Below are 56,932 nucleotides of genomic sequence, written 5' to 3' on the forward strand. Positions count from 1 at the left end.
CCTCCCCAACCCTCCCCCGCAAGCGGGAGAGGGAGCGCACCGCCTTCTGCGGCAAGATAACGGCCCCTACCTCCGCGCCGCCGGTGACGCCGGCGGCGTGGCCATCGCGGCGGCCGGCTCGGGCGGTGTCAGATGGCGGGGGACGATGATGGTCTGGCCCGGCGTCAGCTGCGCGTTCTCGGGCAGCGAGTTGCTCTGCGCGAGCGTCCACAGCGGCACGCGGTTTGCTGCTGCGATGCTCTCCATGGTGTCGCCGCGGCGCACCGGCACCCGCACGCCGCTGTCCCACAATTCGACCAGCGTGTCCGCCGGCACGAGATAGCGCAGCGGCACGGCATCGGCCTGCGTTTGCGGCGGAATGCGCGGCAGCTGCGTCACCATCTCGACGATCTGACGATGGATATCGTCGGACTTCTCGATGTTGATGTGGGTGACGCGCGCGTTCCGCTTGAGGTCATAGCTGGCGTAATGGCCGCGAAAGCCGGGAACAGCCACGACGTCGCCGCCGCCGAGCACGCTGTCGGACAGGAAGATGTTGATGAAGCGCTCGACGTTGAGGGGGACATCGCCGGTCGCTTGCGCGGGATCGATGGCGATGACGAGGCTGATCGGGATGTTCTCCTTGGCCGCCATCTCGGAGATGACGATCGAGCACAGCCCGCCCATGGAATGGCCCATCAGCACGATCGGCGCCGGCGATTCCTTATAGCTGGAGATGGCGCGATCGCCGATCCACCGGCAGATGGTGAATTCGTAGACGTTGGCCGAGAAGCCGGCCTTCGTTAGCTTCTCTTCGAGCCGATCCATGCCGGTCGAGAAGATCGGGCCCATGGCGCCGCGGAACAGGTAGATTTTTGGCGGCGGCAACGGCTCGAACGGCGGAGGCGGCGGCGGCGCGGCGGGGGCGGTCGCGTTGGTCTTGGACTTGGGGGGAGTAGCAGCGGCCATGCCACTGCTCAAGGCGAGCAGCACCACTGCTGCCAGCGCGAGGAGTCGCCTCGAATGAATCATCAGTCCAGCAGTCCCACCACGGGAGGCAGGGGCCTCCCCTGACCGGCTTAGTGACCATCGATTGGGTGGATTTTGGGGCACGGGAACCGACCATCTCTCGTCCGGCGCCCTCTCCGGCTGCCGCGCCGCTGGACGTGGCTGCGACCGTCGGCCTCAGGCGGGCCTCTCCCGGGCTAAAGCGGCAGCAGCCGGTTGAGCAATTCGAGCAGGGTGCGCTGCTCCGCCTCCGTGAGCGGGGCCAGCATCTTCCGGTTATAGAGCCCCGTCAGGCTTGCCCCGTCCTGAATGAGCTTGGCGCCCTTCGGCGTAAGCATCAACTCGACCGCGCGGCGGTCGGATCTCGAGCGGTTACGCTTGATGAAGCCGGACGATTCCAGCTCGTTCAGGATCTTGATCAGGTTCGGCAGGCGCAGGCGGAGCAGGCTGGCAAGGCTGCTGGGGGGAACGCCCGGATTGTCGCGAATGACGACGAAGATCGCGTAGGTCGCCGGCGTCAGGCCCAGTGCGGCGAACTCCTCGTAGAAGCCTTCGAAGAACTTCAGCTGCGCGAGCCGCAGCATGAAGCCGGGCGTGCGCTGCAGCGCGCGCAAGTCCAGTGACGTCTCCGACGGTTGAGCGGGCTTCGCTCCGGGTCTGACTGCTTTCGGGCTCATGATCCTGGATCCGGCGGCCACAAGTCGGCCGAATTGACACTCTCAAAAATAGCTATAAAATATAACTATTATAGAGCGGCACCAAGACCGCCCATGGGAGGGACACAATGAACAGCAAATTCCTGCATAAACTGTGCATGGTGGCCGCGGTGCTGACCGCCGCACCGACCTTGGCCCAGGACGTCGTGAAGATCGGCATCCTGAACGATCAATCGGGGCCGTTCGCGAGCTATCAGGGCATCGGCTCGGTCGTCGCCGCCAAGATGGCCGTCGAGGACTATGGCGGAAAGGCCGCCGGCAAGCCGGTGGAAGTCGTTGCGGCGGACCATTAGAACAAGACGGACATCGGCATCGGTATCGCCCGGCGCTGGTACGAGAACGAGAGCGTCGATGCGATCTTCGACATTCCGAACTCGTCGATTGCGCTCGCCGTGGCCGGCATGAGCGCCGAGAAGAACAAGGTCTTCGTCGGCTCGGGCGCCGGCACGGTACTGCTGACCGGCGAGAAGTGCACGCCAAACACCGTGCACTGGACCTACGACACCTATTCCTACGGGCGCGGCCTCGGCAAGGCCATCGTGCAGCAGGGCGGCAAGAAATGGTTCTTCATCACCGCGGATTACGCGTTCGGCCATGATCTGGAAAAGCAGGCCGCGGAAGCCGTGAAAGCGTCCGGCGGTGAGGTGCTCGGCAGCGTGCGGCATCCGTTGGGCACGGCTGATTACGCCTCATTCCTGCTCCAGGCCCAGGCGTCGGGTGCGAGCGTCATCGCATTCGCCAATGCGGGGGACGATACCATCACCTCGATGAAGCAGGCCGCCGAGTTCGGGCTGACGAAGGATCACAAGCTGGTCGGATTGATCCTCGGCATGAACGGCCTTCCCGCGCTTGGGCTCAAGTTTGCGCAGGGCGCGCAGATCATGAATCCGTTCTACTGGGATCTGACCGACGGCACGCGTGCTTTCGCGAAGCGCTTCGCCGAACGCATTCCCTCGAAGGCCTATCCGAACGACATGCAGGCCGGCGTCTATGCCTCGGTCATCCACTACCTCAAGGCGGTCCACAAGGCCGGCGGCGCCAAGGACGGCAAGGCCGTGGTCGCGACGATGAAGCAGATGCCGACCGACGATCAGTTGTTCGGCAAGGGCTACATCCGCAAGGACGGCCGCAAGATCCATCCGCTCTACCTGTTGCAGGTCAAGGCTCCCGAGGAATCGAATTCGTCCTGGGATCTGCTGAAGGTCGTTGCCACGATCAAGGGCGAGGACGCGTTCCGGTCCGAGAGTGACGGTCAGTGCCCGCTCGCAAAGCAATAGCGGTTCGGAGCTGACCATGAGCGGCATTGCATCCAGTCCGGTCGATCCGTTCGCGCCCGGCTTTCTGACGGATCCCTATCCCGCCTATGAGGCGCTGCGCGCAATCGGGCCGGTGTTCGAGGTGGAGCGCTACGACGTGTGGGCCATGGCCCGCTATGCCGAGGTCGAAGCGGCCCTGAAGGACTGGAAAACGTTCATCAGTGGCGAGGGCGTCGGGCTGAGCGGGATGAACCCGGCGCTGCCAAAGCCGCTGACCCTGCAGATCGATCCGCCCGACCACGACAAGGGCCGCCGCGTGCTCGGCCGCACGCTGTCTCCGGGCGTCGCAAGGAAGCTGCGCGAGACGTTCCAGCGCGAAGCAGAGAGGAAGGTCTCGGAGCTGATCGATAAAGGCACCTTCGATGCCGTGACCGATCTTGCGGAAGCCTATCCGATGAAGGTGTTTCCGGACGCGATCGGCATCCGCCCCGATGGGCGCGAGAAGCTGCTCGCCTGGAGCACGTTCGTATTCAACAGCTTCGGCCCGGAGAACGAGATCCTCGCGGCGTCGCGGAAGGATGGTCTCACGGCGCAGAGCTGGATCATGGAATGTTGTGCGCGCGATGCGCTACGGCCCGACAGCCTCGGCATGATGATCTACCAGGCGGCCGATGAGGGCGAGATCACCGAGCACGAGGCGACGCATCTGGTGCGGCCGTTCCTCACGGCAGGAATCGACACCACCGTCAATGGCATCGGCAATACCCTGCTCGCGCTCGCCACTCATCCGGACGAATATCGCAAGCTGCACGAGAAACCAGAGCTGGCGCGCAACGCCTTCGAGGAAGGCCTTCGCTACGATTCACCGGTGCAGACGTTTTTTCGCACCACCTCGCGCGATGCCGAGATCGGCGGCGGCGTGATCCCGGCGCACCGCAAGGTGCTGCTGTTCATGGCCTCCGCCAATCGCGATCCCGCGCGCTGGGACAAGCCGGCCCGTTTCGACGTGGAGCGGGTTGCGACCGGCCATGTCGGCTTCGGCGCAGGCATACACGCCTGCATCGGCCAGATGATCGCGCGTCTGGAGGGCGAATTGATCTTCGGCGAGCTCGCAAGGCGCGTGAAGACGATCGAGCTCGCGGCGGAGCCGAAGCGCAGGCTCAACAATTCCCTGCGCGGGCTGGAGAGCATGCCGGTTCGCGTAACGCCAGCTTAGGCGGGCATCACGCGGCAGGATGCGCGACGGCTCAATTCCTCGCCGGATCCGTTGCCGCCGCCGCGCGTGCGGGCCGCGGCGCAGCGGGTTCGGCGACTCGCGCAGCCGGGGCGCGCGAGCGCATGATGGCGGCGTCGATCTCGGCGATGACGCGGCGCTGGATCGCCTCGTTCTTGTCGATCGAGATGTGGCCGACGCCACTGCCGCGGATGTCGACATTGTCGAGCTTGCCGCGGAACCCGGCCGCGGCCCGCACCGGCTCGCCGGGGCCATCGCCGATATAGATGTTGATGTAGCGTTCCGCGCCGGTCGAGAGCTTGGTCTTGAACACGGAGTCGAGGCCGATCGCGAGCTTCACGGGCACGCCGAGCTGGTTGAGCTTGGCGATCATGTCGGGCAGCGCGGTCGCACCCGAGGAATGGCCGACCAGGATGATGGTCTTGAGCCGACCGGCCTTGTAGGCAGCCGCCGCTTCATCGGCGAGCGAGGACCAGGACACGAAATTGGCGACGGTCACCGGAACGCCCTGCGCCTGGAGCCGGGCGCCGATGGTGTCGAGGCCGAGCGAGAAGATGTTGAGCACGCCGCGGAGCAGATAGACATGCGTGGTCGCCGCCGCGGCCTGGCTCGGCGCGGCCTTGGCGGTGGTCGGGCTGATGGCAACAGCTGACAGCAGGAGCAGGCCCATCGCCCAAACACGGAGGGCGGACAATTGGCTGGCGCCGGCGGTGTGACGGCCGTTCGGTCTCATCGATCTTTTCCCTGGAGACAATACGCTTCGCGATTGGCCGGAATCGTAGCCACGGCGCGCTCGCAGACGCAACAAAGAGGCGCGTGAGCGCTAATCTTAGCAGCAAGCCGTGACCATCGCGCAACACTTGCCCGGAACATGCCACTAAAGCGCCTGTTTTGAGACCATTTTTCTCCGGGGAATTGCGGAGGGACAATGGCGTTCCTATTTCAGGGCTCCGCCGACCTGTCCTCCTGGATGGTCCGGCCCCCTCCCCAGCCTTTGCTCCTCAGCCTCGCGGCCATCATGTCTTCCATCATCTCCGTCGCCAATCTGTCGAAGACCTATGGGTCCGGCTTCAAGGCGCTCAAGAACGTCAATCTCGACATCAAGCGCGGCGAGATTTTTGCGCTGCTCGGCCCCAACGGCGCCGGCAAGACCACGCTGATCTCGATCATTTGCGGCATCGCCAATCCGAGCGAAGGCCGCGTCCTGGTCGGCGGCGAGGACATCCAGACCTCCTACCGCAAGGCGCGCTCGCTGATCGGCCTCGTGCCGCAGGAATTGCACACCGACGCCTTCGAGAGCGTGTGGGCGACCGTGAGCTTCTCCCGCGGCCTGTTCGGCAAGCCGAAGAACCCCGATCACATCGAGAAGGTGCTGAAGGCCCTCTCGCTGTGGGACAAGAAGGACAACAAGATCATCACGCTCTCCGGCGGCATGAAGCGCCGCGTGATGATCGCCAAGGCATTGTCGCACGAGCCGCAGATCCTGTTCCTGGACGAGCCGACCGCCGGCGTCGACGTCGAGCTGCGCAAGGGCATGTGGGAGGTGGTACGCGGGCTTCAGCAATCCGGCGTCACCATCATCCTCACCACGCATTACATCGAGGAAGCCGAGGAGATGGCCGACCGCATCGGCGTCATCAACAAGGGCGAGATCGTGCTGGTCGAGGACAAGACCACCTTGATGCAGAAGCTGGGCAAGAAGCGGCTGACGCTGCATCTGCAGAACAAGGTGACGGCGTTGCCGGAAAGCCTCAGCCAATACGAGCTCGAGCTCTGCGACGGCGGCGCGACGCTGGTCTACGATTACGACACCCAGGGCGAGCGCACCGGCATCACCAGCCTGCTCGGCGATTTGCGCGCCGCCGGCATCCGCTTCAACGACCTCGACACGACGCAATCGTCGCTCGAGGACATCTTCGTCGACCTCGTGAGGACGTCATGAACCACCGCGCCATTCGCGCCATCTACCTGTTCGAAATGGCGCGCACCTGGCGGACACTGCTGCAAAGCATCGTCTCGCCGGTGGTCTCGACCTCGCTCTATTTCGTGGTGTTCGGCGCTGCGATCGGCTCGCGCATCAGCGAGGTCGAGGGCGTCAGCTACGGCACCTTCATCGTGCCGGGCCTGATCATGCTTTCGGTGCTGACGCAGAGCATCGCCAACGCCTCGTTCGGCATCTACTTCCCGAAATTCACCGGCACGATCTACGAGATCCTGTCGGCGCCGATCTCCTATTTCGAGATCGTGCTCGGCTATGTCGGCGCCGCCGCCACCAAGTCGATCATCCTGGGCCTGATCATCCTGGCGACCGCCGGGCTCTTCGTTCCATTGCATATCCAGCATCCGGTCTGGATGCTGGCCTTCCTGGTGCTGACGGCGGTGACGTTCAGCCTGTTCGGCTTCATCATCGGCATCTGGGCCGACGGATTCGAGAAGCTGCAGATGATTCCGATGCTGGTGGTGACGCCGCTCACCTTCCTCGGCGGCAGCTTCTATTCCATCGACATGCTGCCGCCGACATGGCGCACGGTCGCGCTGCTCAACCCGGTCGTCTATCTGATCTCCGGCTTCCGCTGGAGCTTTTACGAGATCGCCGACGTCAGCGTGTCCGTCAGCATCGGCATGACGTTGGCCTTCCTGGTGATCTGCCTGGTCGTGATCTGGTGGATTTTCCGAACCGGATACCGGCTCAAGAACTGACCACGCGGCGCTCGCGAAAATGTCAGCGCCGCCGGCCGGCGCGGCACAAAGCGGCCTTGCTTACGCCTGCCATCACGTTAACGATGGACAGGCTGGCCGCTGGAACCAACGCCGGGCTGCAGGCATAATGCACGCCGGGGGACGGAGAGCCGCGGCGCTAAGCATGAACAGGCCGGAGGCCAGAAGTCAGATGCGTTCGTTTTTTATTGCTCTCACATCCCTGATGCTTTTGAGCGCGGGCACCGCGCAGGCCAAGGTCGAGATCACCGTCGACAAGGACAATCAGCAGATGACCGTCGCCGTCGACGGGGTCGCGCGCTACCGCTGGCCGGTGTCGACCGGCCTCCCCTCGCGCGAGACGCCGAACGGCGCCTTCCGGGCCTTCCGCATGGAAGAGGATCACTACTCCAAGGAATTCGACGACGCGCCGATGCCGCACGCGATCTTCTTCACCAAGGTCGGGCACGCCATCCACGGCACGGACTCGGTCGGCCGGCTCGGCTCGCCGGCATCCCATGGCTGCGTGCGCCTGTCGCGCCAGAATGCCTCGACGCTCTATGCGCTGGTGCAGCAGCAGGGCGTGCTCAACACCACGGTGACGCTGACCGGCTCGGCACAGGTGGCGCTGGCGCGCAATCCGCGCGGCCGCAACAACACTGCGGTGGCCCGCGCCCCGCAGCCGGCCGAAGACCAATACGCCACCACCGGCGCCCCCGTGGACCTGACCCCGCCGGCGCAGCCCGCGCGGCGCTACATGCCGCAGGACGACAATTACATCTACCCGGCCGACGGCAGCGACACCGGCGCGCGCTATCCGGCGCCGCGCTCGGCCACCCGCCCGCTCTACGACGCGCAGGTCTATCAGCAGCAGCCGCGGCCTTATTACGACCAGGGCTACGGCCAGCAGGGCTATTACTATCAGCCGCAGCCGCGGCAGGTTTATCAGCCGCGCGGCTACTACTATCAGAACTGACCCGGCGACCATCAACCGCCCTTGACCGTCGAGGCACCATGCCATCACGTGCCACGACAATCCCGGTGCTGCTCTCGCTGCTCACTGCCGGACAAGCCATGGGATCTGATTTGGCCTTCGACCTCGAGGCGCATCGCGGCGGGCGGGCGCTGCTGCCGGAAAACACCCTGCCCGCCTTCGCCCATTCGCTGACGATGGGCGTGGACACGCTGGAGCTCGACGTCGGCGTCACCGCCGACGGCGAAGTGATCGTCGCGCATGAGCGCGGGCTCAATCCCGATCTCGCACGGCGGCCCGATGGCGCCTACATCGCTCCGCCCGGCACGCCGTTCGTGAAATTGCGGCTCGACGAGATCAGGACCTATGACGTCGGCCAGATTCGGCCGGACAGTGCCTATGCGAAACAATTTCCGGGCCAGCGTGCCGTCCCGGGGACTCGCATTCCCACCTTGCGCGAGCTGTTCGCGCTGGTGCGCAAGTCCGGCAACAGGCAAGTGCGCTTCAACATCGAGACCAAGATCGATCCGAACCGTCCCGATGAAACGCTTGATCCGCAAGAATTCGTCGCGAAGCTGCTCGGGGTGATCGAGACCGAGGGAGTCTCCGATCGCGTCATGATCCAGTCGTTCGACTGGCGAACCTTGCGTCGCGTCCAGCAGCAGGCGCCGAACATCCCGACCGCGTACCTGACGATCCAGCGCGGCCTGGCTCCGACGGTAGCGCTCGACAAGGCGACAAACTGGACGGCGGGGTTCAACCCGGCCGATCACGCCGGCTCGCTGCCGCGCACGATCAAGGCTGCGGGCGGCGCGATCTGGTCGCCCTATTTCGGCGACGTGACCGCGCCTCTGGTCTCGGAGGCCCACGCGCTCGGACTGCGCGTCGTGGTATGGACGGTGAACAAGCGCGAGGACATGACGCGCATGATCGAGCTCGGCGTCGACGGCATCATCTCGGACAGGCCGGATCTATTGCGAGAGGTGGCCGGCGCTAAGGGAATTGCGCTGCCGGTGGGGACGCCCGTGGCGCCGTAGTTGCGATGCCTCGTAGCCCGGATGGAGCGCAGCGAAATCGGGACAGTACCACGCCGGGAGCGCCCCCGGATTGCGCTTCGCTCCATCCGGGCTGCGAAGAGAGCCCTACTCGCCGTCCTTCCAACGCCGATATAGCGCGCCCAGGATGTTCGAATAGTCATCGGTCCAGACTCGCACCCTGTCGTCGGCTTCGGTCTGTTCCCATTGCTTGGACGACGCGAGCCTGCCGATGTCGGCCTCCTCGCGCGCGGAGATGACGACGTCGGTCGAGAAGATGTAGTCGCCATCGCGCCCGGAATCCTCGTTGAAGACCCAGCTCTTGAGATCGTTGGCGTCCGCGATACCGACGACCACGGTTTCGAGATCCAGATGCCGGTTGGAGACGTGCATCACCACGGCGCCGTGCGGCGCGAGCTTGTCCTTGTAGATCTTCATCGCCTCTTCGGTCGCAAGATGGATCGGGATCGCGTCGGACGAATAGGCGTCGACGATGACGAGATCATAGGCGCCGTCGGGCTCCTTGGCGAAGGTGAGGCGCGCATCGCCGATGACGGGCTTCATGTCGGGCATGCAGCTCGAGATGTAGCGGAAATTCCTCGGGTCGCGCGCCGCGTCGACCATGGACTGGTCGATCTCGAAAAAGGTCCAGTCCTCCCCCCGCTCGGCGGCGCAGGCGAGCGTGCCGGAGCCGACGCCGATCGCGGCGACCTTCAGCGGCGCGCCCTTGCGCTCGCGGATTGCGCTGACGGCCTGACCGATGCCGCCGTCCTTGTGATAATAGGTGATCGGCTCGGGCCGGCCGGCAACAGGCGTGCCGTCATTGTTGCGGAAACGCTCGGCGCCATGAATGGTGGTGCCGTGCATCAGCACGTGGAAATAACCGCCCGGCGTCACCACGATCTTGTGCACGCCGAAGAAGCTGCGCACGGTCGTGACGCGGCCCTCGTCCGCGGGATAGACGCGGATCAACGCCAGAGCCAGCACGACGGTGGCAAAGATCTTCCAGCGCCCGGCATTGAGGATCAGCGCGAGCAGAGCGGCGAGCACGCCGACGGCGCCGGCGACCCAGACGCGATGATCCTCGAACCAGGTCGAGAGGCCGCCGGTCGTGTATGACGGCGCGATGAGCGCCACCGCGAGCGCGGCGAGCGCCAGCCAGTACCATTTGACGATTGCGGCCAGCCGCTCATTCGCGGACGGACGGCACAGCGCGGCAAGCGCGATCAGGATCGGATATTCCACGATCCAGGAGAAGGTGAAGGGCGCAACCAGCCCCGCGAACAAGCCGCCGACCATGCCGCCGAACGACAGCGCGACATAGAAGCCGGTGAGATATTTTGCGGCCGGCCGCGTCCGCGCCAGCTCGCCGTGGCAGGCCATGGCGATGACGAAGAAGCAGAGTTGATGTCCGCCGAGGGTCAGCAGCAGGTTCTGCTCGCCGCCGAAAGCCAGCAGGACGACGACGCCCGCAATCGCGACCGGCTGGAGCATCAGCATCCATTTGTGCGGCAGCAGCGGCCGCGACTGGAACACGACGACCCAGGTCAAGAGGTAAAGCGACAGCGGCAGCACCCACAAAAGCGGCGCCGCCGCGACGTCGGTCGAGATGTGCGCGGTGACGGCGATGAGCAGGCCCGATGGCACGGCGGCGAGGAAGATCCAGCGCAACCGCGTCAAGAGGCCGGGCGCGGGTGCATTCACGTCCTCGGCTCGCATGTCGGTCAGCGCCAGCTTCGGCGAACGCAACAACAGCACGCCGCAGGCGCCGATGAGGAGGATCAGCAGGCCATAGCCACCGGTCCAGAACCGGTTCTGCATCTGCAGCGTGAACATCGGCTCCAGCAGGAACGGATAGGACAACAGCGCGAGGAAGCTGCCGACATTGGAGGAGGCGTAGAGGAAATAGGGATCATGGCCGGCCGGATGGCCGGTGCGGACGAACCAGGCCTGCAGCAGCGGATTGTTCGCGGCGAGCGCAAAGAACGGCAGCCCGATCGAGACTGCGAACAGGGCGAGCAGCCAGACTGCGTAGCCCGAAGCCGGCGGCTCGCCATAGGCGGAGGCGATGCCGAGCGGCAGCGTGGCGAAGGCGGCGAACAGCAGCACCAGATGTACCGCGACGGGGACGATCCGGTTCCGCGCCTGCATCAGCAGATGCGCATAGGCATAGCCGGCCAGCAGCAGCGACTGGAAGAACACCATGGCCACCGACCACACCGCCGGCGAGCCGCCGAGCCGCGGCAGCACCATCTTGGTGAACAGAGGCTGCACCGAGAACAGCAGCAGCGCGCTGACGAAGATCGCAGCGGTGTAGATCGTCAGCAGCAGCCGGTTGCGCGACGACGACGGCTGCTCCGTGGCGGCGGGTTGCACGATCGAATCCATGAATGCTCCGGCTCAAACCCCGGCGGGCGCCGGATCGCGCGCAATGGAGCACAAGGCGCCTGGACGGGCAATAAAGTGTGGCGCGATGTTGCAGCAAGGAATGCCTGATATAGAGATGTCGTTCCGGTACGATCCGCAGCATCGAACCCGGAACCTCGAGATTCTCCGGTGCGGAGCCCGCATCATAGTTCGGCTCTGCCGAGTAGCCCCGGAATTAAGCCAAGGAAGTCATGACAGATACCGACGTCATCATCATCGGCGCGGGCCATAACGGCCTCACCTGCGCGACCTATCTGGCGATGGCGGGCCTGCGCGTGCGCGTGGTCGAGCGGCGCAAGGTGGTCGGCGGTGCCGCGGTGACGGAGGAGTTTCACCCCGGCTTTCGCAATTCTGTCGCCGCCTACACCGTGAGCCTGCTCAATCCGCAGGTGATCCGTGACCTCAAGCTTGCCGAGCAGGGCCTGCGCATCGTCGAGCGGCGTGCGCAGAATTTTCTGCCCGCGCCGGACGGCAGCTATCTCCTCACCGGCGAGGGACGAACGAAAGCCTCGGTGGCGCGGCTCAGCGCGCATGATGCGGAAGCGCTCGACGGCTTCGCGCGCGAGCTGGAAGGCATTGCCGACGTGCTCAGGCGGTTCGTGCTCCGCGCGCCGCCGAACCTGCTCGACAGCTTTGGCACCAACGCGGTCCGCGAGGCCGTGAACGCTTTGCAGAGCGCCAACATTCTGCGCGGCCTGACGCTGGAACAAAGCCGCAGCCTGCTCGATCTGTTCACGCGCTCGGCCGGCGAGATGCTGGACGAACGTTTCGAGCACGATCTGGTCAAGGCGCTGTTCGGCTTCGACGCCATCGTCGGCAATTATGCCAGCCCCTACGCCGCCGGCTCGGCCTATGTGATGCTGCATCACGCGTTCGGGGAGGTGAACGGCAAGAAGGGCGTGTGGGGCCACGCCATCGGCGGCATGGGCGCGATCACGCAGGCGATGGCGCGCGCGGCACGCGACCGTGGCGTCGTGATCGACACGGATGCCGGTGTGCGCGAGGTCATCGTCGAGCGCGACCGCGCCGTCGGAATCGTGCTGGAGAACGGCTCTGCGATCCGCGCGAAATATGTCGCGGCCAATGTCAATCCAAAGCTGCTCTACACGCGGCTGATCGCGGCCGATGCTCTGCCTGCGGACTTCCTCGCCCGAATGCGGCATTGGAAGAACGGCTCCGGCACCTTCCGGATGAATGTGGCGCTGGACCGCCTGCCCTCCTTCACGGCGCTCTCAGGCGAGGGCGATCACCTCACCTCCGGCATCATCCTGGCGCCGAGCCTTGGCTATATGGACCGTGCCTGGCTCGACGCGCGCGCGCAGGGCTGGAGCCGCGAGCCCGTAGTGGAGATGCTGATCCCCTCGACGCTCGACGACACGCTGGCCCCGGCCGGCAAGCATGTCGCGAGCCTGTTCTGCCAGCATGTCGCACCAGGGCTTCCCGATGGAAAGTCGTGGGATGACCATCGCCACGAGGTCGCCGATCTCATGATCGCGACGGTGGATAAGTACGCGCCGGGATTTGCGGCAAGCGTGCTCGGCCGTCAGATCCTGTCTCCGCTCGATCTCGAGCGGCAGTTCGGGCTGCTTGCTGGCGACATCTTCCACGGCGCGCTGACATTGAACCAGCTGTTCTCGGCGCGGCCGATGCTGGGCCACGCCGATTATCGCGGGCCGCTGAGAGGCCTCTACCATTGCGGATCCGGCGCCCATCCCGGCGGCGGCGTCACCGGCGCCCCCGGCCATAACGCCGCGCAGGCCATCCTGCGGGATCACCGCGCCCTGTTCGGAAGCCGTGGATAGGGCTGTGGATTGGTTGTGGACAGGCTGTCGAAAGGCCTGTGAGCGGCCAGAGGAGGCCTGGGCGATACGGCCAGGAGCGATCCTGGGGAAAGCCGGTGGGAAATCGGCGGGGCGATCAGGGGAAAAGTGGTGGACAAAGTCCGGACAAGCAGGCGGATAAGCTGTGAAGTCGGGCGGCAAAAACGACCTCGCCCGCCAGGGGAGACCCCTAGCGGGCGGTGATCAGAAACAGCCTTTGAAGAAAATAGCCCCCGCTGGAAAATGGCGGCGGAAATTACTTCAAGGAGGTGCTAATCGAAGTGAACTTCTCGTTCATGGTGGTGCCCAGGCCGTTCACCACGGTAATGATCGCCAGGGCGATACCCGCGGCGATCAGGCCGTATTCGATCGCGGTTGCACCGGACTCATCCGACCAGAACTTCTGAATCATGCGCTTCAAGACTCGCCTCCGTTTCAATTCAAAGCTGCGTGGACTTGCTTGTACATCCGAAAATATACGGGCCACACACTGCAGGCGCGTTAATATGGGAACCTCAACTTGTCCGAAAACTGGGCAGCAAAAGTTCCAAAAATTGAACGCGACGGAACCCTGAATGCAGCCTTCCCCGACCTATCGCGCCAGCTTTTCGATTGGCAGCGAAGCCGACGCCAAGCGCGTCGTCGACGTGCTCACCGAGGTCTTTTTCGACGGCGATGCGGCGGTCGCCGCGTTCCAACGGCCTGACGGACGCTGGGACGTCACGTTGCATTTCGCCGCAGCGCCCGATCAGGCATGGCTGCGCGAACTCGTTGCAACTTCAGCAGGAAATGAGATCGCGGCGACGCTCGTCTTCGACACTGTCGAAGCCAAGGACTGGGTCAAAGCCAGCCTTGAAGATCTCGTCCCGGTGCCGGCCGGCCGCTTCGTCGTGCACGGCAGCCACGATCGCGACCGTGTGGCGCCGAACAAGCTTGCCATCGAGATCGAGGCGGCGCTCGCCTTCGGCACCGGTCACCATGGCACGACGCGCGGCTGTTTACTTCTGCTTGACCATGTCCTGAAGAGCTCCCGCCCAAGGAGCCTGCTCGATCTCGGCACCGGCACGGGCGTGCTGGCGATCGCGGCGGCGAAGGCGCTGCATCGCGCGGTGCTCGCTTCCGACATCGATCCGCCATCGGTCCGGGTGGCCGCCGAGAACGCCACGCTGAACGAAGTTGGCAACCATGTGCGGGTGATCCGCGCCACCGGCTTTGCCGCGCCGGATTTTGCGCGTGCAGGCCCGTTCGACCTGGTGCTCGCCAATATCCTTGCCAATCCGTTGCGGCAATTGTCGAGCCCGATGACGCGGCACCTTGCGCCTGGCGCTCGCGTCATCCTCTCCGGCCTCTTGACGCACCAGGCGCCCGCCGTGATCGCCGCCTACCGCACCCGCGGCCTCGTGCCGGTGAAGCATCTGCGCATCGAGGGGTGGAGCAGTCTGTTGCTGAGGAAGGTCGGATGAACTAACCGCGTCGAGACGGCGGTGCGATCCCTCGCCCCGCTATTCCGCCGGCTTCTTGTTGCGGCGTGACGCGCCCTGCCCCTGCAAAGCGCGCCTGGCGCGGCGCTCGGCGAAACGCTCGATCATCTGGCTGATGAGGCCGCGCGGCTTCTTCGGTGTCGTTGCAGCCGGAGCGCGGCGCGCCGGCGGCGAAATCTTCTCAAAGGTGAACGCTGGCATCGTGTGTCCCCTCGCCGTTGAGATGAACCACCTGCTCGAATTTCCCTGTTATCCGGACGAAGCGCAACTGCCGCATCCTTTACTCCACTCAATTCGAATGGAACTATTTCAAGCACGGTCCATGCCAGATGCGACGCAAATGCGTCTACATTGCGGACTGATCTCCATGATCCTAAAGTGATCCACCATGTTCGAAGCGCACTTCCAGACATTCGAGGAGCCGGAGGCCGGCGTCGCGTTGGCGGCACGGCTGGCCGCACTTCGCGAAGAACTTGCCCGTCGCAAGTTGACCGGCTTCGTCGTGCCACGTGCCGACCAGCAGCAGAACGAATATGTGCCGCCATCGGAAGAGCGGCTCGCCTGGCTGACCGGCTTTACCGGCTCGGCGGGACTAGCAGTGGTTCTGCCGCAGGAGGCTGCGCTGTTCGTCGACGGCCGCTACACGCTGCAGGCGGCCAAGCAGGTCGATGCCAAGGCATGGGCGGTGGAATCGCTGATCGATCCGCCGCCGGAGAGCTGGGTGGCGGCGCATCTGAAAGCCGGCGACCGCCTCGGATTTGATCCGTGGCTGCACACTTTTTCGGCAGCAGAACGGCTGTCCGCCGCCTGCGCCAAGGCCGGGGCCGAGCTGGTCGCGGTCGACAGCAATCCGATCGACGCGATCTGGCAGGACCGGCCGCAGCCGCCGCTCGCCCCCGTCGCGGTGCACAGCCTTCAGCACGCCGGTATCACTGAAGCGGAGAAGCTGACCCAGATCAGGGCCGAGATCGCCAAGCTCGGCACCGATGCCTTGGTGCTGTCGGACAGTCACGCGGTGGCCTGGACCTTCAACATCCGCGGCGCCGACGTCGCCCATACGCCGCTGCCCCTGTCCTACGCGCTGGTGCCGAAGGACGGCCGTCCCACCATCTTCATCGACCACCGCAAGCTCTCCAACCTCACACGCGACCATCTCGAGCAGTCCGCTGACGTGCGCGAACCGGACGCCATGGCGCCGACGCTGATGGCGCTGGCCAAGAGCGGTGCGGCCATTGCGCTCGACAATGCCACAGCGGCCGACGCACTCAGCCGCCTGATCAGCGGGGCCGGCGGCAAGCCGGTGCGCGGCAGCGATCCGGTTGCACTGCTCAAGGCGGTCAAGAACGCGACCGAGATCAAGGGCACCAAGACGGCTCATTTGCGCGACGCCGTGGCGCTGGCGCGCTTCCTCGCATGGATCGATCGCGAGGCGCCAAGCGGCAAGCTCACCGAGATCGACGCGGTCGAGGCGCTGGAAACCTTCCGCCGCGACACCGGCGCGCTCAGGGACGTCTCGTTCCCGACCATCTCCGGCACCGGCCCGAACGGCGCCATCGTGCATTACCGCGTCACCCGCAAGAGCAACCGGCGGATCGCGCCCGGCGATCTCCTGCTGATCGATTCCGGCGCGCAATATGAAGACGGCACCACCGACGTCACGCGCACCATGGCGGTCGGCGAGCCGACGGATGAGATGCGCGACCGCTTCACCCGCGTGCTGCGCGGCCACATCGCGATCGCGCGCGCCGTCTTTCCGGACGGCACCACGGGCGCGCAACTCGACACGCTGGCGCGGCAATATCTCTGGGCCGTCGGGCTCGATTTCGAGCACGGCACCGGCCACGGCGTCGGCAGCTATCTCTCGGTGCACGAAGGACCGGCACGAATTTCGAAGCTCGGCACCACGCCGTTGAAGCGCGGCATGATCCTGTCGAACGAGCCCGGCTACTACAAGACCGATGGCTTCGGCATCCGCATCGAGAATCTCGAGCTGGTCGTCGCCGCCGACATCAAGGGTGCCGAGAAGCCGATGAACGCGTTCGAGACGCTGACCCTGGCGCCGATCGACCGCCGTCTGATCGATGTCGCGATGCTGAGCCGCGACGAGCTCGATTGGCTGAACGCGTACCATGCGCGCGTCAGGGACGACGTGCGGCCGGCGCTGGACGAGGCGACGAAGACCTGGCTCGATCAGGCCACGGCGGAGCTGAAGCTCTAACTCCGTCATAAGACTGCCTGCGTAGGGTGGGCAAAGCATCCGCTGCCGCTCGAAGAGCGGAGGCGGATGCGTGCCCACCATCCATCTCCGGGTGACGGCAGCAATGGTGGGCACGCCGCGCAAAGAGCGCGTCTTTGCCCACCCTACAGGCCCAGCGCCTTGACGCCTCGCGCATAGCCGTATGCCGAAATGGGCGTATTCGCTCGTAACGCGATGCGGCTAGTGTCCGGCGATGCACGGCATGATCAGCAAGCCGCCGGAAACGCCCAGCAATATTGCGACATCACGTCTGGTGTTGCTGCTGCTGGTGGTGATGACCGGCGTCGCGCCGATCTCGCTCTACATCCTGGTTCCGGCGCTGCCCGTGCTGGCGACGAATTTCGGCAGCGACATCTCGATCGCGCAGATGACGGTGTCGCTCTACATGGTCGGCATCGCGCTGTCGCAGCTGATCATGGGTCCGCTGTCGGACCGGTTCGGCCGTCGCCCGGTGCTGCTCGGAGGGCTGGCGCTGATGGTAGCGGCCAGCGTCGCCTGCATCTTCGCGCAGACCCTGCCGCAATTGATCGCCGCCCGCTTCTTCCAGGCGCTCGGCGGCGCATCCGGCATGGTGATCAGCCGAGCCATCATCCGCGACATTTACGAGCGCGACCGCGTCGCCTCGATGATCAGCCTCGTGGTCGCGGCGCTGATGATCGGGCAGATGGTCTCGCCGCTCACCGGCGGCCTGATCGAGACCGCGTTCGGCTGGCGCGCGATCTTCTACGCCATCACCATCGCGGCCATCGTCGTTACCGTCGCGATCGCCTTGGCGTTGCCTGAGACCCGCCGCAGCCGCGCCGCTGGCAGCGGCTTCCGCGACGATCTCGGCATGCTGATCCGGAGCCGCGCCTTCGTCGGCTATGTGATGTGCCAAGTGCTCGCGTCCCAGATCATCTTCACCTTCGCCGGCGGCGGGCCCTACATCGTGGTGACGCAGATGGGCCGCAGCAGCGCCGAATACGGCGCCTGGTTCGCGACGACGGGCTTTGCGTTTCTGGTCGGCAATTTGCTCTGCGTGCGCTTTGCGCCGCGCCACTCGCTGGAGAAGCTGATCTGGTTCGGGCTCGCCCTTCAGCTCTGCGGTAGTCTTGCGAACCTGCTCTGGAGCTTCGCCGGCTGGAACGAGGCGCCCGCCTGGCTGTTCGGCACCCAGATGATCGTGATGGTCGGCAACGCCTTCGTGATGGCGAATTCCGCCGCCGGCGCCATCAGCATCCGTCCCGAAGCGGCCGGCACCGCCTCGGGCGCGATGGGCTTCCTGCAGCAAGGCATTGGCGCGCTGATGTCGCAGTTCGGCGCCTATCTCGGCGGCCACTCGACAACGACGCTGCCGTTGACCGCGGCGGTGCTCGCAATCTCGATCCTTTGCGCCTGCGTGATGTTGTTCATCGTGCCGCGCCGCGAGTCGGTAGCGAGCGCGGCGCTGATCGGACAGGCCGAGGAGGACGAGACGGGAATGATGTGAGCGGCGCTGCGCGCGCCCCACCCGTCTGTGCGAAAAGCCTAAAACGAAAGAGGCGGGGCTGGGCCCCGCCTTTCTCAAACTCACATTTATGCTTCGGCTTACGCTTGGCTCGCGATCGCCTTGCCGAGCGCGGCCTGCGCCGCTGCAAGCCGCGCGATCGGCACGCGGTAGGGCGAGCAGGAGACGTAGTCGAGACCGATATGGTGGCAGAAGGCGACGGAGGCAGGATCGCCGCCGTGCTCGCCGCAGATACCGACCTTGAGCGAAGTGCGGGTCTTGCGGCCGCGCGCAACGCCGATCTTGACCAGCTCGCCGACGCCTTCCTGATCCAGCGAGATGAAAGGGTCCACCGAGAGGATGCCCTTGGCGACGTAGGGACCGAGGAAGCTCGCCGCGTCGTCGCGGCTGATGCCGTAGGTCGTCTGCGTCAAGTCGTTGGTGCCGAACGAGAAGAACTCGGCCGACTCTGCGATCTCGCCCGCGAGCAGGCAGGCGCGCGGCAGCTCGATCATGGTGCCAACCTGATAGGCCAGCTTGGTGTTGGTCTCCCGCATCACGGCCTGTGCGGTGGCATCGATCCGCGCCTTGACCAGATCGAGCTCGGTCTTGGTCGCGATCAGCGGCACCATCACCTCGAGGCCGACGGCTTTGCCGGTGCGCTTCTGCGCCTCGACCGCCGCCTCGAAGATCGCGCGGGCCTGCATCTCGGCGATCTCAGGGTATGCGATCGCGATGCGGCAGCCACGGAAGCCGAGCATCGGGTTGAACTCCGAGAGCTCGCGGGCGCGGTCGGCGAGGCGCCGCGGATCGGTGTTCATGGCGCGCGCCACTTCCTCGACCTCGGCGTGGGTGTGCGGCAGGAATTCATGCAGCGGCGGGTCGAGCAGGCGGATCGTGACGGGCAGGCCCTTCATGATCTCGAACAGCTCGACGAAATCGGCGCGCTGCATCGGCAGCAGTTTTGCCAGCGCGGCGCGGCGCGACTGCTCGTCCTCGGAGAGGATCATCTCGCGCACCGTGCGGATGCGCGTCTCCTCGAAGAACATGTGCTCGGTACGGCAGAGGCCGATGCCTTCGGCGCCGAACTTGATCGCGGTGCGCGCATCATCCGGTGTGTCGCCGTTGACGCGGACGCCGATCTTGCGGACCTGGTCGGCCCAATTCATCAGCGTGCCGAACTCGCCGGAGAGCTCCGGCTCGATCATCGGCATGCGGCCGGCGAGCACCTGGCCGAGCGAGCCGTCGATGGTGATGACGTCGCCGGTCTTGAAGGTGCGCGAGCCTATGCTCATGGTGCCGCGGCCGTAATCGACGCGGATGGTGCCGCAGCCGGAGACGCAGGGCTTGCCCATGCCGCGCGCGACCACCGCCGCGTGCGAGGTCATGCCGCCGCGGGTGGTCAGGATGCCTTCGGCGGCGTGCATGCCGTGGATGTCTTCCGGGCTGGTCTCGATGCGGACCAGAATGACTTTGCGTCCGTCGCCCTGAAGCTTGGCCGCCTCGTCCGAGGAGAACACGATCTCGCCGGAGGCCGCGCCCGGCGAAGCCGGCAGGCCGGTGGCGATCACGTCGCGCTTGGCGTTGGGATCGATGGTCGGATGCAGCAGCTGATCGAGCGAGGCTGGATCGATGCGGGTGACCGCTTCCTTCTTCGAGATCAGGCCCTCATTGGCGAGCTCGACCGCGATGCGCAGCGCCGCCTTGGCGGTGCGCTTGCCGCCGCGGGTCTGGAGCATCCAGAGCTTGCCCTGCTCGACCGTGAACTCCATGTCCTGCATGTCGCGGTAATGCTTCTCGAGCAGCGTGTAGATCCGCGTCAGCTCCTTGAAGGCTTCCGGCATCGCCGCTTCCATCGAGGCCTTGTCGGAGCCGGACTCCTTCCGCGCTTCCTCGGTGATGTCCTGCGGCGTGCGGATGCCCGCGACCACGTCCTCGCCTTGCGCGTTGATCAGGAACTCGCCGTAGAGCTTGCTCTCGCCGGTCGAGGGGTTGCGGGTGAAGGCAACGCCCGTGGCCGAGGTCTCGCCCATGTTGCCGAACACCATGGCCTGCACGTTGACCGCGGTGCCCCAGGATTCCGGAATGTCGTGCAGCTTGCGGTAGGTCACCGCGCGCGCGTTCATCCAGGATGAGAAGACCGCGCCGATCGCGCCCCAGAGCTGGTCGTGCGGATCCTGCGGGAATTCCTTGCCGGTCTCGCGTGCGACCGCGTCCTTGTACTTGCCGACCAGCTCGACCCAGTCCTCGGCGGACAGATCGGTGTCGAGCGTGTAGCCCTGGCTGTCCTTGAAGGTGTCGAGGATCTCCTCGAAGTGATGATGCTCGAAGCCGAGCACCACGTCGGAATACATCGTGATGAAGCGGCGATAGCTGTCATAGGCGAAACGGCGGTCGCCCGACAGCTCGGCCAGCGCTTCCACGGTCTGGTCGTTGAGGCCGAGATTGAGCACGGTGTCCATCATGCCCGGCATCGAGGCGCGCGCGCCGGAGCGCACCGAGACGAGCAGCGGGTTCCTGGTGTCGCCGAACACCTTGCCGGTCAACTTGCCGACATAGTCGAGCGCCTTCTCAACCTGCGGCTTCAGTTCCTTCGGGTAGGTCTTGTCGTGCTCGTAGAAATAGGTGCAGACCGAGGTCGGGATGGTGAAGCCCGGAGGCACCGGCAGGCCGAGATTGGCCATCTCGGCGAGGTTGGCGCCCTTGCCGCCGAGCAGGTCGCGCATTTCCGTCCGGCCCTCGGCCTTGCCGTCACCGAACGTGTAGACCCATTTGCCGGCCTTCGCCGCTGCCGGCGCCGCCTTGGCAGGCACAACCTTCTTCGGCGCAGGCTTCGCGGCAACCTTCGGCGAAGCCGCCTTGGTCATTGCCTTTGCCACCGGCTTTGCAGTGGGTTTGGCGACCGGCTTCGGCGCGCTCTTGGCCAGCGCCTTGCGGGCCGCCGGCGCGGCCTTCGCCTTGGCGGAGGGCTTTGATTTCGCTGCAGTTTTAGAAGGCTTCGAGGCGGCTTTGGCCATAGCTTGCACACAACCTGCGAGAGGAATGGGAAATCGCGGGCCTTACACCACTTTGGGCGGGCCCGCGCAAGACGGACAGTTCCGAAAAGTGAACGCCTAGAAGCGGAGCCACTTCAGGAGCCCGAGCCCGATCGCGCCGTTGACGATGAGGAAGATCGCGACGATGAGGTTGAGAAGCCGCGGCATGATCAGGATGAGCACGCCCGCAATCAACGACAGGATCGGCGAAATGTGGGCGACGGTGATGTGCATGAACTATCTTTCTGTGAGGTGAGGCGAATCGCGCGCGGATCATAACCGGATGGGTTCCGGGAGTAGAGATGCGCAAGGGCTGCTGCGAGTTCCGGCCTCACGAAAACTGCCCGAAATTGCCGCGAATGCGGCATGCCTTTTGCCGGAACATTGGCTTGAGGCACGCATTGGCAACCGGTCGCGCCGCTCGCGCGCCCGCAGAATCACGTCGAAGGAGTTGTCCATGCGGAACAGGATTTTTGCTCTCGCAGCGCTAGCGGCCGCAACCGGCGCGCCCCTTGCGGCGCAGGCGCAAAGCGATGTCACGATTGGACGCGCGCCCGCCATGGTCGACGGCGCGCCGACGATTGCCGTCGAACAACGGCCCGCCTTCCGCGAATATGTCGTTGAACAACGTGTGCCGCCCTTCCGCATTCCGGATCGCGTGGTGGTCGGCACCACCTTACCCGAGGCAGGCGTCACCTATTATGACGTGCCGCAACGTTTCGGCGCCACGACCTATCGCTACACCGTCGTGAACGGCGAAACCGTGCTGGTCGAGCCGCGCTCGCGCCGCATCGTCGAGGTGCTGGACTAAAGACGCAGCCGCTCCATTCGATGTCCGGCGCGTCACATCAGGCTGGCGCGAGCAGTGTTAAATCGGACATCAGGCCCCGCCCGGTCCTCCCCCCGCCGGGCGGGGCTTCTTTGGGCAAGCCACATCAGCAGCCGTCATTCCGGGACACGCCGGAGGCGTGGGCTATGGTGCGCAATTGCGCACCTGAGAATCCATACTCACGATCGTGGTTATGGATTCCGGGCTCGCGCTACGCGCGCCCCGGAATGACAGCGGTGTTTGCCGCAAACCGCGCCTCAATCCTGGATCTTCGAGAAGTCCGCTACCGCGCGCGTGGCGCTGCGGATCTCGTTGAGGAGCTTCAGGCGGTTCTCGCGTACCTTGGGATCGTCGTCATTGACGCGCACCTTGTCGAAGAAGGCATCGACCGGCGGACGCAGCTTTGCCATCGCACTCATCGCGGCGGCGAAGTCTTCCTTGGCCACCGCAGCGCTGGCTTCCGCCTTGACCTCACCGATCGCCTTGGCCAGCGCCTTCTCCTCAGCGAGGCTGTAGAGCGCAGCATCCGGCGCGCCGTCGAAGCTGCGCTTGTCCTTCTTCTCCTCGATGCTGAGGATGTTGCTGGCGCGCTTGGTGCCGGCGAGCAGGTTCTTGCCGTCGTCAGAGTCGAGGAATTTTCCGAGCGCCTCGACGCGGCGGACGATCATCAGGAGATCGTCCTGGCCGCCGAGCGCGAACACGGCATCGACGAGATCGTGGCGCGCGCCCTGCTCGCGGAGTTGGACCTTGAGGCGATCGGCGAAGAAGGCGAGCAGATCGCTCGGAAGCTTCGAGGCATCGGCCGGCTTCACCGACAAGCCGGCGAGCGCTGATCCCGCCACCTTTATGAGCGACAGACGCAGCGCGTTCTCGGCGATCAGCCTGATCACGCCCAGCGCCGCACGACGCAGCGCATAGGGGTCCTTGCTGCCCGTCGGCTTCTCGTCGATCGCCCAGAACCCAACCAGGGTATCGATCTTGTCCGCGAGCGCCACCACGACGCTGACCGGATCGGTCGGAACGCGATCAGCAGGCCCTTGCGGCTTGTAGTGCTCCTCGCAGGCCGCGGCGACGGAGGCGTCTTCGCCCTGAGCCAGCGCATAGTATTTGCCCATCAGGCCCTGCACTTCCGGGAATTCGCCGACGACTTCCGTCAGCAGATCTGCCTTTGCCAGATGCGCCGCGCGCGTCGCCTTGGCGACATCGGCGCCGACCAGCGGCGCGATCTCGGCGGCCAGGCGCTCGATGCGCATGATGCGTTCCGCCTGCGTCCCGAGCTTCTCGTGAAACACGATCTGATCGAACTTCGGCAGCCGGCCCTCGAGCTTCATCTTCAGGTCCGTCTCGTAGAAGAACTTCGCATCCGACAGCCGGGCGCGAATGACGCGCTCGTTGCCGGCGATGATGGTCGCACCACCATCGGTCGCCTCGATATTGGCGACCAGGATGAACTTGCTCGCGAGCTTGCCCGTCTTGGGGTCGCGCACCACGAAACACTTCTGGTTGTTGCGGATGGTGGCGCGGATGACTTCGTCGGGAGTCTTCAAGAATTCCGGCTCGAACGAGCCCATCAGCACGACCGGCCATTCGACGAGGCCGGCGACCTCGTCGAGCAGGTTCTGGTCCTCGACCAGCTCAAAACCTTGCGCGAAGGCCAGCTGCTTGGCGTCGGTGAGGATGGCGTCCTTGCGGCGCTCGGGGTCGAGCACGACTTTTGCTGCAAGAAGCTTAGCCTCGTAGTCCTCGAAGCGGCGCACGGAGATCGGCGCCGGCGCAAGGAAGCGATGACCGTAAGTGGTCTGGCCGCTCTCGATGCCGTCGACCTCGAACTTCACGACATCGGGCTCTTCGGTCTCGGGTCCGAAGGTCGCGGTGATCGCGTGCAGCGGACGCACCCAGTTCAGCGACCCCGGCTTGCCGGAACGCGCGCCCCAGCGCATCGATTTCGGCCAGGGGAAGGTGCGGATGATGACAGGCAGGATCTCGGCGAGCACGTCGATCGCGTCGCGGCCGGGCTTCTCGATCAAGCCGATGTAGAAATCACCCTTGGGGTCGCGCTGGATTTTGGCTTCGTCCAACGACTTCAAACCGGTTGCCTTGAGGAAGCCCTGCACGGCCGCATCGGGCGCGCCGACCTTGGGTCCGCGGCGCTCGGTCTTCAGATCAGGCTGGCGCGCAGGGATGCCGTGCACGGTGAGCGCAAGGCGGCGCGGCGTCGCGAAGGCCTTTGCGCCCTCATAGACCAGGCCTTCGGCAACCAGCTTGTCGGTGACCATGCGGCGCAGATCGTCCGCCGCCTTCGCCTGCATGCGCGCGGGAATTTCTTCGGAAAACAGTTCAAGCAAAAGATCGGGCATCAGGCCGCTCCGCCCGCTTCAGTGTGGATCCAGGCCTCGCCACAAGCTTTTGCGAGCTCGCGCACGCGCAGAATGTAGCTCTGCCGTTCGGTCACGGAGATCACGCCGCGGGCATCGAGCAGGTTGAAGACGTGGCTCGCCTTGATGCACTGGTCGTAGGCAGGCAGCGCCATCAGATGCTGTTTCCGGTTGCCGCCGTCGCGCCAGCCGGCGTCGAGATATTTTTTGCAGGCAGCTTCCGCCATCTTGAACTGCTCGAACAGCATCGCGGTGTCGGCATATTCGAAATTGTGCCGCGAATATTCCTGCTCGGCCTGCAGGAACACGTCGCCATAGGTGACCTTCTGGTCACCGTCGCGTCCATTGAAATTGAGGTCGTAGACGCGGTCGACGCCCTGCACATACATCGCGAGGCGCTCGAGCCCGTAGGTGAGCTCGCCCGCGACCGGGGCGCATTCGAAGCCGGCGACCTGCTGAAAGTAAGTGAACTGGCTGACCTCCATGCCGTCGCACCAGCACTCCCAACCGAGGCCCCAGGCGCCCAGCGTCGGACTCTCCCAATCGTCCTCGACGAAGCGGATGTCGTGCACGGCGGAATCGATGCCGATCGCGGCGAGCGACTTCAGGTACAGCTCCTGAAGGTTCGGCGGCGACGGCTTCATGATCACCTGGAACTGGTAATAGTGCTGCATCCGGTTCGGGTTCTCGCCGTAACGGCCGTCCTTGGGCCGGCGCGAGGGCTGCACATAGGCCGCGTTCCACGGCTTTGGCCCAAGCGCGCGGAGCGTGGTCGCCGGATGGAAGGTGCCCGCGCCCATTTCCATGTCGTAGGGCTGCAGGATCACGCAGCCCTGCTCGGCCCAGAACCGCTGGAGCGCGAGGATGAAGCCCTGGAACGAGCGTTCCGGGCGCATATGGGCGGGCAATGAGGCGTCCATCGTCAGATCGGGCTCTCGCGGGGGGTTTTGAATAGCGCGGGACCGTATCGACGGCGGGGATGGGAATCAAGGCGAAGGGGCCGGATTCGGGCGTCATTCCGGGGCGCCCGCAGGGCGAGCCCGGAATCCATTGCGCCGCTCACTCCGTGGTTCGGATGGATTCCGGGTTCTCGCTTCGCGAGCCCCGGAATGACGAACGCGTGGAGGTGTGCCCTAACCCGGCCGGTAAGCTCCGGTCACGGGGTCACGCTTCAGCGTCTGGATATCCCCCATGCGGGCGGCCTCGGTGACGCGCGACAGGCGCATCTCCTCCAGCTCCTGGTTGATCCGGATGGCGGTCTTGTAGGCCCAGCGGACCACGGCAAGCCCGCCCAGGACGCCCGCGAAAGCGACGAACGGCGGCATCGGTCGATCCTCGTCTATGCTCAGCCCCCACACGCATTGTTGCGCAGATGGACCTGCGCCGCAATCGGCGCCGCCCGGGCGAAATGGCGCGGGAGCGCGAGACCTAGAACCCGAATTTCGCCCAAATCGCCCGCGTCTCGACCGCCGAGATCAGCTCGTCCGGCAGCCCGGCCATTGATTCCAGGGCCGAAAGCTGCCCCGCGCCGGGCGATTTCCGGCCCAAAAGGCCGGAGAGCAGCCCGGTCGGCTGCGCAATCACGGGGGTGAGAACCTTCTCACCATAACGGGCACGAAGAGTTGAGCGGAGATCGCCGATGCTGTCGGCGAGCCCCAGCGCGATCGCGCTGTCCCCTGCCCAGTATTCGCCCGTGAACAGCGTGTCGTCCGCTCCCTTCAGCCGGGCGCCGCGGCTTTCCTTGACCAGCGCGATGAAGATCTGGTGGATCTCGCGCTGGATCGCCTTCAGCCTCATGACGTCGTCAGGGTTTTCCGGAAGAAACGGGTCGAGCATCGCCTTGTGCTCGCCCGAGGTGTAGAGGCGCCGCTCGATGCCGAGCCGCCTGATCGCCTCCTGAAAGCCGAAACTGCCGCCGACCACGCCGATCGAGCCGAGGATCGAGGAGGGATCGCAGATGATCTCGTCACCCGCGCAGGCGATCATGTAACCACCGGAGGCCGCAACGTCCTCGACGAACACGAGCACCGGCAGCTTCTTTTCCGCGGCGAGCTGCTTGATGCGCAAGTAGATCTGGCGCGACTGCACCGGCGAACCGCCTGGCGAGTTGATCACCAGCGCCACGGCCTTGGCGTGCCGATAGGAAAACGCGCGCTCGAGCACCCGCGCGACGCCGGCAAGCGTCAGGCCCGGACGCAGCGGCGTCACCGCACCGATCACACCGGACAGCCGCACCACCGGCACGACCGCCGTGCCGGGACGAAAGCGCGCCGGCAGATATTGCATGAGCTTGTCGGCCAGGCCGGAACTCTCACGATCGTTCAATTGTTCGGCCATGGCCTTACCTCTGATTAACCATTTCTTATCACGCGAGTGTCATTGAAAGTGCCAGGAACGTGTTTTGCAGAATCCGCGTTGGGAAGCTGCAATAAGCAGCGGAAGGAAACGCCATGAAGATCTATCTGCTGTTGCTGCTGATCGGTGCGCTTTTTACGGCGCTTCACTTTACGTCGCCGCAAGAGCAGCAGACGGAATCGCTTCCGCAATAAGCGGTCACGGCCTCGCCAGCGGCAACGCCGCCCTCCCCTCCAGAATATCCTTCACCTCTTTCTTCGGCACGTTTGACTCCTCGTTGAGCATGAGGCCCGGCAGCAATTGCGTCGGTGCCCGGCCGCCTTTGACTGCGCGCACCAGCACCCGGATGGCAGGCTTTCCCGCTTCGCCATGAACCGGCAGGATCGCGAGGCTGCCGAAGCCGCGTGACAGCGCTGCCACGACGTCGCCAATTCCGTCCGCGCGCCAGATCAGGGTCAGCACGCCGCTCGATCGGAGAATGCGCCGGGCTGCATGCACCCACGCATGCAGTGTCTCCTCCCTCGCCACATGCGCGGTGTGGCGCGCCTGATCCGGCGAGCCGCGATGGCGTGCGGGGTCGTTGAAGGGCGGGTTCATCAATACGGCGTCGGAACCGTCGGGCAGAAGTCCGTTCGCTGCAAACGCCTGCGCGTCGGCGGTGACGTCGAGCACGATGACCTCGGCAGGAATCGCGTTCGCGGCGGCGTTGGCCCGCGCGAGCTGCGCCAGTTCCGGATCGATCTCGACCAGGCTGAGCCTGATCCCCGCGACGCGCCGCGCCAGCGCAAGGCCCGCCGTGCCGACGCCGGCGCCAAGCTCGACCACGCGGTCACCCGCCTTAGCGTCGGTCGCTGCTGCCAGCAGGATGGCGTCGTGCCCGGCGCGGTGGCCTGACCGCTTCTGCATCAAGCGCAACTGCCCGCCGAGAAACGCGTCCTCGGTAATATCAGCGGCCTCAATCATCGCCGCGCAGTTCGTGGCTGAGGCCTGCCTCGGTGAGGAGCGCCCTGGCTTCCTCGGCGTCGTCCTCATGAACCAGGATCCGCCGCGGCAGAATGCCGAGAGACCCCTCGATGATGCTCATGTTCTGGTCCAGCACCAGATGATGGATGTTGGCGCCGTCGAGCAGCGCGCCAATCGCCGACACCAGCACCATATCGTTGGTCCGAACCAGTTCACGCAAAACGGAGGTCTCCTGCCTGAAAGTGGCTAACGCGGCAAATGTCAATGGTTCCGCGGCCCTTGCCGCATCCGCCGCCAGTTTCTATTGTATTTCCATCAGAATAGCCCTTCCGGGGCAAATATTGGAGACCGGCGTGGCCGTCATCGTACCTTTCGAAACCCCCGGCGCGTCGATCGAAGAGCTGGTTGCCCTTGTCGCTCCCGATATGGAGCGCGTCAATGCCACGATCCTGTCGCGGACGGGCTCCGACGTGACCATGATCCCTGAAGTGGCCAACCACTTGATCTCCTCGGGCGGCAAGCGCCTGCGCCCGATGCTGACGCTCGCCATGGCCAACCTCGCCGGCTACACCGGTGACGGCCACATCAAGTTAGCTGCCAGCGTCGAGTTCATGCACACCGCCACCCTGCTCCACGACGACGTGGTCGACGAGAGCGAGATGCGCCGCGGCAAGCTGTCGGCGCGCATGCTCTGGGGCAACGAGGCAAGCGTGCTGGTCGGCGACTTCCTGCTCGGCCAGGCCTTCCGCATGATGGTCGAGGTCGGCTCGCTGCGCGCGCTCGACATCCTCTCCGCGGCGGCCGCCACCATCGCCGAGGGCGAGGTGATGCAGCTCGCCGCCGCCAAGAACACCGCGACCACCGAGGACGAATATCTCGCCGTGATCCGCGGCAAGACCGCCGAATTGTTCGCCGCCGCCTGCGAGGTCGGCCCCGTGATCGCGAACCGCCCGAAGGCGGAGCAGACTGCCTGCCGCTCGGTCGGCATGAATCTCGGCATCGCCTTCCAGCTCGTCGACGACGTGCTCGACTACGGCGGCAAGAGCGCCAAGCTCGGCAAGAACACCGGCGACGATTTCCGCGAAGGCAAGATCACGCTGCCCGTCGTGCTCGCCTTCCGCCGCGGCAACGACACCGAGCGCGCCTTCTGGATCCGGGCGCTCGAGCGCGGCGAGATCGGCGATTCCGATCTCGATCACGCCATCGGCCTGATGAACAAGCACCGCGCGCTCGAGGACACGCTGATCCGCGCCCAGCACTACGGCGCCATGGCCGTGGATGCGCTGGCGCTGTTCCCGCCCTCGCCGATGAAGAGCGCGCTGGAGCAGGTCGTGGCGTTCTGCTTGGCAAGATCGCATTAGGCGACTGACGCTCACGCTTTGCGCGCTCCCCGCACCCGTCATTGCGAGCGTAGCGAAGCAATCCAGAATCCCGCCGCGGAAACAGTCTGGATTGCCTCGCTGCGCTCGCAATGACGGAGTACGCCGCGACGGCACCGCTCGCTCTCGTGTCCCGGACACGCTGCAGCGTGAAACGCTGCTGCGCAGAGCCGGGACCCATGCGACATCCGCAATCATGATCAATATGGGCCCCGGTTCTGCAGCGCACCGCTAAGAGGCGCTGCGCTGCGTCCGGGGCACGAGAGCGCGCTTCATCTCACCAGCAGAACCCAGCCGCACTCGCTCCACATGCCTCCCCGCTCAGTCACTTGCATTTTGCAAGTTACTGACCTACCTTGCCCGCCATGCAGCCCAAATCCCCTTCCATCCTGGAATGCCCGGTCGGCCGCGCGGTGGAGACGGTCGGCGAATGGTGGAGCATCCTAATTCTGCGCGATGCGTTTCAGGGTGCGACGAGGTTCGACGAGTTCTCGCAAAGCCTCGGCATTGCGCCGAACATCCTGTCGCGGCGGCTCTCGCATCTCACCGAAAGCGGCATGTTCGTGCGTCGCCGCTATCAGGAGCGCCCGCCGCGCTACGAATATGTGCTGACGGACAAGGCGCGGGATTTCTTCCCGGTGATCGCTACGCTGCTCGCCTGGGGCAACAAGCATCTGGCGCCGAAAGGCGAATCCATCCTGCTGGCGAACCGGAGCGACGTCCGCCCGCTCGAGCCGATTGTGGTCGATGCCGCCGACAAACGCCCGATCACGCTGGCCAATGCGGTCGTCATCGCAGGTCCCCGCGCCAGCCGCGGCATGCGCGCACGGCTCGCTTCGCTCAAGGCCATGAACCCGGCCGTCGCGCCGGCTGGAGACTGACATGCGTCGTATCGTCGTGACGGGAATGGGCGCGGTGTCGCCGCTTGGCTGCGGCGTCGAATTGACGTGGCGGCGGCTGCTCGCCGGGCAAAGCGGGCTGCGCCCGTTGCCGGAATGGGCAGAGGCGCTGCCGGCGCGCATCGCAGGTCTCGTGCCCGACAAGGCCGATGATGCCGAAGGCGGTTTTGATCCGGCGCAGGCTGCCGCGCCCAAGGATCAGCGCAAGATGGACCGCTTCATCCTGTTCGCGCTGCTCGCGACGGCAGAAGCCGTCGCGCAAGCCAAATGGACACCGCAGGATGCTGGCGCGCTCGAGCGCACCGCGACGATCATCGCCTCTGGCGTCGGCGGCTTTCCCGCCATGGCGGAGGCGGTGCGCATCACCGCGCAACGCGGCGCGCGCCGGCTGTCGCCGTTCACGATCCCCTCGTTCCTCGCCAATCTCGCCGCCGGCCACGTCTCGATCAAGTACGGCTACAAGGGCGCGCTGGGCGCGCCGGTCACGGCCTGCGCCGCCGGCGTGCAGGCGATCGGCGATGCCGCGCGCATGATCCGATCAGGCGAAGCTGACGTTGCGATCTGCGGCGGCGCGGAGGCCTGCATCGATATCGTCAGCCTCGGCGGCTTTGCGGCCGCGCGCGCGCTGTCGAGCGGCTTCAACGACGAGCCCGCGCGCGCCTCGCGTCCGTTCGATCGCAACCGCGACGGTTTCGTGATGGGCGAAGGCGCCGGCATCCTGGTGATCGAGGCGCTGGAGCATGCGCAGGCGCGCGGCGCGACGCCGATCGCCGAGATTGTCGGCTACGGCACGACCGCGGACGCCTATCACATGACCTCGGGGCCGCCGGATGGCGATGGTGCCCGCCGCGCCATGGAGATCGCGCTTCGGCAGGCCAAGCTTGCGCCCGCGGATGTGCAGCACCTGAACGCGCACGCGACCTCGACACCGGCCGGCGACGAAAGCGAGCTAGGCGCCATCGGCGCGCTGTTCGGCCGCAACTGCGGCATTGCCGTGAGCGCGACCAAATCGGCCACGGGTCACCTGCTCGGCGCCGCCGGCGGGCTGGAAGCGGTTTTCACCGTGCTCGCGTTGCGCGACCAGATCGCGCCGCCCACGCTCAATCTCGAAAACCCCGATGCGGGCGCTGAAGGCATCGATATTGTCGCAGGTAGCGCGCGGCCGATGCCGATGCAGCATGCCATCTCCAACGGGTTCGGCTTCGGCGGGGTCAATGCCAGCGTGATCTTGCGCCGGCTGGGCTAAGCAAGAGGTCTTGCAATCGCCGCCGGCTTCGCTACGAAAACGGCATGATCGAAACGAATTTCTGGCTGTTCCTGGCCGCAGCTCTTCTCATTGCCGCCGTTCCCGGCCCTGGCATTTTTTACGTCGCGGCGCGAACCTTGTCGGAGGGGCGTGGCAGCGGCTTCGCCTCGACCGCGGGCACGGCGCTGGGCGGACTGGTTCATGTGGTCGCGGGCAGCCTCGGCATCTCCGCCATCATCCTGGCCAGCGCGGAGTTGTTTGCCGCCGTGAAATTCGTCGGCGCGCTCTATCTGGTCTGGCTCGGCATCAAGACGTTTCGCAGCGCCGGCAACAACCTGTCGCTCGGGAGCGAGCCGATCGGCGACAAGCGCGCGTTTCACGACGGCGTGCTGGTCGAAGCGCTCAATCCGAAGACCGCGGCATTCTTCCTCGCCTTCATTCCACAGTTTCTCGATCCGTCGGACTCGAACCCGACGCTGCAATTCATCCTGCTCGGTGCGATCTCCGTGGCCCTGAACACGCTCGCCGATGTCGTGGTGGTGCTGATGGCCTCCGCGACGCGCGCGCAGCTGACCGGACGGCCGCTTCTGATGCGTCGCCTCACGCAGGGCTCCGGCGTCTTCATCGCGGGCCTCGGCCTCTCGCTCGCCCTGGCGCGGCGGCCGGCCAATGGCTAGCGCCCCGCAAAGCCGCTTCTATGAATCGCACGGCCTGCGGCTGCACTACGCCGACTGGGGCAACGAGGGCGCACCCACCGCCATCCTGGTGCACGGCGGCCGCGATCATTGCCGCAGCTGGGATCACATCGCGCGCTCGCTGCAACCGCATTTTCGCGTCGTTGCGCCCGATCTCCGTGGTCACGGCGATTCCGACTGGACGAAAGGCGGCAGCTACGCACTCACCGAATATGTCTACGATGTCGCGCAGCTGGTTCGCACCTTAGCCACGCCTCAGGTCACTCTCATCGGCCATTCGATGGGGGGCATGGTGAGCCTGATCTTTTCGGGCGCATTCCCCGAACAGGTCACGAGGCTCGTCGTCCTCGACGGCGTGACCATGTTGCCGGACACACCGAAGCCGCCGGCGCATGAGCGCATCGGCAGATGGGTCGGCCAGCTCGACAAGCTCCAAGACCGCACCCCGCGCCGCTATCCGAGCCTCGAGGACGCGGCCGCGCAGATGGTGCTTCACAACAAGCGCCTGTCACGGGACCTCGCGCTGCATCTCGCCAGGCATGGCGCGCGGCAGAACGAGGACGGCAGCTACAGCTGGAAATTCGATCCCTATCAGCGCGCCTCCGCGCCACATCGGCTCTGGCCCGACGATCACATCGAGCTGTGGTCGCGGATCACGTGCCCGACGCTGCTGCTCAATGCCGGCGAAAGCTTTCTAGCGGGCGCTCGCTCCGCCGGCCTGGAGCGATACTTCCAGAACGCGCGCGTTAAGACTATTGCCGGGGCGGGACACTGGCTGCAGCACGACAAGCCGCAGGAGGTGTTGGGTGAGATCCGGCGGTTTCTCGAGCTCAACGAGGACGAAGGCTAGCTCAACGTGCCCGCATGCACCCACCAGCCGGGGTGATCGCGCCGGATCGTTTCGGCCGCGGCATGTGCCTCCTCAGATGCGCCGTAGATCGCAAAGCACGTCGCGCCCGAGCCGGACATGCGGGCGAGCTTGACGCCGGCGGAATCGCGCAAGGCGTCCAGCACCTCGCCGATCACAGGCTCGATCCGCAGCGCGGGCGCTTCGAGATCGTTGGCGACGGTCTCGAGAACCTCGACCCAATCGGAAATCGAGGCGCCTTCGCCGGGCCAGGCCGGTGCGCGGATGACGTCGGTGACGCCGACCAGGAGCTCGCCGTTGCGCAGGCCCAGCGCCTGGAACACGTCCTTGGTGGCAACAGGCATGCGCGGATTGACCATGACGCAAGGCATGCTCGGCAGCGCGAGCGGCAGCAGCTGCTCGCCGACGCCGGTCATGTCGCAGGCGCGCGAGAGGAGGCACACCGGCACGTCGGCGCCGGTCGCGAGCGCGACCTTCTGAATGCGGGGATCATCGAGCGACAAATCGTTGAGACGCGCCAGGAGCCGCAGCGCGGCCGCGGCATCCGCCGAGCCGCCGCCGATCCCGGCTGCAACGGGGAGCACCTTGTCGAGCGCGAAGGCGCCAAGCTGCAGGCCAGGGATCGCCTCGGCAAGGAGCTTGGCGGCCTTGAGCACGAGATTGTCGGCTGTGTCGCCGCAGGCGGCAGCCAGCGGCCCAGTCGTGGTGAGCTTCAGCTCCCCGCCGGGCTCCAAGGTGAGCCGGTCGGCGCAGTCGGCAAACGCGACCACGCTTTCGAGATCATGATAACCATCGGCACGACGGCCGACGACGCGAAGGCTCAAATTGACCTTCGCCCGTCCCTCTTCAATCAACGCCGACATTGGCGATCAGCCCCCAAGACTCACTTGTTTGCGCATGATCTGATCGGAAAACCGCTCCACACTTTTCCGGATCATGCGCCTAGCTTAGCCGCCCTTGCCGTCGTCCTTCTTCTTTTCGGCCTGCGCCGCAGAAGAGTTCGAATTGTCGTCGGGAAGGCCGTTGGCGATCTTGGCCTCGATCTTCGGCAGCTCTTCCGGCTCGGGCTTGAGATCGCGCGCATGCGACCACTGGAATTTTGCCTCCAGCGTGCGGCCGACGCGCCAATAGGCGTCGCCGAGGTGGTCGTTGATGGTCGGATCCTCGGGCTTGAGATCGATCGCGCGCTCGAGGTTCTTCACTGCCTCCTCGAAATTGCCGATGCGGTAATAGGCCCAGCCGAGGGAATCGACGATGTAGCCGTCGTCGGGACGCTGCTCGACGGCCCGCTTGATCATCTTCATGCCTTCGTCGAGATTCACGCCCTGGTCGATCCAGGAATAGCCGAGATAGTTGAGGACGTGCGGCTGATCGGGCTGCAGCTCCAGCGCCTTCTTCATGTCGGCCTCGGCCTTGGCCCATTGCTTGGAGCGCTCCTGGCAGATGCCGCGATAATAGTACCAGACGCTGTTGGCCTTGTCGTTGCCGGGCGGCAGCACCTCGATGCCTCGTGAATAGGTCGCGCCGCAATCGCCGAACCGCTTGCGGCCGCGCTCGATGTTGCCGAGCGCCATGATGGCTTCGAGGTCCTTGGGATCCTCCGAGGTGACGCCCTTGAGGATCTTGATCGCCTCGTCGGTGCGGTCGGCGGAATCGAGATCGATGGCGAGCTGAATTTGCGCGTTACGCTTGAGCGGCGAGTTGGCGGGCACGCGCTCGTAGACCTTGATCGCCATCTTCGGCCGCTTGACTGATTCGTAGAGATCGGCGAGCGACAGCAGTGCCAGCGGATGCGTCGGCTGCAGGTAGAGCGAGAGCTGGAGATAGACCAGCGCCAGATCCTCGCCACCGCGGCGGGTCAGCGTCGCGCCGATGCCGTAGAGCGCTTCGGCGGCGCCGGCCTGCGCGGAATCGACCAGCGGCGGCATCTTCTTGCCGGCCTTGGTCTCGCGCAGGCCTTCCTGGATCAGCGGATGGCGCGCGAGCTTCTTGTCGAAGGCCTGATAGATGTTGGTAGCCGCGGCGGAATCCTTGTTGCGCGACAGCCAGCGCGCATAGGCCTCGGTCACGCGCAGCATGGAATCGTCGAGCTTGTAGGCGCGCTCGAAGCGCGTGCCGGCGTCCTTCTCCTTGCCGGAGAGCTCCAGGATCATGCCGGTGTGGAGATCCTTGAACAGCGGATACCATTCCGGACCTGTCAGCTTGTCGATGGTGGCGACACCACCCTTGGCATCGCCCGCACCATAGGCGGCCCAGCCCGACAGCAGCGTGGCGACGAGATCGGTGATCGGACCACGGATCGACTGGTTGATGTTGGTCTGCGCCGCGACGTACTTCTTCAGCTTGAGATCGTGCACGCCGACGACGAGACGGGCGACGCGGTTGGTCTTGTCGATGGTGAGGATGCGCTCGGCGAGCTTGACCGCCTCCTCGATGTCGCCGTCGGCGACCGACGAGATGAAGGCACGGTCGAGCAGCTCGTTGTTCTTGGGATCGGTGCGGAGCGCCGAACGGTAGAATGCGGCGGCCGAGGTCGCGTCGCGCTCAACGCTAGCATGGCGGGCGGCGAGATAGCTGCCGGCGCCGGTGAGCGACTTCAGATCGTTTCGCGTCGGAAATTGCGCCGCCGTGTTTTCCGGATGATCCGGCGTCTGCGCCAGGACCGCGCCGGGGACCGTCGCGATCGCGGTGCCCATGAGGGCGATGGCGGCAGCAGTCCAGCGGTTGAAACGATTTGAAAACATCGGGGCTCGCCTTGAGTTGGGTGGTGCCTGGGTTTGCAGCAGAAGACCGTATCGCAAGCGAACGCGGCCGGTGACATCCGGGCCCGGAACCGTCAGGCCGACAATGCCGCTTTTGGCGCTTCGCCGCAAGGATTCGGACCCGGGAAGATCCCCTCCGCACGCCCAAACCGGCCCATTGAAACCGCGCCAGCGCCCCAAGACGCCGCCACTATGGCCTTATCGTGGCCGCGGCGGGTCGCCGCAGCCCCGTCCTCACGGGAACGTGCGCCTGGTCACCTGCGATGTCCTCACATCGCCTCGTAGTTCGGGCCGCCGCCGCCCTCCGGGGGAACCCAAGTGATGTTGCCGTTGGGATCCTTCACGTCACAGGTCTTGCAGTGAACGCAGTTCTGGGCGTTGATCTGGAAGCGCGGGCCGGAGCCCTCCTCGATCCATTCATAGACGCCAGCCGGGCAATAGCGGTTCGAGGGGCCGGCATAGACGTCGTGCTCGGAGCTCTTCTGGAGGTTCATGTCGGTGACCTTCAGATGGATCGGCTGGTCCTCCTCGTGATTGGTGTTGGACAAAAACACCGAGGACAGCTTGTCGAACGTGATCTTGCCGTCGGGCTTCGGGTAGTTCCTGGGCGCGTGGCTCTTGGCCGAATCGAGCGTGGCGCGGTCAGGCTTGACGTGCGACTGCGTGCCAAACAGTGAGGCGCCGAATAGCGTATTGCACCACATGTCGAAGCCGCCTAGCGCGACGCCGAGCACGGTGCCGAACTTCGACCACAATGGCTTGACGTTGCGGACCAGGAACAGGTCCTTGCCCACCGATGAGGAACGCCAGGCGTTCTCGTATTCGACGAGCTCGTCATTGGCGCGGTCGGCGGCGAGCGCGGCCGCAACATGTTCGGCAGCCAGCATGCCGGTGCCCATCGCATTGTGCACGCCCTTGATGCGCGGCACGTTGACGAAGCCGGCCGCGCAGCCGATCAGCGCGCCGCCGGGGAAGCTCAGCTTCGGCACCGACTGATAGCCGCCCTCGGTGATGGCGCGCGCGCCGTAGGCGAGCCGCTTGGCGCCTTCGAAGGTGCCGCGGATCGAGGGATGGGTCTTGAAGCGCTGGAATTCGTCGAACGGGGACAGATAGGGATCGTCGTAGTTCAGATGCACGACGAAGCCGACGGCGACGAGATTGTCGTCGTAGTGATAAAGGAACGAGCCGCCACCGGTCTTGAGGTCAAGCGGCCAGCCGAATGAATGCTGGATCAAGCCCTTCTGGTGCTTGGCGGGATCGATCTGCCAGACCTCCTTGAGGCCGATGCCGAACTTCGGCGGCTCGCTCTTGGCGTCGAGCGCGAACTTGTTGATGAGCTGCTTGGTCAGGCTGCCGCGGGCGCCTTCGGCGAACAGCGTGTACTTGCCGAGCAATTCCATGCCGCGGGTGAAGGAATCCTTCGGCTTGCCGTCGCGGCCGATGCCCATGTCGCCGGTGGCGATGCCCTTGACCTTGCCCTCCTCGTCATAGAGCACCTCGGCCGCCGCAAAGCCCGGATAGATCTCGACGCCAAGCGCCTCGGCCTTGCGCGCCAGCCAGCGGCAGACATTGCCGAGCGAGCCGATGTAGCAGTGATGATTGTTCATCAGCGGCGGCATCATGAAATTCGGCAGCTTGATCGCGCCGCCGCCGGTCATCCAGTAGAAGCGGTCGTCCTTGACCTGCGTCTTCAGCGGGCAGTCGGCATCCTCGCGCCAGTCCGGGATCAGCTTGTCGAGGCCCGCGGGATCGATCACGGCGCCCGAGAGGATGTGCGCACCAACCTCGGAGCCCTTCTCCACCACGACGACGTTGAGCTCGGCGTTGAGCTGCTTGAGCCGGATCGCGGCCGACAGACCCGACGGGCCGGCGCCGACGATGACGACGTCGAATTCCATGGATTCGCGCGGGGGAAGTTCTTCGGTGCTCATCTGATCTCAGCCCTTGAGACGGTCCTTGGTCGTTTGCGCCCTCTTGTTTCCGATTTTTCCGGGTAGGACAACCTCGGAATCGCGTTCCGCCGGGATGCAAGGCCGCCCAAGGTGATATAAAAGTCAGACTTTGCCATGATCCCCGAACCCGCACCCACCGTCCGAGAGCTGCTCGCCTTCTATCTGGAGGCCGGTGTCGACTGCACGCTCGCGGAGGAACCGATAGACCGCCTGGCGGAAATCGATGCGCCGCCACCCAGCCCGCGCGCGGCCCCGCCAGCCGAAGCGCCGCGGCCGGTCGCCGCGCCCGCGGTCATGCGCGGCGAAGCCGCGCCTGCACCGGACGTCGCCATCGCCTCGGCACGCGAAGCCGCACGCACCGCGCCGACCCTGGAGGCGCTGCGCGAGCTGATGCAAAATTTCGAGGGCTGCGCGTTGAAGCACACCGCGACGCGACTCGTGTTCGCCGACGGCAACCCGCAGGCGCGCATCATGTTCGTCGGCGAGGCGCCGGGCCGCGACGAGGACATCGAGGGACTGCCCTTCGTCGGGCGCAGCGGCAAGCTGCTCGATCTGATGTTAGGGGCCATCGGCCTCAACCGCACCACCGCCTACATCGCCAACGTCATTCCCTGGCGGCCGCCCGGCAACCGCACGCCGACGCCGCAGGAGACGCAAATCTGTCTGCCCTTCATCCAGCGCCAGATCGAGCTGGTGAACCCGGACGTGCTGGTGACGCTCGGCAATCCCTCGACACAGACGCTGCTCTCGACGCGCGAAGGCATCATGCGCACGCGCGGGCGCTGGTTCGACTACGACACCGGCCAGCGCGTGATCCGCGCGCTGCCGACGTTTCACCCGGCCTATCTCTTGCGCTCGCCGGCCTACAAGCGGCTGGCCTGGCAGGATCTGCGGGCGATCGCGAAGGTGCTGACGGGGGCGTGAGGGGCGGCCGCCCCCTCCCCGTCATTGCGAGCGCAGCGAAGCAATCCAGAATCTTTCCGGAGAGGGACTCTGGATTGCTTCGTCGCAAGGGCTCCTCGCAATGACGCCGGGGAGAGCACGCCCGCAGCTCACGTCCCCTTCGGCCGCACGATGGCCCAGCCGATGCGCAACAGCTGCTGGCGGCCGGTCACCAGCCATTCGAAGGCGCGCGGGACTTCCGGCACGATGCCGGGAAAGCGCTTGAGGATCTCCGGCGGCGGCGTGCCCGCGGTATCGGAGGCGCGCCAGACCACGACGCCGCCGGTCTCGCTGAACTTGGTCTGGCTCATCCACGGCGTCCGCGCGGGGGCGGCGTCGATGAACAAATGCGGCCGGCCGGAATGCAGGGCGATCAGGCTGGCGAGCTGGGTCTCGCCGGCGACGGCGCGCAGGCGATGGTTGGTGCGGCGGGCGAAGCTCTCGTCGAAGAAGTCCGAGATCGCGCGCGCCGGCATCGAGGTCGCAATTTCGCTAGTGCCCATCCAGGGCAGGAACAAGACGCCGAGCACCACGCCGGCGGCGGGCGCGGCAACGGCGGCGGCCCAGACCATGCGGAGCATGCGCGCGCGGCGCATCGCGATGAGATCGCCGGCCGCGACGACCACGGCGAGCCCCGTCATGATCAGCACGACGCCGGGGCCGCCGACGACGGAATCGAGCCCCAGCAGGCCGGAGATCAGCACTGCGCCGAGCGGCAGAGCGAACGCGAAGAAATAGACGAAGTTGCGCGCGAGCGGCTCGACCGGCGGGCGGTAGATGATCGGCGGCTCCTCGCCCTTGCCGGCGAACATTCCGGTGTTGAGAAAGGTCAGCGCCGGGATCGCCGCCGCCCCGAGCACGAGGCCGCCGAGCAGCCAGACCGCATGCAGCGCGCGGTCGTTGAGCTCGGCGACTGGCGGCAAGGCCGGCAGCGTCGGCGTCTCGGCCCGCATCAGAAAGACCGCATAGGGCAGCGCCAGCACGGCGACGACGATTAGCGCGAACAGCGGATCGAGCCCGCGCAGCGTCCGGCGGCCGCCGGCGGTCGTAACCGCGAAGACGACGATCAGCAGCAGCAGGAAGACCGCGGCGGGCGTCGTCAGCAGCAGGAGGCCGGCTTCGATCGACCAGGCGAACCAGGCATTACCGCGGCGCTGGCCGATGATCTGCCAGGAGTGCAGCAGCAAGAGCGCCCAGAGCGGCCGCGCCAGGATCAGCGGGCCGAAGTCCAGCGCCGAGGAGGAGAAGGCCAGCACCGTCATGGTGAGGAGCACGGCAAGCACCGCCTGCTGCGAGCCGACCACGGCACGGGAGAGATGATAGAGCGCGATGAAGGTTGCGATCTCGCAGAGCTGGGCGAGCACATAGACGCCGAGCATGTGGCCGCCGGCGGCGCGATAGGCGATGTCGGCGAGCCAGATGGCAAGCGGCGGGCCGAGATCGGTGCCGACCTGGTATTCCCTGCCGAAGGCCAGAAGGGTCGCGAGAGTGCCGGGCGGGCTGCGGTAGAACACCAGCGCCACGAACAGCCACATCGCAGCCTGCAGCAGCACCGCAATCCAAACGATCAGCCGCGGCCGGGCGCGAATGAGCTCGATGACCAGGGAGGTAAACCGCATGCAACGTCCGAAGGTGCAGCCAACCCGTCCAGCCGGCCCTATTCGCTCACGTCTGTTTTGATAAAGGGCGCCACGGGTTGTGGCAACCGCCGCAGTTCGTCATGCCCGGGCTTGTCCCGGGCATCCACGTTCTTCGTGCCGCTGGTAAGACGTGGGTGGCCGGGTCAAGCCCGGCCATGACGGATGGGAAAGCTGTAGGAGGATCGCTAGAGATTTACGGAAGCGTCGATCTCGACGCTCGCCTCCACCTGCACCTCGACCTCAGTCACCGAGAACAGGTCCTGCACCGGCTCGACGGTCCAGGGCATGTGTTTGGCGCGGGCGGCGGCGACGGGGGCGAAGAAGCTGCGGTGGTGTATGGAGGGGCCGAGGCGATCAAGCGCGTCGAGATGCTCGGGGACGGCATAGCCCTTGTGCTGCTCGAAGCCGTAGCCCGGGCAGTCCTGCGCCAGTGCGCACATCAACCGATCCCGGGTGACCTTGGCGACGATGGAGGCCGCGGCGATCGAAAGCACGATACCGTCGCCGCCGATCACGGCCTCGCAGTCGCATGCGGTGTCGAGCCGGTCGCGGCCGTCGACGAAGACGTGCCTGGGCGCCTCGGGCAGGGCCACCACGGCGCGCTTCAGCGCCCACAGCGAGGCGCGCAGGATGTTGTCGCGGTCGATTCGCGCCGGCGAGGCGACGGCGACCGAGACCTGCGCGGTGGCGCAGATCTTGTCGAACAGCTTTTCGCGCTCCTCGGCGGTCAGGCGCTTGGAATCGTCGATGCCGCGCGGAATGCGGTCGGGATCGAGAATCACAGCGGCGGCCACCACGGGACCTGCGAGCGGGCCGCGGCCGGCCTCGTCACAGCCCGCGACCGGCCAGACGCCGCGCTTGATCAGCGCGCGCTCGCGGCGGAAGCTCGGGGGAGCAACGGCGATGATGCCCTTCTTGCCGGCAGGAACCTTCGCAGCATCGGCCGCAGATATCTTTGCCGCCTTGGCGGGCACAGCCTTCGGCGCAGCCTTTTTCTTCGGCGCGGCTTTGGCTGGGGTCTTGGCGGAGGGGTCCCGAATCATGGCCGGGATCGTGCGCCAGGGGGCTTCGCCAGCGCAACCGGGAACCCACGATATTCCCGTTATTCAGGCCGCCCGCCCTACTCCGCCAGATGCACCCGCCGGTCCTCGCCCACCTCGATGCCGGGTGCGACCACGACTTCCCAGACATGTGCATCGGGATCGGCAAAATAGCCGCAATAGCCGCCGTAATCGGTCGCGTGCGCCGCCTTCAGCAAGGTGGCCCCCTTCTCGACGGCGAATGCCAGCACCTCGTCGACCTCCTCGCGGGTCACGCAATTCCAGGCGAGCGTCATGCCGCGAAAGGTCGTGGGCCTCGGCTGGTCCTCCAAGGACGCGTCCGCGGCGAGCCGATCCCAGTGATAAAGCGCGAGCACCGGACCGCCGGTGTCGTAGAACGCAACCGCCTCGCCGGTCTCCTTCAGCCGGCGCGAGAAACCGAGCGCGTCGTAAAAGGCGATGCTGGCGCGGATGTCGTTCACACCGAGCGTGATGACGGTCAGCCGCGGCATCGGCACAGCGAGTTCCTTGAGCATGCGACACCTCTTGCACGTGTCCGCTCAAAACAGGCTGAGCTGATCACCGTTCCGCTTCGGCCGCGCAAAGTGATCAATGGTCAGCTTGGAGCGCCGCTTGTTGAGGCCGAGTCGCTCGCAGGCGATCTCGAAGCGGCGGCCGATGGTCCAGGCCATCGGTCCGGTGCCCTTCATCCGCTCGCCCCATTTGGCGTCGTAGTCGCGCCCGCCGCGCATGTCTCGGATCAGGGTGAAGACGTGGCGATAGCGGTCCGGATAGTTCGCCATCAGCCATTCGCGGAAGAGATCGCGCACCTCCAGCGGCAGCCGCAGCAGCACATAGGCGGCTTCCTTGACCCCGGCATGGGCGGCGGCATCGAGGATGCGCTCGATCTCGGAATCGTTCAGTGCGGGGATCACGGGCGCGACCATTACCGTGGTGGGAATGCCGGCGTCCGAGAGCTGCTTGAGCGCCTCCAGCCGTTTCGGCGGCGTCGAGGCCCGCGGCTCCATGGTGCGCGCCAGCTTCGGATCGAGCGAGGTGACCGAGATCGCGACCTTGGCGAGCTTGCGCTTGGCCATCCGCTGGAGAATGTCGATGTCGCGCAGCACCAGCGCCGACTTGGTGACGATGCCGACGGGATGCCCTGCGCGCTCCAGCACTTCCAGAATGCCGCGCATGATTTTGCGCTCGCGCTCGATCGGCTGGTAGGGATCGGTGTTGGTGCCGATCGCGATCATCCGCGGCTCGTAGCCGGGAGCCGCAAGCTCCTTCTCGAGCAGCGAAGGCGCCTCGGGCTTCACGAACAGTTTGGACTCGAAGTCGAGCCCCGGCGACAGGCCGAGATAGGCGTGGGTCGGCCGCGCGAAGCAATAGACGCAGCCGTGCTCGCAGCCGCGATAGGGATTGATCGAGCGGTCGAAACCGATGTCGGGGGAATCGTTGCGGGTGATCACCTTGCGTGAGGTGTCGATGGCGACACTCGTCTTGAACGGCGGCAGCTCGTCGAGGCTCTGCCAGCCGTCGTCGAAAGCGACGCGCGCCTCGGCCTCGTAACGGCCGCTGGCGTTGGACTGCGCGCCCCGCCCTCGCCGTCGCGCGCGGTCGATGGCGACGCCAAGCTCGGGGAAATCTGAAGGCGCACCCGCCGGCTCGGAGGGCGCCGTGACCGGCGGGTGCTTGAGAGCATGAGAGGATGCTGGACTCATGCAGCCAAGATAGCACGACATAGGAACAAATCAAGAACACAAACCAAAAACGTGAAAACAACCCCATGCACAGTAGAGCTGCCCAAACTTCGCGCGCCCGCCTTTGACCTCACGCAACACGGCCGTCACGACCATCCCGTTTCATGCCCGACGGATCGATCGCCCCGGAACCGGGTTGGTGACGATCGCGAAGTGAAGGTCGGCAGGAACATGACAATCCAACAAGAAACGGCCGAAGCGAGCAGCGACCTCGATCTGCTCGATCGCTATTGGCGCGCCGCCAACTACCTCTCGGTCGGGCAAATCTACCTGCTCGACAATCCGCTGCTGCGCGAGCCGCTGCGGCCCGAGCACATCAAGCCGCGTCTGCTGGGTCATTGGGGCACGACGCCGGGCCTGAACTTCATCTACGCCCATCTCAACCGCGTCATCCGGGCGCTCGATGTCAGCGTGATCTATGTCTGCGGTCCCGGCCATGGCGGTCCGGGCATGGTCGCCAACACTTATCTCGAAGGCAGCTACAGCGAGATCTATCCCGAGATCGCGCGCGATGCGGATGGATTGCGCAAGCTGTTTCGGCAGTTCTCCTTCCCCGGCGGCATTCCGAGCCATGCGGCACCGGAAACGCCGGGCTCGATCCACGAAGGCGGCGAGCTCGGCTACGCGCTGGTGCACGCCTATGGCGCCGCATTCGACAACCCTGATTTGATCGTCGCCTGCGTGGTCGGCGACGGCGAGGCCGAGACCGGGCCGCTCGCGGCGTCCTGGCACTCCAACAAGTTCCTGAACCCCGCCCATGACGGCGCGGTGCTGCCGATCCTGCATCTCAACGGCTACAAGATTGCCAATCCCACCGTGCTCGGACGGATGCAGGACGCGGAGATCCGCGACCTCTTCCGCGGGTTCGGCCACGAGCCGCTGTTCGTCACGGGCGATGATCCCAAATTGATGCACCAAGCCATGGCCGATGCGCTGGACGTCGCATTCGCCAGCATCCGCTCGATCCAGCAGCATGCCCGCGATGGCCGCACCAGCGTCGAGCGGCCGCGCTGGCCGATGATCGTGCTGCGCAGCCCGAAGGGCTGGACCGGCCCGAAGGAGGTCGACGGCAAGAAGGTCGAGGGCTTCTGGCGCGCGCATCAGGTGCCGGTCGCAGCTTGCCGCGAGAACCCTGATCATCTCAAGGTGCTCGAAGACTGGATGCGCAGCTACGAGCCGGAAAAGCTGTTCGATGGCAACGGCGCGCTCATGGCCGAGCTTCAGGCGCTCGCGCCCGAGGGCGTCAAGCGCATGGGCGCCAATCCGCATGCCAATGGCGGCGTGCTGAAGAAGGAGCTGAAGCTGCCGGACTTTCGCGGCTTCGCGGTCGTGGGGCCGCAGCCCGGCGAGGTCATTGCGGAAGCGACGCGCGAGCTCGGCAAGTTTCTGCGCGATGTCATCCGTCTCAACGAGAAGGAGCGCAACTTCCGCATCATGGGCCCGGACGAGACGGCATCGAACCGGCTCGACGCCGTGTTCGAAGCCACCGAACGCGTCTGGATGGAGCCGACCGAGCCTTACGACGTGCATCTCGCCCAGGACGGCCGCGTCATGGAGGTGCTGAGCGAGCATCTCTGCCAAGGCTGGCTGGAGGGCTACCTGCTCACCGGACGGCACGGCTTCTTTTCCTGCTACGAGGCCTTCATCCACATCGTGGATTCCATGTTCAACCAGCATGCCAAATGGCTGAAGGTGACGCGGGAGCTGCCATGGCGGCGTCCCATCGCCTCGCTCAATTATCTCCTGACCTCGCATGTCTGGCGCCAGGACCATAACGGCTTCAGCCATCAGGACCCCGGTTTCGTCGATCTCGTCGCCAACAAGAAAGCCGACATCGTCCGCATCTACTTCCCGCCGGATGCCAACACGCTGCTCTGGATCGCCGACCACTGCCTGCGCACCTATAACCGCATCAACGTAATCGTCGCCGGCAAGCAGCCGGCGCCGCAATGGCTGTCGATGCAGGACGCGGCGACGCATTGCGATGCCGGCATCGGCATCTGGACCTGGGCGGGCACGGAGGACGGAAAGGGCGAGCCCGACGTCGTCATGGCCTGCGCCGGCGACGTGCCGACGCTGGAGACGCTCGCTGCCGTCGACCTCCTACGCAAGGCGCTGCCGGACTTGAAGATCCGCGTCGTCAACGTCGTCGACCTCATGACGCTGCAGCCGAGGGAGCAGCATCCGCACGGCCTGTCCGACCGCGACTTCGACAGCCTGTTCACGCGCGACAAGCCTGTGATCTTTGCCTATCACGGCTATCCCTATCTCATTCACCGGCTGACCTATAATCGCACCAACCATGCCGGCATGCATGTACGCGGCTTTGCCGAGGAGGGCACCACGACGACGCCCTTCGACATGGTCGTGCTCAACGAACTCGACCGCTACCACCTCGCGATCGAGGCGATCGAACGGGTGCCGGGACTGGCGACCAAGGCCGCTCAGGTGAAGCAGCAATTCCGCGACAGACTGATCGAACACTCCCGTTATGTCCGCGAGCACGGTGAAGACATGCCTGAGATTCGTGACTGGGTCTGGCAAAACAGCGCCGGCGGCAACACGCCGGCCGAGGCCGGCGATTAGCGATGTCGGACACGGTCCTCGTCCTCAACGCGGGATCGTCGAGCATCAAGTTCGGCCTGTTCGATGTCGCGGCGGCCGAGCCTGCCCTGCTCTGCAAGGGCCTGCTCGACGAGCACGAGGCCAAACCCCGGCTGGTGGTGAAGGGCCCCACGGGCGAAGACCTGTTCGAGACAAGCAATCAGGCGCCTGACGGAGCCCGCGGCCATCTGTTCGCGGACGTGCTCACCTTCATTGAGGACCGGTTCGGTGGACGCAGCCTGCGGGCCATCGGCCATCGCATCGTCCACGGCGGGCCGGATTATTCAGGCCCGGAGGTCCTGACAGACGACATCATTGCGAAACTGGAGGCCTTGACGCCGCTGGCGCCGCTGCACCAGCCGCGCTGCCTCGCGCCGGTGCGCACGCTCGCGGCGATCCGGCCCGAGCTGACGCAGATCGCGTGTTTCGACACCGCCTTCCACCACGGCCTCGCGCCGCCGGCGAGCCGCTTCGCCATTCCCCGGCGATTCGAGGCGCGTGGCGTCAGGCGCTACGGCTTTCACGGCCTCTCGTTCGAATATGTCGCGGGACGCCTGGCCGAGATCGCGCCGGAGCTCGTGGCCAAGCGCACTGTCATCGCGCATCTCGGCAATGGCGCCAGCCTCTGCGCCCTGCGCGATGGCCGCAGCATCGACACCACGATGGGGCTGACGCCGCTCGACGGCCTCGTGATGGGCACGCGTTGCGGTGCGATCGATCCGGGCGTGCTGCTCTATCTGCAACAGCACGAGAACATGTCGATCGAGGATGTCCAGCACCTGCTCTATCACGAGTCAGGCCTCTTCGGCGTCTCCGGCTTGTCTGCGGACATGCGCACGCTGCTGGCGAGCCGCGAGGCCGCGGCGCGTGAAGCCGTGGATCTCTTCACCTTCCGTGCGGCGCAGCAGGTCGCGATGATGGCGGCCACGCTCGGCGGCCTGGACTGCCTGATCTTCACCGGCGGCATCGGCGAACATGCCAAGGACATCCGCGGCGCGATCGGCGAGCGTCTCGCCTGGATGAGCGTGCGCATTGACGCCGCAAGCAACGATGCCGCGCGCGAGCGCATCAACGGCAGCGGCAGCATGGTCGAGGTCTTCGTCATTCCCACCAACGAAGAGATGATGATCGCGCGCCATTGCGCGGCTCTGATCTAGGGCGTTATCCCGTTGCGAAAACACCCTCTCCGCAAGCGGGAGAGGGAGTGCACTTACGTTATAGCAATCAAACCTGATCTCATCATGCTTAGTGACCGCGGCCGGTCAGGAGCTGAAAAGTCCCCATCGCGACCTCGATCAGGATCAGCACCACGACGGCGATCTCCAGGCGGAGCGAGCGCTGGGTGTCGATGATATCGGTCAGCGCGTTGGCGGTCTCCGACACCGCGGCGAGCTTGCGCTCGAGCGTGTCGAGGCGCTCCTTCAGTTCGTATTCGTCCTCCAGGCGCGAATAGAGCCGGTCGAGCTCGGGCTTCTCCCAGAGCACGTCGGGCTTCTCGGCGACGGCGACGCGGCCGGCGACCCGCTGCTGCACCAGCAGCGCGTTGCCGATCAATTGCAGGATACCCTTGCGCCGTTGCGGCGTGCGACCGCGCTCGGCGAGCTCCCGTGCAAACGGCTCGATGACGTCGAAGACCGCGGCGACGCGCCGCTCGTCGCGCGCCAGCGACGTGCTCTTGGCGAGTGCGTCCGCAACCAGCAGCAGCCGGTCGTCGGAGAACTTGGCGAGGCAGATCGGCCCGCCCGGCTGGATCGTCTCGCCGGCTTCCTCGTTGCAGAGCTGCGCCTGCGCGATCTCCTCCTCGTAGGGGCTGAACTCTCCGGTAACGCGCGATCTCAGGTTGTCGACGAGGACCTTCTCCTCCGACGGCAACAGCCCGATCAGCACGACGACGCCGTAGCGAAAGATCACGGCAAGGCCGGCATGAACGCGGAAGGCGGCCGGCGTCGAGGACACCAGCGTGCCGATCTCGAGGCCAGACGCGTTGATGCGGTCGCCCAGCATCAGCGCCCGGATCCGCAAGGTCGGCGCGGCCTCCTGCTTCGGCGATGTTGGCGCGGTGCCAACGGCGAGGTGATCGGCGTTCATGCAAAGTCTCTCCCGGGCAGCGAAACGTCGCCACGAAGCATTCGGGGTTAATACCGTCAGGATCGGCTTGTGCCGAAACATTCGGCAATATTACCAGCCGCGCCTGGCACATCTGGCCGCGATGAACTCGCGGCAGTTTACCATCGCACGCCGAAGCCCCTTCCGAAAGTTGCACTCGGCAGCGCGACGGGTTTATGACAACATCATGCAACGCTACGCTTCTCCCGAAGTGCGGAAACTGAAGCCTCAATCATGCTGAGCGTCATCATTCCGACCGAAGGTGTCGAGCAGACGGCGGTCGCAACCCTGGCCGCGCTGGTGCCCGGCGCCACAGCCGGCGTAATCCGGGAAGTGCTTCTGGTCGACGGCACGCGCAACGGCGTTATCGAGCGCGTTGCCGACGTCGCGGGCTGCCGTTTCATCGGCTTCGAAGGGCATTCGCAAGGCGCTGCGCTCGCCGCCGGCGCGCTCCAGGCCCGATCGCCCTGGCTGATGTTCCTGCCTGCCGGCGCTGTGCTGGAAACCGGCTGGATCGAGGAAACCACCCAGTTCATCCAGGCCGTCGCCACCAGCGGCCGGGATCGTGCCGCGGTGTTCCGCTATGCCCGCTCGCCCTACGCAAATACCGCAGTGCGCGACGTCCTCTGGGCGGTGGCGCGCAGGCTCGTCGGTCCGCTCGGCGATCAAGGGCTGCTGATCGCGCGCGATCATTACGACCGGATCGGCGGATACCCGCCCCACGCCCGGCATTCCGAGGCGCGGCTGCTCCGGCGGCTCGGCCGGTCGTCCAGGACCATGCTGCGCAGCCGGATTGTCATGGTCGGCTGAAGCGCCGAGATACTTGCCAACGTCAATCAATTAATTGACAATGGCAAATATCGAGGTGATCCCATGCTATCGAAAGCTTTGCCGTCAAGCGCCGTCGCCGAACAGGCTGCCGGCGACCCCGTCGCGGCGGTTCGCGCCTTCAACCGCTTTTACACCCGCAAGCTCGGTGTGCTCGACCAGCACCTCGGCAATAGTCCGTTCTCGCTCAGCGAGGCGCGGGTGCTCTACGAGCTCGCCCATCGCGACGACCTTGCCGCAAAAGAGATCGGACACGAGCTCGGTCTCGATCCCGGCTATCTCAGCCGCATCGTCCAGAGCTTCGACGAGAAGGGGCTGATCACGCGAAAGCCGCTGCCCGCGGACCGCAGGCAGTACCAGCTCAGCCTGACCGCCAAAGGCCGGCAGGCTTTCGCCAAGCTGAACCTGAACTCGCAAAACGAGGTCGCCGCGATGCTGGCTCAGCTTTCGCCTGGCGATGCGACCCGGCTCACGCAGGCGATGGCCACGATCGTGGCCGTGCTGGAGCAACGCCGAAGCCCGCCCGCTTCTTTCATGCTGCGCAGCCATCGCGTCGGCGACATGGGCTGGGTGATCTCCCGCCAGGGCGCCGCCTATGCTGCGGACTACAATTGGGACATCAGTTACGAGGCGCTGGTCGCCGAGATCTGCGCACAGTTCATCAGGAATTACGACGCCGCGCGCGAGCACTGCTGGATCGCGGAGGTCGGTGGCGAGCCGGTCGGCTCGGTGTTCCTGGTCAAGGCCACGGACGAGATCGCCAAACTCCGCCTGTTGCAGGTTGAGAAGAAAGCACGGGGCCTCGGCGTCGGCCGCGCCCTCGTCGAGCAATGCATCCAGGGCGCCCGCGAGCGCGGCTACAGCAAGATGACGCTGTGGACGCAGAGCATTTTGGTGGCTGCGCGCGGGATTTATCAAAGCGCGGGATTCAAGCTGGTCGCGACGGAGCCGCATCACAGCTTCGGTGCCGACCTGGTCGGCGAGACGTGGGAGCTGGATCTCTGATCTCGCAGCGAGCGAGATGCGCGTTGCTGCGCCCTCTCCCCTTGCGGGAGAGGGCATGTCAACTGGCAAATGCAAGCTCGCTTGGGTGAGGGGTATGTCTCCACAAGCATTGGTGCGCGCGGAGAGAACCCCTCATCCGGCGCTTCGCGCCACCTTCTCCCACAAGGGGTGAAGGGAAGAAAAGCAAGAACTCACACCGTCGCGCCCTGCGCTTTCGGCCGGCGCAGATGCTCGTCCAGCCGCGGCATGATCTCGACGAAATTGCAGGGGCGCGTGCGGTAGTCGAGCTGAGCCGCCAGGATGCCGTCCCAGCCGTCGCGGCAGGCGCCGGGCGAGCCCGGCAGGCAGAAGATGTAGGTCGCGCCCGCCACGCCGGCGGTGGCGCGACTCTGGATCGTCGACGCCCCGATCTTGCCGTGGCTCAGCATGTGGAAGGCGATCGAGAAGCCGTCCATGCGCTTCTCGAACAGCGGCTCGATCGCCTCGGGCGTGACGTCGCGCCCGGTAAAGCCGGTGCCGCCGGTGGTGATGACGACGTCGATGCCGCTATCGGCGATCCAGCGGCGGATCACGGCGCGGATCGCCTCGACATCATCGGTGACGATCTCGCGCGCGGCGAGATGATGACCCGCAGCGGTGAGACGATCGGCGAGGGTCTGACCGGACTTGTCGTCCGCAAGCGCGCGCGTGTCGGACACCGTGAGCACCGCAATGTTGAGCGGGATGAATTGTTTGGATTCGTCGATGGAGGCCATTCTTCACCCTCGCTCGTCGTTCCGGGGCTGACGCGTTACAACGCCCCCGCACCGAACGTGTTGCAGGCTTGGACCGTGCCCTGCTGGTAGCCGATCATGAACCATTGCTTGCGTTGCGCCGCCGAGCCGTGGGTGAAGGAGTCGGGTACCACGCGGCCGGTGGCCTGGCGTTGCAGCGTGTCGTCGCCGATCGCGCTCGCCGTGGTCAGCGCCGCCTCGATGTCGCCGGGCTCGAGGAAGTTCGGACGCTTCTTCGCCTCACGGTTGACCCAGACGCCGGACAGACAATCGGCCTGCAACTCCACCTTGACCTGGAGCGCATTGGCCTCGGCCTTCGAGCCGACCTGCTGCTGCAGCCGCGTCACGCGCGGAATGATGCCGAGCAGGTTCTGGATGTGATGGCCGACCTCGTGCGCGATGATGTAGGCGGTGGTGAAATTGCACGCCGACTTGCCGGAACAGCCGCGAAAGCGGGTCTCGACCTCGCGGAAGAAGGCGGTGTCCAGGAAGATGGTCCGGTCGGGCGGACAATAGAACGGCCCCATGGCCGACTGCGCCATGCCGCAGCGACCGCCATTGGTGGCGTTGCGGAACAGCACGATCTTCGGACCGGTGTACGACTGGCCGTTGGCCTGGAAGATCTCGCTCCAGCGATCGTCGAGCTCGCCGAGGATGCCGGAGATCATGCTGCCCATCTCGTCGGTCGGCGCGCCGCGCTTGCCGGAGGAGGCCTGACGATCGGTCTGATAGGTCGGCGCATGGCCGCCGCCGGAGAGGATCTCGGCGCCGCCGATCAGGATGCGGGGATCGATGCCGAAGGCGTAGCCGACCAGGCCGAGGATGATGATGGTGCCGATGCCAAGCCCGCCACCGCCCATCGGCAGGCCGAACCCGCCGCCTCCGCCTCCGCCAAAGCCACCACCTTCGTCGCGACGATCCTCGATGTCGTCGCTGCGGCGGAAGTCATCGTAGCGCATGGCGGCCTTTCCTCTGGGGTCCCTGATTCAAGTTTCGACGGCGCACAGAAACGCGAAAGCTCAACGCGCCACATACGTAAAATTTCCGTTGCTTTTATCAATATCGTGGCCGGCAAAAATTGCCTAGTGCGACAGCCTGTCGATGCCAGCAAATTTTTCCGAGGGCCGAGCAGTTTTTTCCGAGAGAAATTTACAGCCTTTTTCCCGCCACGATCGCTCCAGCGAACCGCGCAAGTACGAAATGCACTGTAAAACAAGGCGAATGCGCGCAGCAATGTGTGCGCGAACGATGATGCGAGGAGTGCTCACGAAAGCGGCTGGTTAAGTCGATTTTTACTTTGCCCCTTCAATGTAACGGCCAGTCGGTTGTTTGGTCCCGCGTCGCCGACAGCGTCGCCTGAGTCAGAGTTCTTGAGTCATGGTAGAGTCGCGTCGCGGGGCGTCTGCAAGGGCGCCCCGCACAAATTTTGAGTCCCCTTCGCATCGCATCATCGTCGGTGATTGCGTCGCCGAGATGTCGAAGCTGCAGGCAGGCAGCGTCGACCTGGTGTTCGCCGATCCGCCCTACAATCTGCAGCTCAAGGGCGACCTCAAGCGTCCCGACGAATCCCATGTCGATGCCGTCAACGACGACTGGGACAAGTTCGATTCGTTTGCCGCCTACGACGACTTCACCCGCGCCTGGCTGCTCGCCGCACGCCGCGCCATGAAGCCGTCGGCGACGATCTGGGTGATCGGCTCCTATCACAACATCTTCCGCGTCGGCGCCATCATGCAGGACCTCGGCTTCTGGCTGCTGAACGACATCGTCTGGCGCAAGACCAATCCGATGCCGAATTTCCGCGGTCGCCGCTTCACCAACGCGCACGAAACCATGATCTGGGCCGCGCGTGACGAAAAAGCCAAGGGCTACACGTTCAACTACGAGGCGCTGAAAGCGGCCAACGAGGACGTGCAGGCGCGGTCCGACTGGCTGATCCCGCTCTGCACCGGCGAGGAGCGCCTCAAGGGCGCCGACGGCAAGAAAGTGCATCCGACACAGAAGCCGGAAGGCCTGCTGGCGCGCGTGCTGCTGTCCTCGTCCAAGCCCGGCGATCTCGTCATCGACCCGTTCAACGGCACCGGCACCACCGGCGCGGTCGCCAAGCGCCTCGGCCGCTCCTATGTCGGCTTCGAGCGCGACAAGACCTACGCCAAGGCGGCCGAGGCGCGCATCGCCAAGGTCGAACCGTTGCCGGAAGAAAGCCTTGCCCCGTTCATGACCGCGCGCGAGGCGCCGCGCGTTGCGTTCTCCGAGCTGATCGAGCGCGGCATGATCATGCCCGGCACCAAGCTGTTCGACGCCAAGAAGAAGTTAGGGGCGCTGGTGCGCGCCGACGGCGCCATCATGCTTGGCGACAAGGTCGGCTCGATCCACCGGATCGGCGCGGTGGCGCAAGGCGCGCAGGCCTGCAACGGCTGGACCTTCTGGCACGTCGAGACCAGGAAGGGCCTCAAGCTGATCGACGAGCTGCGCGCCGAGATCCGCGCGGGAATGGCGGCGGAGTAGTTTCCTCTCCTAAGTCATTCCGGGGCGCGCGCAAAGCGCGCGAGCCCGGAATGACGTCCGCGTGAGTTGAAAGCCGCGCCAACCAGGACTAGACTCGCCCCCATCAGCCTCCGTCCTGACCGGCCTGCTCCCATGCGACGACAGTCCGAGACATTGCTGCTGGTGCCGCTGCTGCCGATCTTCCTGATCGGCATGTTTCCGATGTTCCTGATCGCGCTGCTCGGATTCTTCGGCCTGGCGCTGTTCGGCGTGCTCGTGATCTGCGTCGGGCTCGCCAGCAGCAACGAGGCGCACGATACTTTCAACCACGACGTCATCGTTCACGGCTATGCGCGCGGGTCGGAGCGCGCGGCGCGGGCCTCGGACATGCATCTCGCCGCGCGGCTCGGCCTGCGGCTGGAAGCCGTGGGCGCGGCCATGGTCGTTGCGGCGGCAATCGGCCTCTGTTACGCCGCCTGATCTGCGTACCGCGCAGACACCGCCCGGCAAACTCGCCGGTTGCTCTCTCGGGCGAGGTTCAGGCAAGACAGGCTCGCCCAACGACGCCGCGGCCGCGCGCGGCAATATAGACACCGGGGAGATGCTTGATGCTCAAGTTCTATTTCAATGGATCACCGAACCCGACCAAGGTCGCGCTCTATCTCGAAGAATCCGGCCTGCCGTTCGAGCCGGTGAAGATCGACACCCGCAAGGGCGAGCAGTTCACGCCGGAATTCCTCAAGATCAATCCGAACGGCAAGGTGCCGGCGATCGACGATGGCGGCACCATCGTGTTCGATTCGAACGCCATCCTGCTCTATCTCGCCGAGAAGACCGGCAAATTCCTCCCAACCAACCGCGCCGAGCTCTTGTCCTGGCTGATGTTCGTCGCGAGCGGCGTCGGGCCCTTTTCCGGTCAGGCCGTGCATTTCAAGCATTTTGCGCCGAAGGACCAGAACCACGACTACGCCCATAACCGCTATCAGTACGAGACCGACCGCCACTACAAGATCCTCGACGCTCACCTGAAGGACCGCCGCTACATGGTCGGCGACAGCTATTCGATCGTCGACATGGCGCTGTGGGGCTGGGCGCGGATGGTGCCGTTCAAGCTCGGCGACGACGCCTTTGCGCGATACCCGAATGTGAAGCGGCTGGTCGACGAGATCTCGGCGCGCCCGGCGGCGGCGCGCGCCATCGCCCTGAAGGACAAGTTCACCTTCAAGGCCGAGATGGACGACGAAGCGCGAGCCAACATGTTCAAGCACATGACGACCAAGGTGGCTTGATCGCGCCGCTGTTCGAGGCCACGCGCATGCGCGTGGCCTCTTGCTTTCAAGACGTCAGGCAGCGTGGACCGAGCTCAGGAACTTGGCGACCTCCTGTTTCAACCGGTTGCTGTCGGCCGACAGCGAGCGCGCCGCCGACAACACCTGCGAGGAGGCCGAGCCGGTCTCGGAGGCGCCGCGCTGCACGTCGCCGATGTTGGACGAGACGAGCTGGGTGCCCTGGGCCGCCTGCTGGACGTTGCGGGAGATCTCCTGCGTCGCCGCGCCCTGCTGCTCCACGGCCGCGGCGACCGTCGAGGCGATCTCCGACAGCCGCTCGATGGTGCCGCTGATCTCCCGGATCGAGCCGACCGACTCCTCGGTCGCGGCCTGGATGCCGGAGACCTGCTGGGCGATCTCGCCGGTGGCCCTTGCCGTCTGCTCGGCGAGCGCCTTGACCTCAGTAGCGACCACGGCAAAGCCGCGGCCGGCTTCGCCCGCGCGCGCCGCCTCGATCGTGGCGTTCAGCGCCAAGAGGTTGGTCTGGCCGGCAATGGTGCTGATCAGCTCGACCACGTCGCCGATCCGCGCGGCGGCCTTGGAGAGCGCGCCGACGCGCTCGTTGGTCCGGCTCGCCTGACCGACAGCCTCGGTGGCGATGCGGGCGGATTCCTGCACCTGGCGGGCGATCTCGGAGACCGAGGAGGAGAGCTCCTCGGTCGCAGAGGCGACCGCCTGCACATTGGCCGAGGCCTCCTGCGAAGCGCTGGCGACCTCCGTCGAGAGGTCCTGGGCGCGCGCGGCAGTCGTCGTCAACGTGCCGGCGGAGGCTTCGAGCTCGCCCGATGCCGACGACACCGTGTTGACGATCTCGCCCACGGCCTGCTCGAACTGATCGGCGAGCCTGGCCATGTCTTTCCTGCGGTTCTCGGCCTGCCGCGCCTCGAGTTCGGCCTGCTCGGCGCGCATGCTCTCGGTCTCGATCATGTTGTCCTTAAAGACCTGGATCGCCTTGGCCATGTCGCCGATCTCGTCGGCCCTGCCGCGGCCGGGAATCTCGACCTCGAGATTGCCGCCGGCAAGCCGCCCCATCGCCTGCGTCATCAAGGTCAGCGGACCGACGATGCTGCGGGCGATGAGGAAGGCGACGATGCCTCCGAACAGGATGGCGAGGCCGCCGGCGATCTCCTGCACGGTCGTCGTTCCCGCGATCACGGCCTCGGCGGTGGTGCGCGATACCTGGTAGTCCTCCTTCAGCGTCGTTTCCGCCACCTTGAGCTTGCCGATGCTGTCGACGATGAGGGGCGCGAGGCTCTTGTGGTAGATCTCGTCCGCTTTAAGCATCGCTGCGGAGGTCGTCTCGAACGCCGTCTTGTAGGTTTCAAGCGAGGTCTTCACCGGCGCCAGCGTGGCGCGCAACGCCGCCGCCTGCGGGCTCTTTTCGAGTGCCCCGAGCCGTTGTAATGCCCTGTCGATGCTCGCCCTGAAGGTCGCAGGGCCCTGCGCATCGCGAAGGGCCAGAAAACGCCAATTTACGATCCTCACGAGCAGGATTCGGGATTCGAGATCGGCGACGAGGGAAGCGGTATCTTCATCGACGGCGGCGCGCGCCACGTCGACGAGCTTGTTCGTCTTGGTGGCAAGGTCCTCGCCACTCGGCAGCAGCGTCGCCTTGCCCGTTCTCGTCTCGTTGACGGCGTCGCCGAGATTGTCACGCAGGCGTCGCATTTTCGCGATCTCGTCGATCAGGCCGTTGTAGAGCGCGCGCCGCTCCTCGGAGAGCGCCCCCTGAGCGCCGACCCGGAGCAGCTCGCTCGCCGCGGTCTCGCGCTCTTGCGCTTCCTTCATTGCGGACTCGTTGCCGTCGTAGACGTAGCGCAAATTGGCCCGCTGAATAGCCTGCAGATGGGCCGATATTTCCAGCACCCGCGCCGTGCTGTCCGAGAGGGCAGATTGTCTTGCGACCTGATCCTGCACGTCCCGCAAATTCCAGACGGCAACCACCGCCATCACGAGACCCACCGCCACCAGGGCCATGAAGCCTGCGTACAGGCGTCCCCTGATCCGCAAACGAAATTTCGGCATTCCCACTGTCCACCCAGATGCATGTGAATTCGAGGGGCCGAACGACTCCGGCGATCGTCACGGCCACTCCGGCAGCCGCACGCCGCGCCCTGGCGGCCTACGCTGCACCGCGACACAATGGGGGACACTTCTTAATTGAACCTTCAAATTCCTCGCCCGCCCGATCTCGACCCGCACCAAATCTGCCGATTTTGGCAGCAGCTATGCAAAGCCGCATGCGAATCCGCTGTGCCATGCACGCCGATGCATGCTGTTCGTCAGGGGATGCCTATTGGGCGCCGGCCTGCTGCAATTTGCCGAGTGCATTTTCGACCACTTCCAGCGTGTAGGGCTTCTGGACCACCGGCGCGGAGGCCAACTGCTCGGGGATCGGCGCGCGCTCGCCATAGCCGGTCGCGAAGATGAAGGGCACCCCGATCTCCTTCAGCTTCTGCGCCACCTTGATGCTGCTCTCGCTGCCGAGATTGAGATCGAGCAGGGCAAAGCTCGGCCGCGAACGCTCGATCGAGCGCAGTGCCTGGTCGACGGTTGCGGCGGTGTCGACGTGGCGGGCGCCGAGGTCGAGCAGGATGACCTCCGCGGCCATCGCGATGATCAGGTTGTCCTCCACGATCAGGGCCGTGTCGGAAATCCGTGGACGGGCAGATTGCTGCTCCTCGATACGCATGGCGGCTCCCGCGATGGAT

At 65.5% G+C, this 56,932-nt stretch carries 49 protein-coding genes and 1 pseudogene (1 of these 50 cut by a window edge); 24 read left to right on the forward strand and 26 right to left on the reverse strand.

The annotated features are described in order from the left end of the window. Positions 1-66: 66 nt before the first annotated feature. Both I6F09_RS27210 and I6F09_RS27215 read right to left on the reverse strand, forming a co-directional pair. Positions 67-1,011, reverse strand: coding sequence for a LysM peptidoglycan-binding domain-containing protein (locus I6F09_RS27210; RefSeq protein ID WP_036006428.1), 945 nt, complete (start codon positions 1,009-1,011; stop codon positions 67-69). A gap of 173 nt (positions 1,012-1,184) precedes the next feature. Continuing rightward, on the reverse strand, positions 1,185-1,664 hold the full coding sequence (locus tag I6F09_RS27215) for a MarR family transcriptional regulator (RefSeq protein ID WP_225189478.1): 480 nt from the start codon (positions 1,662-1,664) through the stop codon (positions 1,185-1,187). A 107-nt stretch (positions 1,665-1,771) separates the two neighbouring features. On the opposite strand from I6F09_RS27215, the pseudogene I6F09_RS27220 reads away from it, so the two are divergent. Further along, positions 1,772-2,980 (forward strand): annotated as a pseudogene (locus I6F09_RS27220) (ABC transporter substrate-binding protein). Between the two features lie 16 nt (positions 2,981-2,996). After that, the gene (locus tag I6F09_RS27225) at positions 2,997-4,175 is read left to right on the forward strand and encodes a cytochrome P450 (protein WP_225189479.1); all 1,179 of its coding nucleotides are present in this window, start codon (positions 2,997-2,999) and stop codon (positions 4,173-4,175) included. Positions 4,176-4,206: 31 nt separating this feature from the next. Here I6F09_RS27225 and I6F09_RS27230 read toward each other — a convergent pair whose 3' ends face one another. Then, the gene (locus I6F09_RS27230) at positions 4,207-4,926 is read right to left on the reverse strand and encodes a hypothetical protein (RefSeq protein ID WP_036024916.1); all 720 of its coding nucleotides are present in this window, start codon (positions 4,924-4,926) and stop codon (positions 4,207-4,209) included. 285 nt (positions 4,927-5,211) lie between these two features. Here I6F09_RS27230 and I6F09_RS27235 point away from each other — a divergent pair, with 285 nt between their 5' ends. The 4 genes from I6F09_RS27235 (at position 5,212) to I6F09_RS27250 (ending at position 8,900) form a co-directional block, all read left to right on the forward strand. Further along, a complete protein-coding gene (locus I6F09_RS27235) occupies positions 5,212-6,135 on the forward strand; it encodes an ABC transporter ATP-binding protein (RefSeq protein ID WP_036006409.1) in 924 nt (307 codons plus the stop codon). Then, a complete protein-coding gene (locus I6F09_RS27240; protein WP_036006407.1) occupies positions 6,132-6,893 on the forward strand; it encodes an ABC transporter permease in 762 nt (253 codons plus the stop codon). The genes I6F09_RS27235 and I6F09_RS27240 overlap by 4 nt, the downstream gene beginning before the upstream one ends. 163 nt (positions 6,894-7,056) lie before the next feature. Then, the gene (locus I6F09_RS27245; RefSeq protein WP_081492937.1) at positions 7,057-7,866 is read left to right on the forward strand and encodes a L,D-transpeptidase; all 810 of its coding nucleotides are present in this window, start codon (positions 7,057-7,059) and stop codon (positions 7,864-7,866) included. Between the two features lie 38 nt (positions 7,867-7,904). Next, the gene (locus I6F09_RS27250; protein ID WP_128263074.1) at positions 7,905-8,900 is read left to right on the forward strand and encodes a glycerophosphodiester phosphodiesterase; all 996 of its coding nucleotides are present in this window, start codon (positions 7,905-7,907) and stop codon (positions 8,898-8,900) included. A 105-nt stretch (positions 8,901-9,005) separates the two neighbouring features. On the opposite strand, the gene I6F09_RS27255 is transcribed toward I6F09_RS27250, so the two are convergent. Further along, positions 9,006-11,285: a fused MFS/spermidine synthase gene (locus I6F09_RS27255; RefSeq protein ID WP_225189480.1), complete on the reverse strand. Its 2,280-nt coding sequence runs from the start codon at positions 11,283-11,285 to the stop codon at positions 9,006-9,008. A gap of 230 nt (positions 11,286-11,515) precedes the next feature. On the opposite strand from I6F09_RS27255, the gene I6F09_RS27260 reads away from it, so the two are divergent. Further along, entirely contained in the window at positions 11,516-13,126 is a 1,611-nt protein-coding gene (locus tag I6F09_RS27260) for an NAD(P)/FAD-dependent oxidoreductase (protein WP_225189481.1), read from the forward strand. Between the two features lie 274 nt (positions 13,127-13,400). Here I6F09_RS27260 and I6F09_RS27265 read toward each other — a convergent pair whose 3' ends face one another. Then, entirely contained in the window at positions 13,401-13,565 is a 165-nt protein-coding gene (locus I6F09_RS27265; RefSeq protein WP_036006397.1) for a Flp family type IVb pilin, read from the reverse strand. 154 nt (positions 13,566-13,719) lie between these two features. Here I6F09_RS27265 and I6F09_RS27270 point away from each other — a divergent pair, with 154 nt between their 5' ends. Then, entirely contained in the window at positions 13,720-14,607 is an 888-nt protein-coding gene (locus I6F09_RS27270; protein WP_225189482.1) for a 50S ribosomal protein L11 methyltransferase, read from the forward strand. A gap of 39 nt (positions 14,608-14,646) precedes the next feature. Here I6F09_RS27270 and I6F09_RS27275 read toward each other — a convergent pair whose 3' ends face one another. Beyond that, positions 14,647-14,826 carry a hypothetical protein gene (locus I6F09_RS27275; RefSeq protein ID WP_036006393.1) on the reverse strand — a complete coding sequence of 60 codons (180 nt, stop codon included), beginning with the start codon at positions 14,824-14,826 and terminating at the stop codon, positions 14,647-14,649. A 187-nt stretch (positions 14,827-15,013) separates the two neighbouring features. Here I6F09_RS27275 and I6F09_RS27280 point away from each other — a divergent pair, with 187 nt between their 5' ends. Next, positions 15,014-16,843: an aminopeptidase P family protein gene (locus I6F09_RS27280; protein ID WP_225189483.1), complete on the forward strand. Its 1,830-nt coding sequence runs from the start codon at positions 15,014-15,016 to the stop codon at positions 16,841-16,843. Positions 16,844-17,075: 232 nt separating this feature from the next. Further along, complete coding sequence (locus I6F09_RS27285; RefSeq protein WP_225189484.1) at positions 17,076-18,350, forward strand: multidrug effflux MFS transporter; 1,275 nt, start codon at positions 17,076-17,078, stop codon at positions 18,348-18,350. A gap of 98 nt (positions 18,351-18,448) precedes the next feature. Here I6F09_RS27285 and ppdK read toward each other — a convergent pair whose 3' ends face one another. Beyond that, entirely contained in the window at positions 18,449-21,364 is a 2,916-nt protein-coding gene (gene ppdK, locus I6F09_RS27290) for a pyruvate, phosphate dikinase (RefSeq protein WP_225189485.1), read from the reverse strand. Positions 21,365-21,460: 96 nt separating this feature from the next. Continuing rightward, on the reverse strand, positions 21,461-21,616 hold the full coding sequence (locus I6F09_RS27295) for a DUF3096 domain-containing protein (RefSeq protein ID WP_008562090.1): 156 nt from the start codon (positions 21,614-21,616) through the stop codon (positions 21,461-21,463). A gap of 223 nt (positions 21,617-21,839) precedes the next feature. Here I6F09_RS27295 and I6F09_RS27300 point away from each other — a divergent pair, with 223 nt between their 5' ends. Then, on the forward strand, positions 21,840-22,193 hold the full coding sequence (locus I6F09_RS27300; RefSeq protein ID WP_036006381.1) for a DUF1236 domain-containing protein: 354 nt from the start codon (positions 21,840-21,842) through the stop codon (positions 22,191-22,193). Positions 22,194-22,468: 275 nt separating this feature from the next. Here I6F09_RS27300 and glyS read toward each other — a convergent pair whose 3' ends face one another. The 6 genes from glyS to I6F09_RS27330 form a co-directional block, all read right to left on the reverse strand. Then, positions 22,469-24,568, reverse strand: a complete 2,100-nt coding sequence (glyS, locus tag I6F09_RS27305) for a glycine--tRNA ligase subunit beta (protein ID WP_225189486.1) — start codon at positions 24,566-24,568, stop codon at positions 22,469-22,471. Next, positions 24,568-25,506, reverse strand: a complete 939-nt coding sequence (locus I6F09_RS27310; protein ID WP_036006377.1) for a glycine--tRNA ligase subunit alpha — start codon at positions 25,504-25,506, stop codon at positions 24,568-24,570. Before I6F09_RS27310 ends, glyS begins: the two co-directional genes overlap by 1 nt. A 213-nt stretch (positions 25,507-25,719) precedes the next feature. Beyond that, positions 25,720-25,911, reverse strand: a complete 192-nt coding sequence (locus I6F09_RS27315) for a hypothetical protein (RefSeq protein WP_036006375.1) — start codon at positions 25,909-25,911, stop codon at positions 25,720-25,722. A 103-nt stretch (positions 25,912-26,014) separates the two neighbouring features. Next, a complete protein-coding gene (locus tag I6F09_RS27320; RefSeq protein WP_057026307.1) occupies positions 26,015-26,923 on the reverse strand; it encodes a S49 family peptidase in 909 nt (302 codons plus the stop codon). Positions 26,924-27,139: 216 nt separating this feature from the next. Next, positions 27,140-27,904, reverse strand: coding sequence for a methyltransferase (locus I6F09_RS27325; protein WP_036006371.1), 765 nt, complete (start codon positions 27,902-27,904; stop codon positions 27,140-27,142). Continuing rightward, entirely contained in the window at positions 27,897-28,124 is a 228-nt protein-coding gene (locus I6F09_RS27330) for a DUF2007 domain-containing protein (RefSeq protein ID WP_008562067.1), read from the reverse strand. Before I6F09_RS27330 ends, I6F09_RS27325 begins: the two co-directional genes overlap by 8 nt. A gap of 133 nt (positions 28,125-28,257) precedes the next feature. Between I6F09_RS27330 and I6F09_RS27335 the strand changes: the two genes are divergently transcribed. The 5 genes from I6F09_RS27335 (at position 28,258) to I6F09_RS27355 (ending at position 32,973) form a co-directional block, all read left to right on the forward strand. Then, the gene (locus I6F09_RS27335) at positions 28,258-29,265 is read left to right on the forward strand and encodes a polyprenyl synthetase family protein (protein ID WP_036006386.1); all 1,008 of its coding nucleotides are present in this window, start codon (positions 28,258-28,260) and stop codon (positions 29,263-29,265) included. A gap of 383 nt (positions 29,266-29,648) precedes the next feature. Beyond that, the gene (locus I6F09_RS27340) at positions 29,649-30,164 is read left to right on the forward strand and encodes a helix-turn-helix domain-containing protein (protein WP_225189487.1); all 516 of its coding nucleotides are present in this window, start codon (positions 29,649-29,651) and stop codon (positions 30,162-30,164) included. Position 30,165: 1 nt separating this feature from the next. After that, the gene (fabF, locus tag I6F09_RS27345) at positions 30,166-31,428 is read left to right on the forward strand and encodes a beta-ketoacyl-ACP synthase II (protein WP_225127807.1); all 1,263 of its coding nucleotides are present in this window, start codon (positions 30,166-30,168) and stop codon (positions 31,426-31,428) included. Positions 31,429-31,472: 44 nt separating this feature from the next. Beyond that, a complete protein-coding gene (locus tag I6F09_RS27350) occupies positions 31,473-32,105 on the forward strand; it encodes a LysE family translocator (RefSeq protein WP_225189488.1) in 633 nt (210 codons plus the stop codon). Continuing rightward, positions 32,098-32,973: an alpha/beta hydrolase gene (locus I6F09_RS27355; protein WP_109144971.1), complete on the forward strand. Its 876-nt coding sequence runs from the start codon at positions 32,098-32,100 to the stop codon at positions 32,971-32,973. The genes I6F09_RS27350 and I6F09_RS27355 overlap by 8 nt, the downstream gene beginning before the upstream one ends. On the opposite strand, the gene I6F09_RS27360 is transcribed toward I6F09_RS27355, so the two are convergent. The 3 genes from I6F09_RS27360 to I6F09_RS27370 form a co-directional block, all read right to left on the reverse strand. Further along, positions 32,970-33,854 (reverse strand): 4-(cytidine 5'-diphospho)-2-C-methyl-D-erythritol kinase, encoded by an 885-nt coding sequence (locus I6F09_RS27360; protein WP_225136609.1) that lies wholly within the window; start codon positions 33,852-33,854, stop codon positions 32,970-32,972. The two genes, I6F09_RS27355 and I6F09_RS27360, sit on opposite strands and share 4 nt — an antisense overlap. 84 nt (positions 33,855-33,938) lie before the next feature. Further along, complete coding sequence (locus I6F09_RS27365; RefSeq protein ID WP_036024894.1) at positions 33,939-35,735, reverse strand: tetratricopeptide repeat protein; 1,797 nt, start codon at positions 35,733-35,735, stop codon at positions 33,939-33,941. A gap of 287 nt (positions 35,736-36,022) precedes the next feature. Next, positions 36,023-37,684, reverse strand: coding sequence for an electron transfer flavoprotein-ubiquinone oxidoreductase (locus I6F09_RS27370; RefSeq protein ID WP_225189489.1), 1,662 nt, complete (start codon positions 37,682-37,684; stop codon positions 36,023-36,025). A 135-nt stretch (positions 37,685-37,819) separates the two neighbouring features. On the opposite strand from I6F09_RS27370, the gene I6F09_RS27375 reads away from it, so the two are divergent. Beyond that, positions 37,820-38,629, forward strand: a complete 810-nt coding sequence (locus tag I6F09_RS27375) for a uracil-DNA glycosylase (RefSeq protein WP_225189490.1) — start codon at positions 37,820-37,822, stop codon at positions 38,627-38,629. Between the two features lie 128 nt (positions 38,630-38,757). Here I6F09_RS27375 and I6F09_RS27380 read toward each other — a convergent pair whose 3' ends face one another. From I6F09_RS27380 to I6F09_RS27395, 4 genes are all read right to left on the reverse strand, one after another. Further along, positions 38,758-40,266 carry a glycosyltransferase family 39 protein gene (locus I6F09_RS27380; RefSeq protein WP_225189491.1) on the reverse strand — a complete coding sequence of 503 codons (1,509 nt, stop codon included), beginning with the start codon at positions 40,264-40,266 and terminating at the stop codon, positions 38,758-38,760. A gap of 206 nt (positions 40,267-40,472) precedes the next feature. Then, on the reverse strand, positions 40,473-41,330 hold the full coding sequence (locus I6F09_RS27385; RefSeq protein WP_225189492.1) for a ribonuclease HII: 858 nt from the start codon (positions 41,328-41,330) through the stop codon (positions 40,473-40,475). Between the two features lie 77 nt (positions 41,331-41,407). Then, on the reverse strand, positions 41,408-41,863 hold the full coding sequence (locus I6F09_RS27390) for a VOC family protein (protein WP_109144976.1): 456 nt from the start codon (positions 41,861-41,863) through the stop codon (positions 41,408-41,410). A gap of 24 nt (positions 41,864-41,887) precedes the next feature. Then, positions 41,888-43,051 (reverse strand): PA0069 family radical SAM protein, encoded by a 1,164-nt coding sequence (locus I6F09_RS27395; RefSeq protein ID WP_225189493.1) that lies wholly within the window; start codon positions 43,049-43,051, stop codon positions 41,888-41,890. A gap of 210 nt (positions 43,052-43,261) precedes the next feature. Here I6F09_RS27395 and I6F09_RS27400 point away from each other — a divergent pair, with 210 nt between their 5' ends. Next, a complete protein-coding gene (locus tag I6F09_RS27400; RefSeq protein ID WP_225189494.1) occupies positions 43,262-45,676 on the forward strand; it encodes a phosphoketolase family protein in 2,415 nt (804 codons plus the stop codon). A 2-nt stretch (positions 45,677-45,678) separates the two neighbouring features. Further along, positions 45,679-46,851 (forward strand): acetate/propionate family kinase, encoded by a 1,173-nt coding sequence (locus tag I6F09_RS27405; protein ID WP_225189495.1) that lies wholly within the window; start codon positions 45,679-45,681, stop codon positions 46,849-46,851. An 88-nt stretch (positions 46,852-46,939) separates the two neighbouring features. Here the strand turns inward: I6F09_RS27405 and I6F09_RS27410 are convergent, their stop codons facing one another. Next, complete coding sequence (locus I6F09_RS27410; RefSeq protein WP_036024879.1) at positions 46,940-47,782, reverse strand: RMD1 family protein; 843 nt, start codon at positions 47,780-47,782, stop codon at positions 46,940-46,942. A gap of 252 nt (positions 47,783-48,034) precedes the next feature. On the opposite strand from I6F09_RS27410, the gene I6F09_RS27415 reads away from it, so the two are divergent. Both I6F09_RS27415 and I6F09_RS27420 read left to right on the forward strand, forming a co-directional pair. Further along, positions 48,035-48,610, forward strand: a complete 576-nt coding sequence (locus tag I6F09_RS27415; RefSeq protein WP_128263049.1) for a glycosyl transferase — start codon at positions 48,035-48,037, stop codon at positions 48,608-48,610. A gap of 63 nt (positions 48,611-48,673) precedes the next feature. Next, positions 48,674-49,633: a helix-turn-helix domain-containing GNAT family N-acetyltransferase gene (locus I6F09_RS27420; protein ID WP_109144982.1), complete on the forward strand. Its 960-nt coding sequence runs from the start codon at positions 48,674-48,676 to the stop codon at positions 49,631-49,633. 191 nt (positions 49,634-49,824) lie between these two features. Here the strand turns inward: I6F09_RS27420 and moaB are convergent, their stop codons facing one another. Both moaB and I6F09_RS27430 read right to left on the reverse strand, forming a co-directional pair. Beyond that, positions 49,825-50,388, reverse strand: coding sequence for a molybdenum cofactor biosynthesis protein B (gene moaB, locus I6F09_RS27425; RefSeq protein WP_225189496.1), 564 nt, complete (start codon positions 50,386-50,388; stop codon positions 49,825-49,827). 35 nt (positions 50,389-50,423) lie between these two features. Continuing rightward, positions 50,424-51,365: a neutral zinc metallopeptidase gene (locus I6F09_RS27430; protein ID WP_036006315.1), complete on the reverse strand. Its 942-nt coding sequence runs from the start codon at positions 51,363-51,365 to the stop codon at positions 50,424-50,426. A gap of 418 nt (positions 51,366-51,783) precedes the next feature. On the opposite strand from I6F09_RS27430, the gene I6F09_RS27435 reads away from it, so the two are divergent. From I6F09_RS27435 to I6F09_RS27445, 3 genes are all read left to right on the forward strand, one after another. Then, positions 51,784-52,914, forward strand: a complete 1,131-nt coding sequence (locus I6F09_RS27435; protein ID WP_036024862.1) for a site-specific DNA-methyltransferase — start codon at positions 51,784-51,786, stop codon at positions 52,912-52,914. 132 nt (positions 52,915-53,046) lie between these two features. Continuing rightward, on the forward strand, positions 53,047-53,373 hold the full coding sequence (locus I6F09_RS27440) for a hypothetical protein (protein ID WP_036037226.1): 327 nt from the start codon (positions 53,047-53,049) through the stop codon (positions 53,371-53,373). A 128-nt stretch (positions 53,374-53,501) separates the two neighbouring features. Beyond that, entirely contained in the window at positions 53,502-54,182 is a 681-nt protein-coding gene (locus tag I6F09_RS27445) for a glutathione S-transferase family protein (RefSeq protein ID WP_225114449.1), read from the forward strand. A 54-nt stretch (positions 54,183-54,236) separates the two neighbouring features. Here the strand turns inward: I6F09_RS27445 and I6F09_RS27450 are convergent, their stop codons facing one another. Continuing rightward, a complete protein-coding gene (locus I6F09_RS27450) occupies positions 54,237-56,246 on the reverse strand; it encodes a methyl-accepting chemotaxis protein (RefSeq protein WP_225189497.1) in 2,010 nt (669 codons plus the stop codon). Between the two features lie 268 nt (positions 56,247-56,514). Further along, positions 56,515-56,932, reverse strand: the final stretch of a protein-coding gene (locus I6F09_RS27455; protein ID WP_225150225.1) for an HWE histidine kinase domain-containing protein. Its footprint extends 2,129 nt past the window's final position; the window shows 418 of its 2,547 coding nt (coding positions 2,130-2,547); the start codon falls outside the window, past its right edge; the stop codon is at positions 56,515-56,517.

The organism is Bradyrhizobium sp. IC3195 (assembly GCF_020193585.1).
Lineage (GTDB): Bacteria > Pseudomonadota > Alphaproteobacteria > Rhizobiales > Xanthobacteraceae > Bradyrhizobium > Bradyrhizobium yuanmingense.

Coding starts and splice junctions, on each gene's coding strand:
- I6F09_RS27365 (WP_036024894.1), bottom strand. CDS start 35,735: ATGTTTTCAAATCGTTTCAACCGCTGGACTGCTGCCGCCATCGCCCTC.
- I6F09_RS27390 (WP_109144976.1), bottom strand. CDS start 41,863: ATGCTCAAGGAACTCGCTGTGCCGATGCCGCGGCTGACCGTCATCACG.
- I6F09_RS27440 (WP_036037226.1), top strand. CDS start 53,047: ATGCGACGACAGTCCGAGACATTGCTGCTGGTGCCGCTGCTGCCGATC.
- I6F09_RS27400 (WP_225189494.1), top strand. CDS start 43,262: ATGACAATCCAACAAGAAACGGCCGAAGCGAGCAGCGACCTCGATCTG.
- I6F09_RS27340 (WP_225189487.1), top strand. CDS start 29,649: ATGCAGCCCAAATCCCCTTCCATCCTGGAATGCCCGGTCGGCCGCGCG.
- I6F09_RS27405 (WP_225189495.1), top strand. CDS start 45,679: ATGTCGGACACGGTCCTCGTCCTCAACGCGGGATCGTCGAGCATCAAG.
- I6F09_RS27415 (WP_128263049.1), top strand. CDS start 48,035: ATGCTGAGCGTCATCATTCCGACCGAAGGTGTCGAGCAGACGGCGGTC.
- I6F09_RS27245 (WP_081492937.1), top strand. CDS start 7,057: ATGAACAGGCCGGAGGCCAGAAGTCAGATGCGTTCGTTTTTTATTGCT.
- I6F09_RS27380 (WP_225189491.1), bottom strand. CDS start 40,266: ATGCGGTTTACCTCCCTGGTCATCGAGCTCATTCGCGCCCGGCCGCGG.
- I6F09_RS27315 (WP_036006375.1), bottom strand. CDS start 25,911: ATGCCGCCGTTCGTCGCTTTCGCGGGCGTCCTGGGCGGGCTTGCCGTG.
- I6F09_RS27325 (WP_036006371.1), bottom strand. CDS start 27,904: ATGATTGAGGCCGCTGATATTACCGAGGACGCGTTTCTCGGCGGGCAG.
- I6F09_RS27250 (WP_128263074.1), top strand. CDS start 7,905: ATGCCATCACGTGCCACGACAATCCCGGTGCTGCTCTCGCTGCTCACT.
- I6F09_RS27410 (WP_036024879.1), bottom strand. CDS start 47,782: ATGAACGCCGATCACCTCGCCGTTGGCACCGCGCCAACATCGCCGAAG.
- I6F09_RS27260 (WP_225189481.1), top strand. CDS start 11,516: ATGACAGATACCGACGTCATCATCATCGGCGCGGGCCATAACGGCCTC.
- fabF (WP_225127807.1), top strand. CDS start 30,166: ATGCGTCGTATCGTCGTGACGGGAATGGGCGCGGTGTCGCCGCTTGGC.
- I6F09_RS27435 (WP_036024862.1), top strand. CDS start 51,784: ATGGTAGAGTCGCGTCGCGGGGCGTCTGCAAGGGCGCCCCGCACAAAT.
- moaB (WP_225189496.1), bottom strand. CDS start 50,388: ATGGCCTCCATCGACGAATCCAAACAATTCATCCCGCTCAACATTGCG.
- I6F09_RS27420 (WP_109144982.1), top strand. CDS start 48,674: ATGCTATCGAAAGCTTTGCCGTCAAGCGCCGTCGCCGAACAGGCTGCC.
- I6F09_RS27300 (WP_036006381.1), top strand. CDS start 21,840: ATGCGGAACAGGATTTTTGCTCTCGCAGCGCTAGCGGCCGCAACCGGC.
- I6F09_RS27430 (WP_036006315.1), bottom strand. CDS start 51,365: ATGCGCTACGATGACTTCCGCCGCAGCGACGACATCGAGGATCGTCGC.
- I6F09_RS27310 (WP_036006377.1), bottom strand. CDS start 25,506: ATGGACGCCTCATTGCCCGCCCATATGCGCCCGGAACGCTCGTTCCAG.
- I6F09_RS27230 (WP_036024916.1), bottom strand. CDS start 4,926: ATGAGACCGAACGGCCGTCACACCGCCGGCGCCAGCCAATTGTCCGCC.
- I6F09_RS27235 (WP_036006409.1), top strand. CDS start 5,212: ATGTCTTCCATCATCTCCGTCGCCAATCTGTCGAAGACCTATGGGTCC.
- I6F09_RS27320 (WP_057026307.1), bottom strand. CDS start 26,923: ATGGCCGAACAATTGAACGATCGTGAGAGTTCCGGCCTGGCCGACAAG.
- I6F09_RS27360 (WP_225136609.1), bottom strand. CDS start 33,854: ATGTCGGCGTTGATTGAAGAGGGACGGGCGAAGGTCAATTTGAGCCTT.
- I6F09_RS27215 (WP_225189478.1), bottom strand. CDS start 1,664: ATGAGCCCGAAAGCAGTCAGACCCGGAGCGAAGCCCGCTCAACCGTCG.
- I6F09_RS27450 (WP_225189497.1), bottom strand. CDS start 56,246: ATGCCGAAATTTCGTTTGCGGATCAGGGGACGCCTGTACGCAGGCTTC.
- I6F09_RS27280 (WP_225189483.1), top strand. CDS start 15,014: ATGTTCGAAGCGCACTTCCAGACATTCGAGGAGCCGGAGGCCGGCGTC.
- I6F09_RS27275 (WP_036006393.1), bottom strand. CDS start 14,826: ATGCCAGCGTTCACCTTTGAGAAGATTTCGCCGCCGGCGCGCCGCGCT.
- glyS (WP_225189486.1), bottom strand. CDS start 24,568: ATGCCCGATCTTTTGCTTGAACTGTTTTCCGAAGAAATTCCCGCGCGC.
- I6F09_RS27375 (WP_225189490.1), top strand. CDS start 37,820: ATGATCCCCGAACCCGCACCCACCGTCCGAGAGCTGCTCGCCTTCTAT.
- I6F09_RS27225 (WP_225189479.1), top strand. CDS start 2,997: ATGAGCGGCATTGCATCCAGTCCGGTCGATCCGTTCGCGCCCGGCTTT.
- I6F09_RS27395 (WP_225189493.1), bottom strand. CDS start 43,051: ATGAGTCCAGCATCCTCTCATGCTCTCAAGCACCCGCCGGTCACGGCG.
- I6F09_RS27270 (WP_225189482.1), top strand. CDS start 13,720: ATGCAGCCTTCCCCGACCTATCGCGCCAGCTTTTCGATTGGCAGCGAA.
- I6F09_RS27370 (WP_225189489.1), bottom strand. CDS start 37,684: ATGAGCACCGAAGAACTTCCCCCGCGCGAATCCATGGAATTCGACGTC.
- I6F09_RS27210 (WP_036006428.1), bottom strand. CDS start 1,011: ATGATTCATTCGAGGCGACTCCTCGCGCTGGCAGCAGTGGTGCTGCTC.
- I6F09_RS27385 (WP_225189492.1), bottom strand. CDS start 41,330: ATGATTCGGGACCCCTCCGCCAAGACCCCAGCCAAAGCCGCGCCGAAG.
- I6F09_RS27350 (WP_225189488.1), top strand. CDS start 31,473: ATGATCGAAACGAATTTCTGGCTGTTCCTGGCCGCAGCTCTTCTCATT.
- I6F09_RS27355 (WP_109144971.1), top strand. CDS start 32,098: ATGGCTAGCGCCCCGCAAAGCCGCTTCTATGAATCGCACGGCCTGCGG.
- I6F09_RS27445 (WP_225114449.1), top strand. CDS start 53,502: ATGCTCAAGTTCTATTTCAATGGATCACCGAACCCGACCAAGGTCGCG.
- I6F09_RS27240 (WP_036006407.1), top strand. CDS start 6,132: ATGAACCACCGCGCCATTCGCGCCATCTACCTGTTCGAAATGGCGCGC.
- I6F09_RS27285 (WP_225189484.1), top strand. CDS start 17,076: ATGCACGGCATGATCAGCAAGCCGCCGGAAACGCCCAGCAATATTGCG.
- ppdK (WP_225189485.1), bottom strand. CDS start 21,364: ATGGCCAAAGCCGCCTCGAAGCCTTCTAAAACTGCAGCGAAATCAAAG.
- I6F09_RS27295 (WP_008562090.1), bottom strand. CDS start 21,616: ATGCACATCACCGTCGCCCACATTTCGCCGATCCTGTCGTTGATTGCG.
- I6F09_RS27255 (WP_225189480.1), bottom strand. CDS start 11,285: ATGGATTCGATCGTGCAACCCGCCGCCACGGAGCAGCCGTCGTCGTCG.